This window comes from Streptococcus cristatus, from assembly GCF_003943465.1.
In the GTDB taxonomy this organism is placed as follows: domain Bacteria; phylum Bacillota; class Bacilli; order Lactobacillales; family Streptococcaceae; genus Streptococcus; species Streptococcus cristatus_C.
On sequence record NZ_RJPR01000001.1, the window covers coordinates 57066 to 114736 of the forward strand.

Genomic DNA, 57671 nt, shown 5'->3' on the forward strand with positions numbered 1-57671 from the left:
TGCATTGCTGTCAATGTTTGAAATTTTAGATTTGAGAACAAATTCTTTATTATTTCCATCCATTGCAGTGAAACGCAGGGTCTCACCTTTTTTCAGACTAGCCACATCTTTTGAGGTCACATAGGTTGTGATAACGACCTTTTTTTCCTTGGTCAAAACAGGATACAACTGAGCCAGCAACTTCCCTTCAGGAACCAGATTCGCTCCTGCTGTTTCAGGATTTAGATGGAGAATACCATCTTCAGTTGCTGTGATCATGCCCTTTTGAGTGATGCCACCTTGCACCTTAAGATTGTTTTCAACTTCTAAAATCTTTTGATTCAGAGCCGTCAATTCTTGACCAACTTTAGTCAACTGCTGAGCTTTCAAAGATTCAAGCTGGCTATCCAGGCTACCAGAATAGGCTTGCTGAGCACCAGAGCCCGCATACTGTACCCGATAACCTGCAAGAGCTGATTCAAACTGAGAAATCTGACTATCAATTTGCGAAAGAACCTGACTCTTTAGCTGACCTTGACTATCTGCAGCGGCTTGTGTCTCATAAGCCTGATAGATGCTATAGCCTGCATTAGTCGAAGGAACACTTGTTCCATTTTGGATAGCATTTCTAAGGGTCTGATAATCTGCTAATTTGGCATTTGTTTCATTGATCAGATTCCCCAGCTCTGCTTGTGAATTGCTAGCTGCTGAATTTTGAGAAGCAATGGTCGAATTTTGCTGCTCGGTATTACTACGGATACTCGCAGCTTGATTCTTGTAATCATTAAATGCTTGCTCATAGCCGAAGCGATCCTCTCCTGAAAACTGGCTAGTCCCCGTCTTCAGACTTTCTTGCAGCAGTTCCAACTGACGTTTTTGCTCCTTCAAGCTTTCTACTTGAGAGGAGAAGGTTTCTTTTTGAGTATTTTCACTATCAGACTTATACTGAACTAAAAGATCCCCTTTTTTAACAACCTTGTTTTCCTTCAAGTTATTAGTGACAATGGCATTGTTACTGGTTGATTGGATGTTAGCCAGAATCTTGCTAGGTTCAATAGAAGCACCTGAAGTAATAGTGATTTCTTTTTTAGCAAAGAGGGAGAATAAGACCACAAAAATCAACAAGAAGAAAGTCGGTAAAATCACGCGCACAGAAAAGCTAGAATATCTACGGTTATAAAATTCGGCACTCTCTAAGTAATGTTCTTCCATCTTCTTTCTCCTTTCTAACTATTCACCAGATGAGCATAGAAGCCATCCTGAGCAACCAACTCTTCATGCGTTCCTTGCTCCACGATTTCACCCTTGTCCAGAACAACCACTTTTTCAGATCGCTCCGCAATAGTCAATCGATGGGCAATGAAAATGATGGTCTTGTCCAACTCTAAAAGGTTGTCAATAATCTTTTTCTCTGTCAAGATATCCAGATTGCTGGTCGCCTCATCAAGGATCAAAATAGGAGCATCGGTCAAAAGAGCCCGAGCCAAGGCCAAACGCTGACGCTGACCACCTGAAATTCCTGAACCATCTGATGTCAATTCTGTTTGGTAATTCAAAGGCATCCGTTCAATATCTTCACGGATTTCCGCAATTTCCAACGCCCGAATGATTTCTTTCTGAGTCGTTCCGGGCTTGGCACCTAGGAGAACATTCTCCAAGATGGTACCATTAAAAACATAAGGCTGTTGCGGCAAGTAATTGATATGACGGCGCAAGACATGCTTGTCAATCTGATTGAGGTTGATATTATTAACCAGAATTTCTCCCTCGTTTGGATCGTAAAAGTTCACGATCATCTTGGCAAGAGTCGTCTTTCCAGAACCAGAAATTCCTACAAAGGCCACCTTGCTGCCTCTTTCAATGGTCAAATTAATATCTGATAGAACATTTCGTCCATAGCCATACTTGTAGCTGACATTTCGCAACTCAATATCGCCCTTGGTCATGCTTAAATCACGGATTGCTTTTTTATCCATAAATTCAGAGTCAACCAGATAAACCTCGTTCAAGCGATTATTGGCAACTTGTGCTGTCTGAAGCTTGGTTTGTAGGTTGATAATATTTTCTAGTGGATTTGTGAAATAAACCAGCAAAGTATTATAAGTAATCAACTGCCCCAAGGTCATTTTATTGTCCATTACCAAAAGGGCTCCCATCCAAAGGATTGCAACATTCAGCAAGAGCTGAGCCGTCTTCTTCAAGCCGATTTGGATATTTTCCATCCGACTATAGGCAAATGATTTTTTCAGATAGTCAACAAATTCTCTATCAATCTTTTGATAGCGGAAATCTTCACTTGTCAAGGATTTGATCGTCTCAATACCATTGATATCTTCGATAATGGAAGAAGACAAAATAGCATTAGATTCCATCGTATCGCGATTCATTTTTTCAAATGGCTTCATGAAAGCGAAAATCACGACGATATAGATTGGCAGCGAGAGCAAACTGATAAAGAACAAATAGAAATTTTGTGAGAACAAAACAATTGCCATGACGACAACGATAGACACATCCAAAAAGATGGACAGAATGGTACTAGCCAAGGCATCAATGATACTATTGGCATCGTTGAAGCGCGATACGATTTCCCCTGTCCTTCTTGTCGCAAAAAAAGACATGGGTAGATGAAAGACATGCTTAATATAGGACAAAATCACATCAATCGAAAGGCGTTGGCCTAAAATAAGAAGCAAATAGCTCTGAGCATAAGTTAGGACCTGTTGCAAAATGTAGACGACTATTAGACCGAGAGAAATAATTCCTAAGGTATTCCTCATCTGATTCGGTACGTAAGTATCAATAATCCCCTGCATGTAGTAAGAGCCCACGATATTGATAATCGTCACCAGCATCGTTGCAATAACGATATTGGCAATCAGTCCCTTTTGTTTCATTAAAATCGGAACAAAAGACCAGAGGCCATTTTTCTTTTCCTTGTGTGGTCTATATTCTGGCGCTGGGGCGATGAAAATAGAGACACCTGTCCACTCTTGCGCAAACTGTTCCTTAGAAAGTTTGGTCATTTTAACAGCCGGATCTGGATCCGCAATATAAACCGAATGTTTATCGTGCCCAGTCACAACATAATAGTGAAGCAATTTCTTGTCTTTGATAACATGGGCGATAAAAGGATAAACGATGCCCTTCATGTCAAATAAAGACATATCCGCTTTAAAGGCTCGTGTTTCAAAACCTAACTCTTCCGAAACTTTCACTAGCCCAAAAGCAGTTGTTCCTCTTAAAGTTGTCTTGGCCATTTCACGCAAACTAGCCAAGGAATAATAGGAACCATAATAACCATATATCATGGCCAGCGCTGCTACACCACAATCTCTCGCGTCAACTTGAGCCCTATAATGACGCTTTGTAAATCTCATACAAACTCCTTTATTCACAAAAGTGTAAATTTACTTTTTATGGAGAGCGACCCTCACATAAAAACTCCTAATTAGTAAACATACTATTCAACAAAAACTGCTTGTCAACTTTATCCATAGCGGTTCTCTCCAGCAAAAAACAAGTATAAATTAGGAAGAAGAACTTTCATAACAAGCAAAAAATAGATATCTCTATCATACACTAATGTGGCGTATTTTTCCAATGGTATCAGTCGTTTTACTCCATGTAAACATAAAATTACTTAAAAAACAGACATAAAGTAACTTTATCAGACCATTCTATACTAAAAAGCCTCTTGTCCCAATCAAGACGAACAAGAGGCTCTATGTCGAAACACAAAATATTAGTTAAAAACGTCTGGACTTGCAGCACCACCGTTGTTAGCGCCACCACCGTTGCTAGAGCCAGAACGTGATCCAATTCTAGAACGAATACGACCATATGCACGAATAGCAAGTCCACGTACAGTGCGACCAACTTCACGACCGATATCAAATACGGCACGTACAAGGTCACCACCGACCCATCCACCTTCTACTTCAACCAATTCAGCTTCAGTAAGAGGCATAAATTTTTGATCTAATGATTTAAAATCTTTGTTCATAAAATTCACCTTCTTCTATTTGAAATATTAAATTAGTTGAAAAGTCCTACTAAGAAACCTGAAACCAATGAGCCACCCAAAATAGCCAATGATACTGTGAAAATATCAACAGGGATACCGTAGAATGCCCATCCACCGTCGATCATCATCATTTCTTCTTCAGTCAACGCAGCAAATTGGTTGTCCATCATAGCAAAGTTTTCCATATGTGTTCTCCTTTTTTTACAAGGCTTCCTTAACCTTGTTAATATATTGTTTGTGGTCAGTTTTATTCAAACATCGCTTCAACACCTATATTATACAACAACCCTATCGGGTTCAACATGACATCGATGTCATGTTTGGAAGAAAAATGTGTAATTTTTTCATAATCTTTATAAATATCCTATTTTTCCCATTTTCCCTAGTTTCATTTTGTGGTACAATAGGGGCTATGGAAAGTATAACTTTAAGTCCTAAACGAGGAGAAATTCAGGCTTTTGTCCAGAAATATAAAGACAAGCTTGTGCCCAGTAAAAATCAGTATATCCAATATCTACTGAAGTTGAACCAGGCAACTGTCAGTATCTACACTTCTGGCAAGGTTCTTTTCCAAGGAGAAAAAGCCAGTCATTATGCTTCTTTCTTTGGTCATCAAGCTGAAGAGACAAGCAAGACTGCTCAGAACATTCCCCTTATCGGTACGGATGAGGTCGGAAATGGCTCTTACTTTGGTGGTTTAGCAGTTGTTGCTTGCTTCGTCAGCCCAGAGCAGCACACTTTCTTGCGCAAGTTGGGCGTGGGCGATTCGAAGGCCTTGACTGACCTTAAGATTCGGCAACTAGCACCAATTCTGAAAAAAGAAATCCAATATCAGGCTATGCTCCTGTCTCCAGAAAAATACAACGAAGTGATTGCCTCTGGTTACAATGCTGTGTCTGTCAAGGTAGCTCTTCATAATCAGGCTATTTATCTGCTGCTGCAAAAAGGTTTGACGCCAGAAAAAATAGTCATCGATGCCTTTACCAGTCAGCAGAATTATGACAAATACCTACAAAATGAAAAGAATCATTTCCCAAATCCCGTTAGCCTCATTGAGAAAGCGGAAGGAAAGTTTCTAGCTGTCGCTGTCAGCTCCATTATCGCCCGCGACCTCTTTCTGGAAAATCTGGAAAATCTGAGTCAAGAGCTTGGCTACACCCTTCCGAGTGGAGCTGGAAGCAAGAGCGACCAGGTTGCTAGCCAAATCCTCCAAGCCTATGGAATGACTGGCCTCCAGCATACCGCTAAACTTCATTTTAAAAATACAGAAAAAGCTAAAAAGCTCTTAGAAAGGTAGACTATGAAAAACAAACGCTTTGACTTCCGTGCCTTCCTCAAGGAGTGGGGAGCCTTTACCCTGATTATCTCTATCATCTTACTCACTCGCTGGCTGCTCTGGGCACCTGTCAAGGTAGACGGTCACTCTATGGACCCAACCTTAGCCAATGGGGAATATTTGATGGTTTTGAAACACCAGTCCATTGATCGTTTTGATATTGTTGTAGCCACTGAGACAGATGCTGGCAAAGATAAAGAAGTTATCAAGCGAGTGATTGGCCTTCCAGGTGATACCATCCAGTACGAAAACGATACCCTTTATATCAATGGTAAAAAAACTGATGAATCTTACTTAACAGAATACATCAAGAAATTCAAAAAGGACAAGCTCCAATCCACTTATGTAGGCAAGGATTATAAGGACAACGGAACTTTCTTCCGCAAGCTAGCCTCTCAAGCCCAAGCCTTTACCGTGGACAAGGAAGGTAGCCCCGTCTTTACCATTAAACTTCTAGACGATGAGTACCTCCTTCTAGGTGACGACCGAATTGTTTCCAAAGATAGTCGCCAAGTCGGTACCTTCCAAAAGGAACAGATTCAAGGCGAAGCTAAATTCCGTATCTGGCCAATCCTACCTTTCAAGACTTACTAATACTTAAGAGTATACCCCCTCCAAACTCAGTTGACTACTCAGCTGGGTTTGCTTTTTAAAGAGCATATAGAAACAATGACAGAATTTTATTTTTCAGGCACTATTGAGCGCATCATTTTTGAAAATCCCAGCAATTTCTTTCGAATCCTCCTCTTGGATATCCAAGACACGGATTGTGAAGATTTTGATGATTTTGAGATTATCGTGACCGGGACCATGGCCGATATTATTGAAGGCGAGGATTATACATTTTGGGGCAACCTAGTCCAACATCCAAAGTACGGACAGCAGCTAAAAATTTCCCGCTACGAGAGGGCAAAACCGACTAGCAAGGGGCTGGTTAAATATTTTTCCAGTGACCACTTTAAGGGTATCGGGGTCAAGACAGCCCAAAAAATTGTGGATCTTTATGGGGACGAAACCATTGATAAGATTTTAGCTGAGCCAGAAAAACTCAAAGAAATCACTGGCCTTTCCGCCAAGAACCGAGAAGCCTTTGTGGCCAAACTGCAACTCAACTATGGAACAGAACTGGTCTTAGCTAAACTGGCCGCCTACGGCATTCCCAACAAACTAGCCTTTCAGATTCAGGAAACCTACAAGGAAGAAACGCTGGACATCGTCGAGCACTATCCCTACCAACTAGTTGAGGACATCCAAGGCATCGGTTTTAAAATCGCTGACCAGCTAGCCCAGCAGTTGGGAATTGAAAGCAATGCTCCTGAGCGTTTTCGAGCTGGCTTGCTTCATACCCTCCTGACCCAGTCCATGGAAACTGGAGATACCTATTTGGAGGCCAGAGACCTATTGGCACATACGATTGAGCTTCTGGAGAGTTCGCGTCAAGTAGAGCTAGATCCCAGTCTGGTAGCCGATGAATTGGCTCACCTGATTGAAGAAGACAAGGTCCAAAATGTTGAGACCAAGATTTTTGAAAACAGCCTCTTCTTTGCCGAGGAAGGCATCCGCAGCAATCTGGTCCGCCTCTTGGAAAAAGGCCATCAGGATCGCTTTGAAAACGAAAAAATCCTCGATGCCATCAGCCAAGCTGAAGATGACCTAGGCATTCACTATGATCAGATTCAGAAACAAGCTATTTTCGACGCCATTACACAAAAAGTCTTCATCCTGACTGGTGGACCAGGAACAGGCAAAACAACCGTTATCAATGGTATCATTTCCGTCTATAGCCAGCTTCGAGAGTTGGATTTGAAAAAGAAGACAGATTTGCCCATTCTCCTTGCTGCACCGACTGGTCGAGCTGCTCGCCGTATGAACGAGTTGACTGGCCTGCCCAGCGCTACGATTCACCGACATCTCGGTATGACTGGAGATGATGATACCAGTCATTTGGATGATTATCTGGATGCTGACTTTATCATCGTGGACGAGTTCTCCATGGTAGACACTTGGCTGGCCAATCAGCTCCTCAGTAATATCTCCTCCAATACCAAACTGCTCTTGGTTGGGGATGCAGAACAGTTACCCTCTGTCAGTCCTGGCCAGGTATTAGCTGACCTACTGCAAATACCGAGCATTCCCCAGACCAAGCTGGAAAAAATTTACCGTCAGAGCCAAGATTCGACCATTGTCACTCTGGCTAGTCAAATCCAAAAAGGACTACTACCAGAAGATTTTACTGAGAAAAAAGCGGACCGTTCCTATTTCGAAGCTCGAAATGAACACATCCCGCCCATGATTGAACGAATTGCCAGCGCAGCTATTCGCAACGGCATTCCTGCTCAAGATGTGCAGGTGCTGGCTCCCATGTACCGCGGACAGGCCGGTATTGACCAGATTAATAGCCTCATGCAAAATCTCATCAATCCCGTGGAAAAAGACCAGCTGACCTTTGAAGCACCCGATTGCCAATATCGACAAGGAGACCGGGTCATCCACTTGGTCAATGATGCCGAAAGCAATGTCTTTAACGGTGACTTAGGCTACATCGTCGACCTGCTCCCAGCTAAGTACACCGAGTCCAAGCAGGACGAATTAACCATCAACTTTGACGGCAATGAAATTAGCTACCAGCGCAGCGAATGGTACAAAATTCGCCTAGCCTATGCCATGAGCATCCACAAGTCTCAAGGTAGCGAGTTTCCCGTGGTTATCCTTCCGATTACCCGAAGCAGCCACCGCATGCTCCAGCGCAATCTGGTCTACACTGCTATTACCCGAGCCAAGAGCAAACTGATCCTACTTGGGGAAAAGTCAGCCTTTGACTACGCCGTAAAAAATACCGGTACAGCCCGCAAAACCTATCTGATTGAACGTTTTGGAGATGTAGAATCCCCTCAAAAACTTATCCACAATCCTGTGGATAATAACGAACCACCTGTGGAAAATTATATCCTGACGGAGAAAAATATTCTAACAATCGATCCTCTAATCGGACTGACTGAGGAAGATTTAAAGGGAATTTTTAAATAAGCCTTGACTCCCTTCACTGTTCTGTGTATAATGCTAAAATATGGCTATATGATTAGCCCAAATAACAACTAACTTTCTTCAAAGGAGATTGTATGAAATACAATAAATATTCTACTCTAATAAAGTGGGTGGTTGTAGGATGCAGTCTCATTTTATTTGGCACCTTTTCATCAACAAAATCTAGAAATATCAGTGTGGAAACCTTGCGAAAAGAAGGAAAAATTCTTTCTGCAAAAATCTCTGACACCTTCTACAACCAAGCAATAAAAATTACTCATATTGATGGACCAGTTGCAGAGTTAAAAGAAGATCATGACTCAACCTATTTCTACAAAGTATCTTATATAGATAAAAATGGTAGGGAAAGCGATATTGGCCTGCGCAATGATTCTTCAACTAGCCGCTTCGTAGATGAACTAGAAAAAGCGGATAATTTAGAAGGAGAACCAAAATGGTTGATTGCCTCAGTACACTCAGCTTCAGGTATTCCTGATTACGCTAAAATCATGAACTCGTATCTATTTAATGATGGAAATAACCAACAACTGAAATACTACATCACTCTCTCTAATGATAAAGAATTTCAAAAAGGTGGAGACGCTTCTTTCACTTTCTTCACCTATATTGGTATATTATGCATTTTGATCGGATTCATCCGTTATTACTTAAACCACAAAAAATTGACTGATTTTTAGAGTCTATATCCCGAATTAAATGGAACGTTGGATCAAATTGAAAACAATGGTGGCTATATTGATCCAGATATTCGTATCTTCTTATACAAGAATCATTTGGTCAGTTATAAATCTATTTTCAAATCATGTGACATGCACGAGGCACTAACAATGTATCACTATAGGTATTCATTCTGGTTTTATATCTTTCCAATCATCAGAAAAAACGAGATTCGAGTTGTGCTTTCAGATGGAAACGAAAAGAAACTACCTCTCAGACACCGAAATGTCCCTAAAACAGACCTTGCTTTAACTCGTTTAAAAAATCACATACATGCCAAATTTCCAAATCTTGAATTATAAAGAGGACAGCTTACTGAACAGAACCGCACTGCCCCCCCCCCAAAAAAAGTTAGACAGAAAAAACTAACTTTTGGGGGGCAATTCACGAACCAAGCCTTTATCTTTTTATCCAAACCCCGTCACTGTCAGTCCTAATAAACGAACGCCTCGCGGCTGCTCTTCCAGGCTGTCATAGATTTCATGACTAACCCGCTCAATCACTTCGACTTCCTTCGTTTCTTGCTCCAAGGTCCTCCTTTTGGTTAGTGTTGAAAAGTCAGCATAGCGGATTTTGAGGACAACCGTCTTGCCAGCTTTCTGGTGTTTCTCTAAGCTGAGAGCGACCTTAGCTGCCAAGCGAGATAGTTCTTTTTTTATATCCTCCTCGCCATGGAGCAATTTAGCATAGGTTCGCTCCTTACCGATAGACTTGCGAATACGATTGGATTTGACTGGACTATTGCTGATGCCACGCGCTTTCCGGTAGAGATCAAAGCCAAAGCGGCCGAACTTATCAATCAAGGTCATTTCCGGTATCTTGAGCAAATCTGCGCCAGTATAGACCCCCATTTCATGCAGTTTCTCGACACTCTTCCTGCCAACTCCATGAAACTTAGCAATATCCATGGGCGCCAGAAAGGCCTCTGCCTCTTCAGGCAGAATGACCGTCAGACCGTGCGGCTTCTCATAATCACTGGCAATCTTGGCCAGAAACTTATTATAAGAAACGCCTGCCGAAGCCGTCAGCTGCAATTCATTCCAGATATCGTGCTGGATCAGCTTGGCAATTTTGACTGCAGATTTGATACCCAACTTATTTTCCGTCACATCCAGATAAGCCTCGTCTATGCTCATGGGCTCAATTTTATCCGTGTAGCGCTTGAAAATCTCTCGAATCTGCAAACCAACCGTTTGGTATTTCTCATAATTTCCCGAGATAAAAATCCCCTGCGGGCAGCGCTCGTAGGCTTCCTTGGAACTCATAGCTGAATGAACTCCGAACTTTCTAGCTTCGTAATTACAGGTCGAAACCACGCCACGTCCACCTGTCTGACGCGGATCACTACCGATAATCACAGGCTTCCCCTTAAGCTTAGGATTGTCCCGCTCTTCGACCGAAGCAAAAAAAGCATCCATATCAATATGAATGATCTTTCGCGATGTATCATTGATTAGCGGAAAAATTAGCATGCCGGCTCCTATAAGTTAGAATAGATCTTTAGCAAATTTTATCATTTTTAAAGCAAGTTTCAAAGGATTTTTATTCAAAAGCAAGACTGGAAAACATGAGAAACTTTCTGAGGTGCTTAGACAAAGTATTAAAATAGGAATTTCAGTATTGGACAAATTTCTACATAGTAACGTTCAAAGCAAGTACAAAATAATTCAACTTATCAGCTTCTTCCTACTATTTTCATTTACCATTTTCAAAATTATAAAACAGTTTACGATAAAATATCAATCTGTATTATAAAAGAAAGCCTCTTTTAGCACCGAAATCCGTTTGTGAAACCGATTACCTTATGATATACTTTAATTATAAATGTAACAGTTTATGTTGCTAGAATAAAGAGGAAAATCTAATGGTTGTTAAAACAGTTGTAGAAGCTCAAGATATTTTTGACAAAGCTTGGGAAGGCTTCAAAGGTGAAGACTGGAAAGAGAAAGCAAGTGTTTCTCGCTTCGTTCAAGCCAACTACACACCTTATGATGGAGATGAAAGCTTCTTGGCAGGTCCTACTGAGCGCTCACTCCACATCAAGAAAATCGTAGAAGAAACAAAAGCTCACTACGAAGAAACTCGTTTCCCAATGGACACTCGTCCAACATCTATTGCAGATATCCCTGCTGGTTATATCGACAGAGATAACGAACTAATTTACGGTATTCAAAACGATGAACTCTTCAAATTGAACTTCATGCCAAAAGGTGGTATCCGTATGGCTGAAACAACTTTGAAGGAAAATGGATACGAACCAGATCCAGCTGTTCACGAAATCTTCACAAAATACGTAACAACAGTTAACGACGGTATTTTCCGTGCTTACACTTCAAACATCCGTCGTGCTCGTCACGCTCACACTGTAACTGGTCTTCCAGATGCCTACTCTCGTGGACGTATCATTGGTGTTTACGCACGTCTTGCTCTTTACGGTGCAGATTATTTGATGCAAGAAAAAGTAAACGACTGGAATGCAATTAAAGAGATTGATGAAGAAACAATCCGTCTTCGCGAAGAAGTAAACCTTCAATACCAAGCATTGCAACAAGTTGTTCGCTTGGGTGACCTTTACGGTGTTGACGTTCGCAAACCAGCGATGAACGTCAAAGAAGCTATCCAATGGGTGAACATCGCCTTTATGGCAGTCTGCCGTGTTATCAACGGTGCTGCAACATCTCTAGGACGTGTGCCAATTGTATTGGACATCTTTGCAGAACGTGACCTTGCTCGTGGTACATTTACTGAATCAGAAATCCAAGAATTTGTTGATGATTTCGTTATGAAACTTCGTACAGTTAAATTTGCTCGTACAAAAGCTTATGACCAATTGTACTCAGGTGACCCAACCTTCATCACAACTTCTATGGCTGGTATGGGTAACGACGGTCGTCACCGTGTTACGAAGATGGACTACCGTTTCTTGAACACTCTTGACAATATCGGTAACTCTCCAGAGCCAAACTTGACAGTTCTTTGGACTGACAAATTGCCATACAACTTCCGCCGCTACTGTATGCACATGAGCCACAAACACTCTTCTATCCAATACGAAGGTGTAACAACAATGGCTAAAGACGGATATGGTGAAATGAGCTGTATCTCATGCTGTGTGTCACCACTTGACCCAGAAAACGAAGAACAACGCCACAACATCCAGTACTTCGGTGCTCGTGTAAACGTTCTTAAGGCCCTTCTTACTGGTTTGAACGGTGGTTACGACGATGTTCACAAAGACTACAAAGTATTTGACATCGATCCTATCCGTGACGAAGTTCTTGAATTTGAATCAGTTAAAGCGAATTTTGAAAAATCTCTTGACTGGTTGACTGACACTTACGTAGATGCTTTGAACATCATCCACTACATGACTGACAAGTACAACTACGAAGCTGTTCAAATGGCCTTCTTGCCAACTAAACAACGTGCCAACATGGGATTCGGTATCTGTGGATTTGCTAACACTGTTGATACATTGTCAGCTATCAAGTACGCTACAGTTAAACCACTCCGTGACGAAAATGGCTACATCTACGATTACGAAACAATCGGTGAATACCCACGTTGGGGTGAAGATGACCCACGTTCAAATGAATTGGCAGAATGGTTGATCGAAGCTTATACAACTCGTCTACGTAGCCACAAACTTTACAAAGACGCTGAAGCTACAGTATCACTTTTGACCATCACATCTAACGTTGCTTACTCTAAACAAACTGGTAACTCACCAGTCCATAAAGGTGTCTATCTCAACGAAGATGGTTCTGTAAACTTGTCTAAACTTGAATTCTTCTCACCAGGTGCTAACCCATCTAACAAAGCGAAAGGTGGCTGGTTGCAAAACTTGAACTCACTTGCGAGCCTTGACTTTGGTTACGCAGCTGACGGTATCTCATTGACAACTCAAGTTTCACCACGCGCTCTTGGTAAGACTCGTGACGAACAAGTGGACAACTTGGTAACAATTCTTGATGGTTACTTCGAAAACGGTGGACAACACGTTAACTTGAACGTTATGGACTTGCAAGATGTTTACGACAAGATCATGTCAGGTGAAGACGTTATCGTACGTATCTCAGGTTACTGTGTAAACACTAAATACCTCACTCCAGAACAAAAAACTGAATTGACACAACGTGTCTTCCACGAAGTTCTTTCTATGGATGATGCACTTAGCTAAGCCTCTTTCCTAATTGTAAAACCAGCTGATTTTCAGCTGGTTTTCTTTTGCTTTGGAGAGATAGCTTTGAGCATTTATGTTATAATAGAGTTATTGTGAAATGAAAAAGGGGATATAATGGCTGAGAAAATGTCTACAGATGAAAAAAATCTTAATCTGGCCGTCGATGTTATCATGCTAGCTGGGACCTTGCTATTACAAAGCGGCTCAGAGATTTATCGGGTCGAAGACACCATGATCCGGATTGCCCATTCACAAGGCATCCTGGACTGCAATGCCTTAGCCATGCCCGTTGCCATATTCTTTTCAATTGAAAATACTAATATTTCTCGAATGAAGCGAAATATCCATATGAACTACAATATCGAGAAAGTCTGCGATGTCAATCAGGTTTCTCGGCAATTAGTCAGTGGAGCAATCAATTTGGAAGAAGCTCTTGAACAACTAAGGGCACTTAAAACAAAAGGGGTTCCCTATAGCAAAAGAGAACTCATCACAGCAGCTACACTCAGTGCTCCTTTCTTTTCTATCATGTTTGGTGGAAATTTCTACGATGCTCTTGGAGCCGGTATCGCGACTCTATTTGGCTTCTCTTTCTCCCTTTATGTCGATAAATATATTCGAATTCCTTTTGTTTCAGCCTTTGCTGGAGCTTTTGTCTTCGGATTATTAGCCCAGATCTGGGCTCGCTACTCAGGATTCGATTCAACAGCAGACTTGATCATCGCAGGAGCTGTCATGCCCTTCGTCCCTGGAATCGCTCTGACCAACTCAGTTAGAGATATCATGACCAACCATATCAACTCTGGAATGAGCAAACTATTTGAATCGCTTCTCATTACTCTTGCTCTCGGTGCCGGTACCTCTGTCGCCCTCATTCTTATGAAATAAGCCTATGACAATCTTGACTTTCTTACTACAAGCTCTGGCCAGCCTACTGGCTATCATCACTTTTTTAATCGTTCTAAATGTCCAGCGTAGTATGCTGATTCCCGGCGGAGTTTTAGGAATGGCTACTTGGCTACTCTATCTTCTACTCAAGGGACCGACTAATGTTATCATTGCAACCTTCGTGGCTGCTATCATTGGTTCCTGCGCCAGCCAAATCCTCAGCATCATCTACAGAACGCCAGCTGTCGTCTTTATTTTGGCTATTCTAGCGCCTCTAGTACCTGGATATATTTCCTACCGGACAACTGCCTTCTTTGTGACAGGTGATTACAGTCATGCTATGGTCAATGCTACCTTGGTCGTCATCCTAGCCTTGGTCATCTCTATCGGCATGGCTAGCGGGACGGTTGTATTAAAGATTTACAGCTACCTGAAGAAACATCCTCTTCACTATAAAAAATGAGTCAATACATATTGACTCATTTTTCTTTACGAATTTTAGTTAGAATTTCCTTAGCTTTTGCCTGATTAAATTGCTTCTCTTTGAGAAGCTCTGCAACAACAGCAGCAATCTCATCTTCCTGAGCACCGGCCAATAAAGCTAGGGATTTAGCTTGAAGCTTCATGTGCCCAGCCTGAATTCCCGTAGTCACCAGCGCTCTTAAAGCCGCAAAATTTTGCGCTAAGCCGACAGAAGCGATAATTGAAGCTAATTCTTTTGCTGTCGGTTGCCCCAATAAATCAAAACTGGCGACAACCATTGGATTAAGCCCAATCGAGCCTCCCTTGGCCGCAACCGGCATGGGTAGAGTCAACTGGCCATAGAGTTTTCTTTCCTCTAGATTGGCCTTCCAGTTACTCAATCCTTGATAACGGCCATCGCGAACAGCATAGGCATGAGCCCCTGCTTCAATGGCCCGCCAATCATTTCCTGTCGCCAAAAGAACTCCATCAATGCCATTGAAAATACCTTTATTATGCGTGCTGGCTCGATAAGGATCCTGTTTTGCGAATTGACTAGCTAGAGCGATTCTTTGAGCGGTGCGTTCAGCTTCTGCCTTGTCTCGACTGAGTGAGTGGAAATCAATTTCACAAGAGGCTGTTACGAGCGCCTCAGTCGCATAGTTAGACAGGATGGCCATCAAGCTCTGTCCACCTGTTAGCTCCTCTAACCGTTCTTTTAGGGCTTCTAGCATGGTATTAAGGATATTGGCACCCATGGCTTCCTGAGTGTCCACGACAAGGTAGACAACTAGAAAGTCCGTCTCTCCCTCCAGGAAGTCCATTCGTAAATCACGCGCCCCACCTCCTCGCTTGACAATGGAAGGATGGGCTTGATTTGCCAATTCTAATAAAGCTGACTTCTCATTTTGGATTTGCTCTAAGGCTTTAGCTACATCGGGCACATCATAGAGTGCGACCTGCCCAACCATCTGCCGATTATGAATCTTGGTCTTGAAACCGCCGTTGCGCTTAATGATTTTTGCTGCAAAACTAGCAGCAGCAACGACAGAGGGCTCCTCTGTTGCAAAAGGTACCTGATAGACCTGCTCATCTATGAGAAAGTCCGGTGCAATCGAATAAGGTAAAGCCAAAACAGAAAGCACATTTTCACTCATTTGATTGGCAGTCTCCAGCGGCAAATGGATTTGATTAGCAAGATTTTGCCAATTCTCAGCCTGGAGCAGTTCATGGGCTTTCAGAAACTCTAGCCGCTCTGCAGGCGTTTTTTTAGAAAATCCGGTCCAATTTATTTTCATGATGGTTTCTCAACTTTGATATACTTGCGCTGGTGTTGGTCGATTTGAACCAAGGCGTAAACTTGGTCATCGTAGTCAGAAAAAACAGCTGAGCCGTTTTCATCCAGCTGAGCTTCTGCAAAGAAAAGCTCTTCATAAGCAGCAACTGTCAGTTCTTGACGTTGATTTAATTTCTCCAAACGATTAGTCGTCAGCTGTTTCTCATAACCTTCTACCAGATTGGCACTAAAAATCTCGGCGACAGCGCCACTCCCATAACTAAAGAGAGCAAGCTTGTCACCAGCCTTAAGATTTTCAGAGTTTTCTAAGAGGGACAAGAGCCCCAAAAAGAGGGAGCCTGTATAGATATTCCCGACCTTTTGACTATAGAGAATAGACTTGTCAAAGTTTTCTTGCAGGCCCTTTTGCTCCTCCTGAGACAAGCTTTTATCCATAATTTTATTCAACCCCTTCAGCGCCAATTTTGGATAGGGAAGATGGAAACAAACCGCTGCAAAGTCTCCCAAAGCTAAACCATGACGTTTTTGGTATTCGTTCCAAGTCGTCTTGAGGCAATCCAAGTACTGCTGGGTTGAATAAACACCATTGACGTAAGGAGTCGTAGAGTAATTTGGGCGCCAGAAATCCATAATATCACGAGTCTGAGCCACATTATCTTCATTGAATTCAAGGATGCGTGGATTTTGACTGATCAACATAGCGACAGCGCCTGCACCTTGAGTCGGCTCGCCTGGCGTCTCTTTCCCATATTTGGCAATGTCGCTAGCGATAACCAAGACCTTGCTTTCTGGATATTGTCTGATATGCAGCTTGGCATAGTCTAGAGCAGCAGTTGCTCCATAGCAGGCCTCTTTAATTTCAAAGCTACGAGCAAAGGGCTGAATGCCCAAAAGACCATGAATAAAGACCGAAGCCGCCTTGCTTTGGTCGATGCTAGACTCTGTTGCAACAATGACCATATCAATGACCTTCTTATCCTCTACGGTCAAGATTTGCTCAGCCGCTGCTGCGCCCAAAGTGACGATATCCTCAGTTAAAGGAGCAATGCTAATCTCCTTCATCAATAATCCCTTGCTGAGCTTGTTGGGATCAATCCCCCGCTCCTCAGCTAGATGATCTAATTTTAAAACATAATTGCTAGTCGCAAAACCGATTTGATCGATTCCGATTTTCATCATAAAGACCTCATTCAATTCATTTGATAGCTAATAGTATTCAGACATTATTTTACCATAATTAAGGCTAAAACTCTTTTAAAAACCATTTTTTAAACTCAAATCCGACTTGAGACGGAGAAAGTTTCTCATCAAAAAATGAGAGAAACTCAATTTTTCAAATTCAGTTTCCCTCATCAGTCTATTCCCAATTTTGAGCTGGCAAGTTTAGGGTTTTAAGGATAAGCATCCGCCCATGAATTCCCTGAAATCGCTCTTGTTTTTTTCTTTATAAACAGTCCGAAGCAAGTCCTACTTCCGCTTCCTTGCAATCAAGTGAATCGGTGTTCCTTCAAAGACAAAGGCCTTGCGGATTTGATTTTCCAAGAAACGCAGGTAAGAGAAGTGCATGAGCTCTTCTTCGTTGACAAAGATGACAAAGGTCGGCGGTTTGGTCGCAACCTGAGTCGCATAGAAAATCTTAAGACGCTTGCCCTTGTCAGTCGGCGTCGGATTAATCGCGATGGCATCCATGATAACATCATTGAGCACCGCTGACGGAATACGGGTATTCTGACTCTGACTAATTTGCTTAATCATGTCCGGCAGCTTATGGAGACGCTGCTTGGTCAGGGCAGAGACAAAAATAATCGGCGCATAAGACAAGTACTGGAACTGGTCACGAATATCTTCTTCCCAGTCTTTCATAGTATGGTTGTCTTTTTCCAGCGTGTCCCACTTATTGACGACGATGATCATTCCTTTTCCTGCTTCATGGGCGAAGCCAGCGATTCGCTTGTCGTACTCACGAATTCCTTCTTCAGCATTCAGCACCATCAGAACGACATCTGAGCGGTCAATCGCCCGCATAGCCCGCATAACAGAGTATTTCTCCGTATTTTCATAGACCTTGCCCGACTTGCGCATACCAGCCGTATCGATCATGGTAAATTCCTGACCTTCACTGTCCGTAAAGACCGTATCAATAGCATCGCGCGTGGTACCAGCCACTGGACTGGCAATGACCCGATCCTCACCTAAGATGGCATTGATCAAGCTAGACTTGCCGACATTAGGCCGGCCAATCAAGCTAAACTTAATCATATCAGGATTTTCAACCACTTCCTCATGTGGAAGATTTTCAACGATAGCGTCTAGAACATCCCCTGTACCAATCCCATGGACAGAAGATACTGGGAATGGATCGCCCAAGCCCAGAGCATAGAAATCATAGATTTCATTGCGCATTTCGGGATTATCCACCTTATTAACCGCCAAGATAATCGGCTTGTGAGTCTTGTACAGCATGCGAGCGACATACTCGTCCGCATCCGTAATACCTTCCTTGCCAGACACGACAAAAACGATAACATCAGCCTCGTCCATAGCGATCTCAGCTTGATGCTTGATTTGCTCCATAAAAGGCGCATCAACATCGTCAATTCCGCCTGTATCAATGATACTAAACTTACGATTCAGCCAATCTGCCGTCGCATAGATGCGGTCACGAGTAACCCCTTCCACGTCTTCAACAATGGAAATCCGCTCACCCGCAATCCGGTTAAATAGCGTTGACTTGCCGACATTGGGACGGCCGACAATGGCAATAGTTGGTAAAGCCATGTTTTTCCTCTTTCATTCTTTGAGACAGAGCTGAGCTCCGCCTTATTTTTCTAATTTCTTTTCTTTGAACAGTTGGTCAATCGCTTGATTCGGCTCCTGACCAAATTGGGCTGCCAAACGCTGGCTCCAAGTATCCTGTGCCCGATCACCAGCATACTCAGCCTGTACACGGTCATAAGTCTCAATGACAGAACTGAGTTGTTCACGGTATTCTTCCTCAAAGACCACCGCTTCATAAGGCAGACGTGGCTTGACAGCATGGTTTTGATTAGGCTTTCCTAAAGCCATGCCTAAAACTGGATAAGTATAGTCTGGCAGATTAAAGAGCTGGGCAATTTTTGAAGCTTCATAGCGGACTAAACCAATAATAACGCCGCCATAACCCAGACTTTCAGCTGCTAAGAGGGTATTTTGCCCTGCCAAAGCAGCATCTACCGAGCTAATGAGAATATTTTCGGTTCCTTCAGGGTAAAAACCATCCGTGTGCAATTGAACACCCTTTTGAGCACGATTGAGGTCTCCTACAAAGAGCAAAAATGCTGAAGCCTGAAGAATTGCTTTCTGCGGAACTAAATCAAAGAGGGCTTCTTTTTTCTCCTGACTGCGCACCACAATGATAGAGTAGGACTGGAAGTTTTTCCAGCTGGAAGCAGCACGTCCAGCATCGATAATCGCGCGTAGTTCTTCATCTGAAATCTGCTCTTCCGTAAAGCGCCGAACAGACGTATGAGCCTTCATCAAGTTAATTGTTTCATTCATCGACGGTTCTCTCCTTCTAGATGCACTTCTTGAGCTAGAAACTTAATCCGCTCCATAACCCGCTTGGCTTGCCAGGTCTCATCGCCATTCTTAGAATTAGCAAAGTGACGCTCCAAATCTGCAAAACTAAAGTTAGAAGTAAAGAAAGTTGGCAGATTTTCCTGCATGCGGTGCTGGAGAATGACTTGCAAAATCTCATCGCGCATCCAGGGGCTAGACTGCTCTGCACCGATATCGTCCAAAATCAGCACTTGAGCTGTCTTGACTTGGTCAATCTTGTCCTTGACCAAGCCGGAACTGATCGCATTCTTAACATCCAAAACAAAGCTCGGATAGTGGAGCAACGTCGTTGACACACTGCGTTTCTCTGATAAATCATGCGCCAGCGCAGCCATCATGTAGCTCTTACCCACGCCGAAATCTCCGTAGAGATAAACAGCCTTCTGATAATGCGGAAAATCCGCAACAAAACTGGTCAAGAGCTCGAAAGCCTTGTAGCGACCAATATCGTCTAAGTCCACTTTGGCCAAACTAGCCTCTTTTAGACTGGCTGGCAGATTGATAAGGTTGAGACGGCTTCTAATCGCTTCCTGTCTCTCCTGCTCAATCAACTCAGGCGTTTCCTCATAGGCAACATCCGCATAGCCTTCATTTTTCACTAAAATTGGCTTATAACCCTTAGCAATATAGTTCTGATCTTCTAGCAGGAAACGATCTCGTTCGGTAATGTATTGATTGAACTTAGAAATGCTACGCTGAATTTCGATTGGAGACAGTTGTTCTCGACTGATAAAGTCAGCGATATCTGGATCTGCTAAAATCTGCTGGACTAATTTTTGATAATCAAACTGCTTCACCTTATTCATATGAGGCATTGCCTGTCCTATTTTCTCCATTTAATCGCCTCCTTCTTCCAGTCTTGCTAAAAGTCTTCTTTTTTGCTCTTCTAGTTCAGCTTGCTTTTCTAAGCTGGTTTCATTTTTGTAATCCGGCTGACTCCAGTTCGGCACATTGCTTTTAGCAGCAGCTGGACTGACTTGCGCAGGACGACTATTCGTCTGCTGGTTGCGCTCGCGGATTTTCAGGACTGCCTCTTCAGCCGAGGTCACCTTTTGATAAGAAAAGTCATTGGCCACCTTGAGGGCATACTTTTCATTGAGATTGGCCGAATCCACCTTATTAAAAGTCAATAGCAGGATGATATTGATAACTTCATCCAACAGTCCCATCTCTGCCAAATCCTGAATCAACTTCCGTTCACTACGCGTAATGGCCGCTTGACGTATTTTCTTGATTTCTGCCAAAAAGAGCAAGGGCTGCTTGCTTTTAGCCTCACGAATAATAGACTGCTCTTGCTGAGAAAAATCTCCCGAAACTGGTTTCTGCTGAATCTTTTGCTGCATCCGTTTCGTCGAAATCACATGTGACACAGCCGTTTCACGCGCTAAGGCATAAGTCTCGTACCACGTCCATTTCTTCTGCTCCGCAATCGCAAACAAGTCCAAGAGGTCCGCTTTTTCATCTGCAAAACGCAAGCCATCCTGGGCCATTCTCTGTTTAAAATGCGTCAAATCAAAATCATTTTGGCGACTAGTTCTCGTCGGACTGACGTCATCCATGCCATAAATTTGGCTAAAAGAAGGACTGATTTTTTGCCCAGCTGGATTTTCCGGTCGTAGCTTATCTACCGCCGCCTGACCAATCTTTTTCTCCAAAAGACTACTGTACACATGGTGAGCAAAGAATTCCTCAGCGGACAAGGTTGGATAGAGTCGGATGAAAAATCCCGTCTCCGTCTGGTAAAGCTCTAGCAAGCCAATAGCTGATAGGCGCTCCAAGCTCCTCTCCAACGCTTCCATACCAAAGTCAAGATGATTTAAAATATGGCTGAAAAGTCGCTGCTGAGTTCCATTATCCCAAAAAGAAACCAGATAAAGATAAAGCGCGACTGCATCCTTGCCCACAATAGGTAGATAATAACGGGTCAGCCCGCTCATATCCTGACTGACCTGGTTATTAGACAAGAAAGAAAAATGATCATTTGGTTTCATAAGCCATTATTTTTCCTTTTTCTTCTTAGAACCCTTGGTAATCTGCTTCAAAAGGCTTTCCAGCTCGCCAACATCCTTAAAACTCCGATAAACACTGGCAAAACGGACATAGGTAATTTCATCCAGCTCGGCCAGCTCATCCATGACCAGAGAGCCAATATATTCGCTGGCAATTTCATTTTCACTCTGACTGCGAAGTTTTTGCTCAATCCGATTGACCAATTCTTCAATCTCGTCACTTGATACCGGACGCTTCTGAGCGGAGCGGATGATTCCGTTAAAGATCTTATCCCGAGAAAACTGCTCACGCGTTCCATCTTTTTTGACAACGACTAGGGTTCTTTCTTCCACGCGCTCATAAGTTGTAAAACGGTGCTGGCATTCCTCGCATTCACGGCGGCGACGGATTGTATTTCCATCTTCTGCCTGCCGGCTGTCAACCACACTTGATTTGCTTCCGCCACATTTGGGACAACGCATGTCATTTCCTCCTAGAATCTTAATACTTCATTATACCATGTTTTGACCAATAACAAAAGACGGGAGATTTCCCTGCCATAAAAAAGCTAAAGCTGACAAAGCAGCTTTAGCAAGAAAATCTTCTTTCAAAAATCCAGCAACTGGAAACTCAGCCCTTCTTGTCAAAATACTTTCTGGTTTCAGCAATAATAACCGGAGACAAGGCCAAAAGAGCAATCAGATTTGGCAAGGCCATCAAGGCATTGACAATATCGGCAATGACCCAAACTGCTTCTAACTCGATAAAGCCCCCTAAGAGCACCATAGCGACAAAGATGATTCGGTACAAACGAATATATTTGACACCAAACAGGAACTCAAAGCAACGCTCACCGTAATAGTTCCATCCTAAAATAGTGGTAAAAGCAAACAGAACTAGAAAAACGGATAGAAGGATTGGACCAAAATTAGCAAAGACAGTCGCAAAGGCTGCCTGAGTCAAGGACACACCATTGAGATTGCCATCCCAGACTCCTGTGATTAAAATTGTTAGACCTGTCAGACTACAAATAATCAGAGTATCGATAAAGGTTCCCGTCATAGAAATCAATCCTTGTTCGACAGGCTCCTTAGTCCGAGCTGCCGCCGCTGCAATAGGTGCAGACCCCAAACCAGATTCATTGGAGAATACCCCGCGTGCGACCCCATTTTGAATCGCCATCTGGATGGTTGCACCAGCAAAGCCACCAACAGCAGCCGTCTGACTAAAGGCAGAACTAAAAACTAGCTGAAGAGTTGGCAGCAGACGATCTAGATTGACTGCTAATACAGTCACAGTCCCCAAGATATAAATAGCCGCCATAAAAGGCACAATCTTGGTCGACACTCGAGCAATAGACTGGATACCGCTAAAAATAACTAGAGCCACCAAAATAGCCAAGATAGAGGCAGTCACAGCTGGAGGCAACTGAATGGTATTCTGCATAGCTTCTGTAATGGAATTCACCTGTGTGAAGGTCCCAATCCCTAAAAGAGCCACCAAGACACCCGCTACAGCAAAGAAGATAGCCAGCGGACGCCATTTTTCTCCCATTCCCAACAAAATATAGTGCATGGGACCACCAGCAACTGCTCCGTGGGCATCCTTGGAACGATACTTAATCGCTAATAAACCTTCGGCATACTTGGTTGCCATTCCAAAGAAAGCAGCTAGCCACATCCAAAATAAGGCACCCGGTCCACCAACTTTTATGGCAGTCGCCACACCGATAATATTCCCCGTGCCAACCGTGGCTGCCAATGCTGTACAAAGAGCTGCAAAGCTTGACACGTCTCCATGATGATCCTCTCCGGAAACAAAAATTAAGCGAAAGGCGCGAAAAAGGCGCGAAATCTGTAGCAACCTCAGACGAAGTGTCAGATAAAGCCCTGTTCCAACTAATAAAATCAAGAGGGGAGGCCCCCAGACCAGAGAATCAATTTGATTCAGCAATTTCAACATAAATCTTCTGCTCCTTTTCCACACCGAGAAAAAGAAAAGTACATGTGTAAACATGTACTCTGGATGCCTGAGAACGACCGTTTTCTGTCCTTCCCTTGCTCTGTCCTTTTACCTGAGAGTTTGAGCAGTTGCCTGCCTTGCCCCTTCGGTGCCAATCATGGTCTCTCCAGAGTTCCGTCCATTTCACAGTCATAAGGCTCAAACACTTATTTCTGAAAAACTTCATTCGGTGTTTATTCTAAATTTTCTATTATTTTAAAATAATATTCGGTTTTTGTCAATGTTTTATGAAAAATTTTGAATATTCTATAACCCCAAAAGGTTAGATAGAAAATTTATTCAAAGGTAAGATGATAGTAGCTCATAGAATCTCCTTGTTTACCTGTTGATGTAGTTATTTATGGTTTACACTGTTTGAAGTTCTGTAAGTTTTTATTGCACTATATTTTACAATTTTTCATTCCTTAAAGTATTGATGACATTCTTCCAAGAGTTAGTCAAGAAAAATTTTAGAAAGTTCTGCTAGTTCAGCACTGGTTTCTTGCTTGACTTGTAGTCAATGAAAAAGAATGGGTCGTTCTAAAAAGCCCTTTCACCTCCTCAAAGGCTAAGCATAAGGCTGTAATTCCGGATTAATTGGTGTGTTGGCCAGATTATTGGCATAATTGCAAAGAGTCGCAAGGCTGACACCTAGAACTACATCCAGAGCATTCTCATGTGTATAGCCCGCTTCTAGGAAGTCTGACAAAGCCTCATCTCCGACCCGTCCCTTGGTATTGATAACAGCAATGGTAAATTTAGCAAGTGTATCTAGCTTCGGATCGGTATCAATCGGAGTACGATTGCGCAGAGCCTCCAAAAGATCGTCATTCATTTGAATCTGCTTGATTGAAAAGGCTGTATGGCCCGCTACACAGAAAGCGCAGCCGTTGGTAACCGCGGCCGTAATCTGCACTACTTCACGCTCAGTCGGTGTCAGGCTATTACGACGATTGATGGCTCCAACCGTCCGATAAGTTTCCAAAGCCGTTGGCGCATTGGCCAAAAGACCGATAAGATTGGGAATGTAGCCACCGTTATCTTTTTGAACAGTTTCTAAAACCTCTTTCACCTCAGCTGGTGCGGACTCAATCGTGTGGATAGTAAATTCTGACATATGAAACCTCATTTCTTTTGATTAGCAACTATCTTAACATAGGTCTGACAGCTTGTATAATATATATTTTATATGGCCTCTATAAAGAGAATATATTGCTACATGTCAAACCAAAATATATTACCCATCTTAATTGACTCTATACCTTTCTAAAGCATGAAAAAGAAGCCCTAAGGCTTCTGACTAATATTTTCTAAAACGTTGATAGCGATCTTCTAAAAGTTGCTCGAGAGAAAGTTTGGAAAGTTCTGCTAATTCAGTACTGATCTCTTGCTTGACTGCAGCTAAGAGCTCATTTTTATTAAAGCCACGTTCGGGGATGACCTTATCAACGACACCCATCTGCAAAAGCTCATGCGAGGTGATTTTCATCATCTCAGCCGCCTCCATTGCTCGGCTGCCATCCTTCCATAAAATCGAAGCAAAGCCTTCTGGACTGAGAATGGCATACATAGAGTTTTCCAGCATCCAGACCTTATCAGCAACTGCTAAGGCCAGTGCCCCACCAGAGCCACCCTCACCGATGATAATGGCAATAATGGGCACTTTCAGATCGCTCATTTCCATGAGATTACGGGCAATGGCTTCGCCCTGTCCGCGCTCCTCAGCACCGACGCCAGGATAGGCACCAGCCGTATTGATAAAGGTCACGACTGGACGGCCGAATTTCTCAGCCTGCTTCATGAGACGTAGAGCCTTGCGATAGCCTTCAGGATGGGGCTGACCAAAGTTCCGTCGCAGATTGTCCTGCAAATTGCGACCTTTTTGAATACCGACCACTGTGATCGGCTGACCATTTAATGTTCCGATACCGCCAATGACAGCACCATCATCACGAAAACCACGATCTCCGTGCAATTCCACAAAATCATCAAAAATTCCTTGGGCAAAATCCAGAGCCGTCAAACGGGACTGATCACGCGCTGCTTTGATAATCTGACTGATTTTTGTCATTGGTCACCTCCATGAAATCTCAAGAGAGTAGCAATCCGATCCCGCAATTCACCACGTTTGACTATCGCATCAACAAAGCCATGCTCTAGCAAGAACTCTGCCTTTTGAAAGTCATCTGGCAACTTTTCTCGTACAGTAGATTCAATAACTCGACGACCAGCAAAGCCTACCAGAGCCTGCGCTTCTGCCAAGATAATATCCCCTTCCATAGCGAAGGAAGCTGTGACACCGCCTGTTGTCGGATCTGTCAAAACAGTCAGGTAAAAAAGACCAGCCTTTGAATGACGTTGCACAGCAGCAGAAGTTTTGGCCATCTGCATCAAGCTCATGATACCTTCCTGCATACGAGCACCACCAGAAGCCGTAAAGAGGACGACTGGCAACTGATGCTCTGTCGCATATTCAAAGAGGCGGGTAATTTTTTCACCCACAACCGTCCCCATGGAAGCCATGATAAAGTTGGAATCCATAATCCCAAGAGCTAATTTTTGACCTTTTATCAGAGCGGTTCCAGTTAAAACGGCCTCATCTAGACCAGTCTTTTCCCGCATCTTTGCCAGTTTTTCTTGATAATTTGGAAAATGTAAGGGATCTGTCGTCTCAATACCTGTGAACAATTCCTCAAAGCTTCCTTCATCCACCGTCAAACTCAGACGCTCAAAAGCTGAAATCCGAAAAGTGTAGCCACAGCTTGGACAGACACGCTCTGCCCCCAAATCCTTTTGATAAATGATATGCTTACAACCTGGACACTTGGAAAAAAGCTCATCTGGAACTTCTGGTTTTGGCTGAGGCAAGGCACGAGAGGAACGATTAGGATTGATTCGAATATATTTATCCTTTTTTGAAAACAAAGGCATTGCTTACTCCTTCATTAAATTTTAGAGTGATTCTGCTTCTTTCAAACAAAATCACTCCTTGTCATCTATTTTTTCTCTTGATAAGCCGGAAGGAACTTCTCCATGAGAAAGGCTGTATCATAATCACCAGCAATCACATTAGGATCTGAAATCAGATCCAGTTGGAAACTGCTATTGGTCACGACACCGTCGATTTCTAGCTCATAGAGAGCCCGTTGCATCTTCATCAGGGCATCAAAGCGATTTTCCCCATGAACGATGATTTTGGCAATCATGCTGTCGTAATAAGGAGGAATGGTGTAGCCAGGATAGACCGCCGAATCCACACGCAGCCCCACTCCGCCACTTGGCAGATAAAGATTGGAAATCTTTCCTGGGCTCGGTGCAAAGTTAAAGGCTGGATTTTCAGCATTGATCCGACATTCAATCGCATGACCGCGAATTTCAACATCTTCTTGACTAAAGGACAGCTCTTGACCATCTGCAATCTTAATCTGCTCTTTAACAATATCCACACCAGTAACAAACTCAGTCACTGGATGCTCAACCTGCACCCGAGTATTCATCTCCATAAAGTAGAATTCACCCTTGGCTTCATCGAGAAGAAACTCAATCGTTCCAGCATTTTCATAGCCGACAGACTCAGCAGCCCGAACAGCTGCTTCACCAATCTTCTGACGCAGGGTTTTCCCAATCGCCACAGATGGACTTTCTTCCAGCACTTTCTGATTATTACGCTGCAAAGAGCAATCCCGCTCGCCCAAGTGGACCACATGCCCCTGCTGATCAGCCAAAATCTGCACTTCAATATGGCGCGCTGGATAGATTACTCGCTCCATATACATGGCACCATTACCAAAGGCTGCTTTGGCTTCACTAGAAGCAGACTCAAAAGCCGCTACTAAATCCTCAGGCTTTTCAACCTTACGAATACCTTTACCGCCGCCACCAGCAGAAGCTTTAAGCATGACTGGATAGCCAATTTTTTCGGCTACTTCCAAGGCTTCTTCAGAGGTATGAACTTCCCCGTCAGAACCTGGGATAACCGGCACTTTGGCCTTAATCATCTGAGCCCGAGCATTAATCTTGTCCCCCATCAAGTCCATAACAGCACCTGAAGGTCCAATAAACTTAATGCCGACTTCTTCACACATGGTCGCAAATTTAGAGTTTTCACTCAAAAAACCAAAACCAGGGTGAATGGCTTCTGCACCTGTCAGAACAGCAGCAGATAAGACGGCATTCATGTTCAGATAAGAATCTGTAGACTTGGCTGGTCCGATACAAACCGCCTCATCAGCCAGTAGGGTGTGAAGAGCTTCCTTGTCAGCCGTTGAATAAACAGCTACCGTATCAATTCCTAGCTCGCGAGCTGCACGAATAATTCTGACCGCAATTTCCCCACGGTTAGCAATTAAAATTTTACGAAACATGGTGAAATCTCCTCTTTCTTATTGACCAATCGCAAAGGTCAAGGTTCCGCTTGCTGCAAGTTTGCCATCAACTTCGGCCTTGGCCTCTACCACTGCAATGGTTCCGCGACGCTTGACAAACTTGGCTGTCATAATCAGTTGGTCACCTGGCACAACTTGCTTCTTGAACTTAACCTTGTCCATGCCAGCATAGAAGACCAGTTTGCCCTTATTTTCTTCTTTAGACAATTCCAGCACACCAGCCGTTTGAGCCAAAGCTTCCATGATCAAGACACCTGGCATAACTGGATATTGAGGGAAATGTCCGTTAAAGAATGGCTCGTTGATTGTCACATTTTTCAGAGCGACGATCTCATCTTCGCTGACTTCCAGAACACGGTCCACCAAAAGCATGGGATAGCGATGCGGAAGCGCCTCTTTTATTGCATTGATATCAATCATTTGATGCGTACCAGCCCTTTCCCAAATTCAACCATTTCTTCATTCTGAACCAGAATTTCTGTAATCAGACCATCTTTCGGTGCTGGCACCTCATTCATGACCTTCATGGCTTCAATAATCATCAGGGTTTGACCTTTTTTAACTTGGTCTCCTACACTGACAAAAGCTGGTTTATCTGGACCTGCGGCCAAGTAAGCCACGCCAACCAAGGGACTTTCCACGACATCACCCTCAGCAGCTGGTGCCGGAGCTTCTGGAGCCACCTCAGGTGCTGTAGTTGGAGCTGCTTGGGAAACTGTCTCAGATATAGGTGCACTTGCTGGCTGCACAGGAGCTACAACAGGAGCTGCACTGGCTGCTGGAGTTGCTGCGACTGCGGCAGAATTTTCATTCTTGCTGAAAGTCAATTCATCACTTTGATTTTTATAAGAAAATTCACGCAGGCTTGATTGGTCAAACTGAGCCATCAAGTCTTTAATTTCATTGATATTCATCTAGCCCTCCCAACGCTTGAATGCCAGAACAGCATTGTGACCGCCAAAACCAAATGTATTGGAAATCGCATAAGGAATTTCTTGATCTAAGCCTTGCCCATAAACGACATTTGCTTCAATATAGTCTGACAATTCACTTGTTCCAGCTGTCATTGGTACATAGTTATGACGCATGGCTTCTATTGTAGCGATTGCTTCTACCGCTCCTGCAGCCCCAAGCAAGTGTCCTGTGAATGACTTGGTTGAAGATACAGGTACTTCTTTACCAAGAACAGCTACGATAGCTCCACTTTCTCCTTTTTCATTAGCAGGAGTTGAAGTACCGTGGGCATTGACATAAGCCACTTGCTCTGGAGAAATCTCTGCCTCTTCCAAAGCCAATTTAATTGCCTTAATAGCACCTTGACCTTCTGGATGAGGTGAAGTCATATGATAAGCATCACAAGTATTTCCATAACCAACTACTTCAGCCAAGATAGTCGCTCCACGTTTTTCAGCGTGTTCCAGACTTTCAAGCACCAACATACCAGAACCTTCTCCCATGACAAAGCCGTTACGGTCTTTATCAAATGGAATAGAAGCACGAGTTGGATCTTCTGTAGTTGATAGGGCAGTCAAAGCTTGGAAACCAGCAATGGCAAATGGAGTGATAGAAGCTTCTGATCCACCAACTAACATGACATCTTGGAAGCCAAACTTGATAGAGCGGAAAGCATCTCCAATGGCATCATTTGATGAGGCACAAGCTGTATTGATTGATTTACAAATCCCGTTTGCTCCAAAGCGCATAGCAACATTCCCTGAAGCCATATTTGGCAAAGCTTTTGGAAGAGTCATTGGCTTAACGCGTTTTGGACCTTTCTCATGCAATCGGATGACTTGATCTTCGATTTCCTTGATACCACCGATACCAGAAGCCACGATGACACCAAAGCGATCTTTGTCAATTGCTTCTACATCAAGATTCGCATTTGTTACCGCTTCTTGAGCTGCATACAAGGCATACAAAGAATAATTGTCAAAACGATTGGTATCTTTCTTGATAAAGTATTTATCAAATGGAAAGTCTTGGACTTCAGCCGCATTATGAACAGCAAAATCGCTATGATCAAACTTGGTGATGGGACCAATCCCAATCTTACCTTCTTTTAAGCTATTCCAAAATTCTTCTGGTGTATTTCCGATGGGAGAGGTTAAGCCATAACCTGTCACAACAACTCGATTTAGTTTCATGGTGAACTCCTTTATGATAATTGGTAAACTGTCAAATCCAAATGCATGCAATTACTGCATTGTCAGTCCGCCATCAATCGCGATGACCTGACCAGTAAGGTATTCCTGACCTGCTAAGAATAGGGCAACATCCGCTACTTCTTCGGTATTGCCGAACCGTTTCATTGGGATTTGAGCCAGAGAAGCTTCTTTGATTTTTTCAGAAAGCCCATCTGTCATATCCGATTCGATAAAGCCTGGGGCAATCACATTGACACGAATATTGCGTCCAGCTACCTCACGAGCAACCGACTTAGAAAATCCAATTAAGCCAGCTTTAGAAGCTGCATAGTTGGCCTGGCCGACATTACCAGTCAAACCGACAACACTTGATAGGTTAATGACTGCTCCCTGACGAGCCTTGGTCATTGGTTTCAAGACGGCTTGCGTCATATTGAAGGCTCCAGTCAGATTGACCTTCAGCACTTGCTCGAAATCTTCCTCTGTCATCTTGAGCATAATCTTATCGCGGGTAATTCCGGCATTGTTTACCAAAACATCTACAGAGCCCAAAGCTGCAATCGCCTCTTCAATCATTCGCTTAGCATCAGCGCCATCAGATACGTCGCCTGCAATAGCGACGACCTTGACCGGATAGCCAGCAAACTCAGACAAAACTTCGTCTGAAATTTGACCACGACCGTTCAAGACAATATTGGCACCTGCACTTGCAAACTTATGGGCAATAGCCAGACCAATCCCACGGCTAGAGCCAGTAATAAAAACATTTTTATTCTTTAATTCCATTGGTATTCCCCATTATTTTTCCAGTAGGGCTGTCAAAGTCTCCACACTTTCAACATGATAAACAACCGCTGATTTATCAATTTTTTTCAGAAAGCCAGACAATACCTTCCCTGGACCAATCTCGATAAACTCTGTCACACCAGCTTCTTGCATTTTAGCAATACTATCGTAGAAACGAACCGGCTCCATGACCTGACGAGTTAATAATTCCTTAATTCTATCAGCTTCCATAATATCCGCCTCTGTATTGCCCACTAGCGGAAGTTGAAAATCAGCAAATTCTGTTTCAGCCAAAACCTGAGCTAATTGCTCACTGGCTGGTTTCAAAAGAGCCGTATGGAAAGGACCCGAAACATTCAGCGGAATCAAGCGTTTCACACCTGCTTCCTTGAGGAGTTCCACCGCTTTATCCACCGCTGCCACATCTCCCCCAATGACGATTTGACCTGGAGTGTTGTAATTGGCAGGAGAGACGACTCCTAGCTGACTAGCCGTCTGGCAGGCTTCCTCAATAAGAGCCACTTCCGCATTTAGGACCGCAACCATCTTTCCAGAACCAGCAGGAGCCGCTTCCTCCATGAAAGCTCCACGTTTTGCGACTAGAGCTACCGCTGTTTTGAAGTCCAGCGCGCCAGCAGCTACCAAGGCAGAGTATTCACCCAGAGAAAGACCAGCCACCATATCAGGCTGGATTCCTTTTTCAGCCAGCAGGCGATAAATAGCAAGAGAAGTTGTCAAAATTGCTGGTTGAGTATAGCGAGTTCGGTTGAGTTTTTCTTCATCTTGGTCAATCAACGCCCGAACATCATAGCCCAGAACTTGACTCGCTTCCTCAAAAGTCGCCTTAACCACATCATACTGTTCATAGAGGTCACGAGCCATTCCCAGATATTGGGCTCCCTGACCAGCAAATAGAAAGGCTGTCTTAGTCATTTCTAGTTACTCCTGCCCAACGTTTTGCTTCTTGCTGAATCTTCTCAGCAGCACCATAATAGATATCCTTGAGGATTTCTTCGACCGTTTCTTCCTTGCTGACTAAGCCGGCAATCTGACCAGACATGACGGAACCGTTTTCCACATCGCCACGGACAACTGCATTAGCCAAGGCACCAGCACCCAGATTTTCAAAAACAGTCAAGTCTGGATTTTCTTGCTTGAAGGCTTCTTTTTCAGCCTTTTCAAAATCGCGAGTTAGCTTATTCTTGAGCGCACGAACCGCATGACCGAAGTGCTGAGCAGAAATTGTCGTATCGATATCACGAGCTTTCAAAATCATATCTTTATAATTTTGATGGGCATTAGATTCCTTAGCTACGACGAAGCGTGTGCCGACCTGAACCGCTTCTGCTCCTAACATAAAGCCAGCCGCAGCACCAGATCCATCCGCAATACCACCAGCCGCAATAACTGGAATGTTAACTGCTTCTACAACCTGACGAACCAAGGTCATGGTTGTTAACTTACCGATGTGACCACCAGCTTCCATTCCTTCAGCAATAACGGCATCCGCTCCAATTTTTTCCATCCGTTTAGCCAAAGCCACACTTGGTACAACAGGAATCACCGTAATACCTGCCTCGTGGAAACGAGCCATGTACTTGCTTGGATTGCCCGCACCAGTCGTTACCACTTTTACACCCTCTTCGATCACCAAATCCACGATGTCATCTACAAAAGGCGACAAAAGCATGATATTGACTCCGAAAGGACGATCCGTCAAAGACTTAATCTTGTCAATATTAGCTTTCACCACTTCCTTAGGAGCATTTCCGCCACCGATGATCCCAAGACCACCAGCCTTTGAAACAGCACCAGCCAAGTCACCATCTGCGACCCAGGCCATACCACCTTGGAAAATAGGATATTTGATATCTAATAATTCTGTAATTCGTGTTTGCATAATACCTTCCTCTAATCATTGCTTAAGTAATAGCTTGAGCCTAAACCGCTAGATAGCAGTCTTTTTACTTTGAAATTCAAACTATTACCTAAACAAGAGAGAATATCTTGCGATACTCTCAAATCTTTATTATTTTGTTTTTTCTTCTACGTAGGCAACCAAGTCACCAACTGTTTTCAAGCCTTCTTCAGTTTCGATTTGGATGTCAAATGCATCTTCGATTTCTGAAATTACTTGGAACAAATCCAATGAATCTGCTTCAAGATCATCGAAAGTTGACTCAAGTGTAACTTCTGATGGCTCTTTACCAAGTTCCTCAACGATAATTTCTTGTACTTTTTCAAATACTGCCATGGATAGACTCCTTTAAAAAATATATTTTTTATCTATGTGTTTCCACATGATTAACTAAATTGTAACAATAAGCGTGCCCCATGTCAAACCTCCACCGAAACCTGACAATAAAATAGTCTGATCTCCGTTCAGCTTAATCAAGTCCTGTTGGACACACTCAGATAATAAAATCGGGATGCTAGCTGCACTAGTATTGCCATATTCCATCATATTAGCAGGTAGTTTTTCCCGAGAAACTCCGAGTTTCTTAGCCATTTTATCTAAAATTCGGATATTGGCCTGATGCAAAAGCAGATAATCAAGCTCCTCCACTGAAAATGGACTCTCTTCAATGGTATTTTTGATAGACTGTGCTACATCACGAATGGCGAAATCAAAGATTGCTCGGCCTTCCATTTTCAAATAGCGATCATCAACTTGCTTTTCCGAAAACGGAGAGGACAAACCAAGTCCACCACAAGTCAAACTCTGACCTCTCAAGCCATCAGTAAACTGACTTTCAGCCCAAAAATGCTGCTTTTCTGCCGCTTCAAGCAAGACTCCCCCAGCCCCATCACCAAATAAGACTGACGTCGCACGATCCGACCAATCAACGACTTTTGATAGCGTTTCGCTACCGATGACCAAACCTCTTTGATAGCGACCAGAGGAAATGAACTTTTCTCCAGTTGATAAGGCAAAGATGAAGCCACTGCAAGCTGCCGTCAAGTCAAAAGCAAAAGCCTTGGCAGCTCCAATATTGGCCTGCACCCTAGCTGCAGTTGACGGCATCATAGAATCCGGAGTGATCGTCGCAACAATGATAAAATCAAGCTGATCAGCAGATAATTGAGCCTTTTCTAGCAATTGCTCAGTAACCTTTGTAGCTAAAGCACTGGTTGACTCAGTCCGAGATAAATGTCGTTGTTTGATACCTGTTCGACTTGAGATCCATTCATCACTTGTATCCATAATTTTGGCCAGATCATCATTTGTGACAACCTGCTCTGGAGCATAATGAGCTACTTGAGTAATTCTTGCATAGTTCATTATTTCAACTCCTCTAAAAAATTATACAAGTTCTGCAAACCTTTTTGCATTGCATTTTTTTCTTCTGGGGACATTCCTGCCACTACTTGCATAACCATGCGATTGTGGAAACGTTTATGAAGGCGATACAAGAGCCTCCCCTTCTTAGTCAAACTCAGATGAACTACACGACGGTCAATGGATGAACGGCGACGCTCGATATACCCTTTACGCTCCAAGTTATTCAAGCTGGTTGTGACAGTCCCCAAAGTGACTAACAATTCCTTTGAAATATCGCTTGGAGTCGCATTAGGCATGGTACCAATAACATCAATAGTGTGCATTTCTTTAATGGAGACGTCTTTAAATTGACTGCCTCGGAGGCTGGACTCTTCAATAACCAAAACATTATTAAAAATGGACGTTAAATAATCATTGACTAATTGATAATTCAAACCAACACCTCCTTCATAAATACTTTGACATTCAAATTTTATCAGATCTCAAAATAATTTGCAAGTCCTTTTGAAAATTTATTTGATTTTCAAACAATTTTCTTATCCTGTCCTGCAAATCCTTACTTACCTGCAAATTGTGGACGACGCTTCTCAGTATAAGCTTGGACACCTTCTTTGAAGTCCTCAGTGAAAGCAAGAGACTTCTGTAAAGATAACTCCAACTCCGCATATTCTTTCCAACCGCTGAACAGGCTCTTCCAGACCATTTCTTTCATAGCTCTGTAAGAATTCAGCGAACCGCGTTTTAGCTTCTTCAGCAACTGTTCCGTTGTTTTTTCCAGTTTTTCTACTTCACAAACTTTATAGAGCAAACCATAATCCAGAGCCTTCTCCGCAGTCAAGGCCTCTCCCGTCATGACCAAATGCGTCGCCCGAGTCACACCAATTGCCCGAGTCAGAAGATAAAGTCCACCGGCATCTGGCGCTAAGCCCACTCCCACAAAAGCTTGAATGAAGCGAGATTTTTCTGTCGCAATGCAGAAATCTGCAGCCACGACCATATTGGCAGCTGCACCAGCAACAGGGCCATCCACACTCATAATAACTGGCTTGGGTAGTCGTTTCATGGCAAAGGAAATATCATTGACCAGCTCTGCAATTTTTACCAAGGATTGAATATCGTCAGCACTGACAGCTCTTTGCATCTCAGCTAGGTCGCCACCGACAGAAAAGACCTTCCCATTGGCATTGATCACTAGAAACTTCACTGCCTCATCATTTGCGGCCAGCTCAATCGCTTCTAAAATCTCCTCACACATCGGAATATTGAAACCATTTGAAACTTCAGGACGATTGAAGGTAATAGTTGCCACTTCATCAACTACCTTATAAAGAATACCATTAAAAGTCATTCTAACTCCATTCCAGACTGGGTAATCACAGTCATTTTATTTCATAATTAAATAATTTGATAGTCAAATTACATTTATTCTAGCATAAAAGATGTAAGAAAGAAAACAAAAACTGGAAAATTTGATTTCATATTCGTTTTTTGCTTATTTTTGCAATAAATTTACATAAAGCAGTGCTTCTGATAGATTTGCAAAATTTTCAGAATTTTGTTATAATTTTTCCTAAATCATGTTTAGGAGTTTCTATGAAAGTTGTAAAATTTGGCGGAAGTTCACTCGCTTCTGCTTCACAATTAGAAAAAGTCTTACATATTGTAAAGTCTGATGCTGAGCGTCGCTTCGTTGTCGTTTCTGCACCAGGAAAAAGAGATGACCAGGATACAAAAGTCACCGATGCCCTGATCAAGTATTATCGCCAGTACATTGCAGGAAATGATGTCTCAAAGGAGCAAAATTGGATTATTAAGCGCTACTCCGATATGGTCTCTGAGCTAGGTCTAAAATCTGCAATTATTGAAAAAATCTCTAAGAGCATCATCTCCCTAGCTACTCTGCCAATTGAAAATAATGAATTTCTTTACGATACTTTCCTAGCAGCTGGTGAAAACAACAATGCTAAGCTCATCGCAGCTTACTTTAACCACAATGGCATTCCGGCTCGCTACGTCCATCCTAGAGAAGCTGGACTAGTGGTTTCAAGCGAACCAGGAAATGCTCGAATCCTTCCTTCAAGCTATGATAAATTGGAAGAACTAATTCATTCCGATGAAGTCCTTGTCATCCCTGGCTTCTTTGGTGTCACTCAAGATGGACAGATCTGTACTTTTTCCCGTGGCGGGTCGGATATTACAGGATCAATTATTGCAGCTGGTGTCAAAGCTGATGTCTACGAAAATTTCACTGATGTGGACGGCATCTTTGCTGCTCACCCTGGGATTATTCATAAGCCACGCTCCATCGCTGAGCTCACTTACCGTGAAATGCGAGAATTAGCCTATGCAGGTTTTACCGTCCTTCACGATGAAGCTCTGCTTCCAGCCTATCGCGGAAAAATTCCACTCGTTATCAAAAATACCAACAATCCAGAGCACCCTGGTACGCGCATCGTCCATAAACATAGCGAAGATCATCCTCCTGTTGTAGGAATCGCTGGTGATTCTGGCTTCGTAAGTATTAACATGTCCAAGTATCTCATGAACCGAGAAGTTGGATTTGGCCGAAAGGCGCTTCAGATTTTGGAAGATTTAAATATCGGTTGGGAGCATATGCCAACAGGAATCGATGATCTTTCCATCATTCTTCGCGAACGTGAATTAACTCCAATTAAAGAAGAAGAGATTCTACGCCAGCTTGTACAAAAAGCAGAAGTAGACTACGCTGAGATTGAGCATGATCTTTCTATCATCATGATTGTCGGCGAAAAAATGAAAAGTCATATCGGGGTGACCGCTACTGCGACTAGAGCTCTTTCTGACAACAAAATCAATATCCAAATGATGTCACAAGGTTCAAGTGAAGTTTCTATCATGTTTGTTGTCAATAAGAACCAAGAAAAAGAGGCCATCCGTGCTCTGTACAAAGCATTCTTTGGCAGCTCAGAAAGCAATGAATAAACCGAATAAGTAAACAACAAAGACCTAGCTCTACATAGAGCTAGGTCTTTGCTTATTCTTTCTTGCTTATAAGAAACCTTTTTTCTTTTCCAAGATTAAGTCCTTGACAGATATCAATAGGACAGCTAGCAAAATCATGCCCATACCTACAAAATCAAGCAGATAAAAGCGTTCATTCATAATGACACAAGCAAAGAAGACCGCTGAAATTGGCTCAATCGAAGCTAAGAGACTAGATTTAACAGGACCAACCAAACTTGTTCCCTTCAAAAAGACAGTGTAAGCAAAGATTGTCCCGATAACAATGATGCCGACCAAGGCTAGAAGGATATCCAAACGGACTTGCCACTGATGCTGGAAAATACCGCTGAAAGGAAGGAGCAAGATACCTGCAATGGTCATCCCAATCCCGATAACCAGCATGCTTCCCCACCTTTTGATGAGCTCAATCGGCAAAAGAATATATAGCGCGTATGTAAAGGCTGAGAAAATACCTAAAAATAAGCCTTTGGGCGTCATCGAGAGCTGATTGACCTGACCGTGGGTCGCAATCAGAAAGGTTCCTCCGATAGCCAAAATCATAGAGCAAACCTGAGCCACAGTCGGTGCTACTCTGTCTTTGATACAAGTGTATGCCAAAACACCAACAGGACAGAGATATTGTAAAACCGTTGCTGTTCCTGCATTCGTCTCATGAATGGCCGCTAAATATGCATATTGATTGATGAATAAGCCTAGAACTGCAAAAATTAAAATGTGTAGAAGAGAGCTCTTGTCTTTCCAAATCTCTTTAAAAGAATCTTTATTTGTCGCATAAGCCAACATCATCAAAACCAAACCCGCTAGCAACAAGCGCATATTGGTCAAGCTCAGTGCCGAAAAACCATGCTCCATCAGATATTGACCACTTGTTCCCGATAAGCCCCAAGCAATCCCCGCAGCCAAGGTATAAAGGGTTCCCCTTAAAACTTTTGACATCCCCAACCTCTTTCTGTTAGCTTTGATCATTATAACATAAACCATAAAGAAAAATCAGTCTGTTTTGACTGATTTTTCATGATTTAGCAGAGCCCAAAGATGTTTAATCCTCTATCTCAAGAAGTAAATAAGGAAAACCTAAGATATGCCCAATAATCCCTAGCATAGCCCGCATTCCAGAAGCTGTAATAAGTACTTTCTGGCCATCTTTCACTTGAATCTTATGCGATTTCATAAAGCTTTGTCCAACCTGTAGTTCAGCACTGTCTCCCTCAAAAGTCAGCGTTTTACTTTCATCATTCGCAAGTTTATCCACAAGCTCTCCATTTAGATATACCGCAACATTTTGGGCAACTCCAACCATCCCAGTAGCACGTGTAATGGTAAATTTTGGCATCAGAAACCCCTTTATTTTAACCCAGCCTATCAACAAAAATTCTTCAGTTTATTCTTCAATCCTAGCTGAGTAAAAAGGCAGAAGAAACATTAAAGCCATAGCAAGAAGCAATAAAATCGCACGCACTAGGCCACCAAAGAACAGGCCAAGCAACAAAACTCCTATACAGATAGAAAAATTTGTAAAATTTGTTTCAACTAGCAAAGTTTGCCCGGCTTTAACTGTCACTGGCTTGGTTCTCATAGGAGCTGCTCCTACACGAACAACAGCTTCTTCTCCCTCAATAGGAAAGGACGCTTCATCGCCATTCTGGATTGTACCAACCTTTTGACCATTGATTAAAATTGGAAAATTCCCAATGATCCCTACAAAGCCTGTTCCGCGTTTTACTTTCATTTCTGACATAAGAACTCCTTTATTTTTTATCTATTTTACCATAAGTTCCCTTCAAATAAAAGGCGAAAACCAGCCTCACGACTGGTTTTCTGCTTATTTCTATAATTTCTCCAACTCTTCGTTGAGCAGTTTTTGTGCTACTTGTGGGTTGGCTTGGCCCTTGGTAGCCTTCATGAGCTGACCAATCAAGGACTTGGCCGCATTCTTATTGCCACCCTTATAGTCATTGATGGCTTTTTCATTATCCGCAAAGACTTGCTGAATGATTGGCAATAACTGGGCAGGATCTGAGATTTGGATCAATCCTGCTTTCTGTACATACTCTTTTGCAGAGCCGCCATTTTTAGCCAGATGGACAAAGACCTTCTTAGCGATCTTAGAAGAAATCGTTCCGTCTGCAATCAGGGCAATCATCTCAGTCAGATTCTCAGGCGTCAGCTCAATCTCAGAGATGGTCTTACCTTCGGCATTGAGGTATTGCGCCACTTCTCCTTGGAGCCAGTTAGAGACAGCCTTAGCGTCTCCACCTGCAGCAACAGCTGCTTCAAAGAAGTCTGACACAGCCTTCGTTGCTGTCAACTGCTTGGCATCATAGTCAGACAGACCGTAATCGCCCACATACTTAGCCCGACGTTCTTTTGGAAAGGCTGGCAGACTACTGCGTACTTGCTCAATCCAAGCATCTTCAATCTCAAAGATCGGCAGATCAGGCTCTGGGAAGTAACGGTAGTCCGCTGAACCTTCTTTAACCCGCATGAGCAAGGTTTCGCCAGTCGCTTCGTCATAACGACGGGTTTCTTGACGGATTTGACCACCGCTGCGTAGGATTTCAGCCTGACGTTTTTCCTCAAAGGCCAGACCCTTACGGACAAAGTTGAAGGAGTTAAGGTTTTTCAGCTCAGTCTTGGTACCAAACTCTTCCTGACCGTAAGGACGGATGGAAATATTGGCGTCCACCCGCATGGAGCCCTCTTCCATCTTGACATCCGAAATACCCGTATACTGGATGATTTCCTTGAGGGCAGTCAGGTAGGCATAAGCTTCTTCTGGACTACGCATATCCGCTTCCGAGACAATCTCAATCAGTGGCACTCCTTGGCGGTTGAGGTCCACATAAGAGTAGCCATCGCTGCCGTGGGTATTCTTTCCGGCATCTTCTTCCAAGTGGGCTCGCTCGATACGGATTTTCTTGGTCGTGCCATCTTCTAGCTCAATCTCAATCCAGCCATTATAGCCAATCGGCTCATCAAACTGAGAAATTTGATAGGCTTTTGGATTGTCCGGGTAGAAGTAATTCTTGCGGTCAAAGTGCATCTTCTGGTGAATATCCATGTTCAAAGCCAGCGCAGCCTTGATACCATAGTCAATGACACCTTTATTCATAACAGGCAGAACACCTGGGAAAGACCAGTCGATGATATTGGTGTTGGCATTTGGATCCTCACCGAAGTGAGCTGGAGCCGGTGAGAAAATTTTTGAATTTGTCTTCAATTCAACATGGACTTCCAGTCCGATAACTGTTTCAAAGTTCATTATTTTTCACCTCCAAAGATAACTGGCTGCTGTTTGTGATAGTCAGTCGTCGCTTCAAATGCTGCGGCTGCCTGATAGATGGTCGCTTCATCGAAGTGGTTCCCAATCAGCTGCAAGCCGACGGGAAGACCATCTGCAAAGCCAGCTGGAATTGAAATACCTGGCAGGCCAGCCAGATTGACTGGAATGGTCAAAAGGTCAGCCAGATACATGGCCACTGGATCTTGGTTTTGACTGCCCAAGTCATAAGCTACCGTTGGTGCAGTTGGGCCTAAGATCAAATCATATTTTTCAAATACCTTGGCAAAATCCTGCATAATCAGGGTCCGAACCTGACCAGCTTTCTTGAAGTAGGCATCGTAGTAACCAGATGACAGACTGAAAGTTCCCAGCATGATGCGGCGTTTCACCTCTTCACCAAAGCCTTCGCTACGAGATTTAACATAGACATCTTCTAGATTTTCAATGCCTTCTGCGCGGTAGCCATAGCGAATACCGTCAAAGCGCTGCAGGTTAGAGCTAGCCTCAGAGGAAGCAATAATATAGTAGACTGCCACGCCGTACTTGCTGTGAGGCAGGCTAACCTCTTCAACGATAGCTCCTAGACTTTCCAAGTGCTTGGCTGCTGCCAGAATCGTTTCCTTGACCTTGCTGTCAATTCCCTCACCCATGTATTCCTTAGGCAGGGCAATCTTCATGCCCTTGATATCTTGGCCAATCTTGCTGGTAAAGTCTGGCACTGCCTCTTGTGATGATGTAGAATCCTTAGGATCATTACCAGAAATAACATTCAGAAGCTGAGCATTTTCCTTAACTGTCTGAGAGAAAGGCCCAATCTGGTCTAAAGAAGAACCAAAAGCAATGAGACCAAAACGGGAAACACGGCCGTAGGTTGGCTTGAGGCCGACTACACCGTTAAAGGAAGCAGGCTGACGAATAGAACCACCCGTATCCGAACCTAGTGACAGGCGAACCTGACCAGAGGCAACAGCTGTCGCTGAACCACCTGATGATCCACCAGGAACCTTGCTGCTGTCCCAAGCATTCTTAGTCGTCTTAAAGTAAGAGTTTTCGCTGGATCCACCCATGGCAAACTCGTCCATGTTGGTCTTACCGACGATAATCATATCCTTACCATAGAGCTTTTCTACACTGGTTGCATCGAAAATCGGCTTATAGTTGTAGAGCATTTTAGATGCAGCCGTCGTCAAGATTCCCTTGGTTGAGATATTGTCCTTAACCGCTAGCGGAATTCCGCTCATAAGATTGTCCGCATCAATGCCCTTGGCATCCAGAGCTGTAGCCTGAGCCAATGCTTCCTCTTCACTGATAGTAATGAAACTGTCCACAGCTCCTTCACGTTCTTTGATGTCTGCCAAAGTCGCCTGAGTTAACTCTACTGCAGAAATTTCTTTCTTGACCAGCAGATCATGCAACTCTTCAATGGTCTTGTGATTAAAAGTCATTAGGCATCTCCTCCGTCATCTAGGATGGCAGGCACTTTGATGTAGCCCCGCTCTTTTTCAGGTACATTTTGGAAAAGCTCTTCCCGGTTCCAGCCTGGCTGAGCCACATCTTCTCGCATATAGTTGATGTTAGCTGCCACATTGGAAGTGAAAGGCACACCCTCCGTGTCCACTTCATTGAGCAATTCGACCATATCGACAATCTTGGTTAAGGTCGTCGCAAACTCAGCAGTTTCTTCTGGTGAAAAAGCCAGTTTTGACAGCTTAGCAACGTGACTTACTTCTTCTTGAGTAATCTTCATCTCTGATTCCTTTCATAAGATATGTGAGCTTTAGCGACTAAAAATAACAATTTCTAGATGATATCTTTATTTCCAAGCTTCAGCTCACCTTTACTTTGACAAGCTAGGGACGCTCATTTATTTGCCATCCGCTAGCTCTTTTCTTCAGCTTCTTCCTGCCATTCTTCAGGAATTCGCATCATTTCATTTTACCATATTTCAGGCTAATTCTTCAATTCCAAATGCAGTTCTTTGAGCTGTCTTTGATCCACCAAACTTGGGCTTTCCAACATAGGGTCAAAGCCAGTACCATTTTTCGGAAAAGCAATGACTTGGCGGATATTTTCTTCCCCAGCCAAAATCATAACCAAGCGATCCAAGCCTAGAGCCAAGCCGCCGTGTGGTGGGAAGCCGTATTCTAAGGCTTCCAGGAAGAAACCAAAGTCCCGCTCATAGTCTTCCCGGCTCATGCCCAATAGCTCAAACATCGCTTCCTGAGCCTTCCTGTCATGAATCCGTAGACTCCCACCGCCGATTTCATAGCCATTCAAGACGATGTCGTAGGCATGGCTACGGAATTGGTCTGGCTTCTGTCCATCTTCAAAAATCCCCTGTGTGAAAGGATGGTGCATAGCTTGATAGCGGTTTTGGTCTTCATTCCACTCCAACAGCGGCCAATCCACAACCCAGAGAAAATGAAGCAGACTTGGGTCAATCAAATTCAAAGCTTTCGCGACTTCTATACGTAAATGTCCCAAAGCTTCCTGAGCCCGACGCTTCTTGGCCATGACTAGCAGGATGAGGTCTCCATCCTTGGCCTCAAAACGTGCTAGTAAATCCCGACTCTCAGCCTCAAAGGTGCTAGCCAAATCACCAACTAACTGACTATTTTCAACCTTTAGACTGACAAAACGACTGCAGCCAAATTCCTTCATTTCCTGATAGTAATGACTCAGTTGTTTCTTACTAAAAGCACTAGCCGCATCTGGCACACAGATTCCCATCACTTCCTCTTGGTTATCCAAGACTTTCTTGATGAGAAGAGAGTCATTGGACTGGCATAAATCCGTCAAATTCTTCAGCTCTAAACCAAAGCGTGTATCTGGCTTATCAGAGCCGAAGCGGCTCATAGCCTCATCATAGCTGATAGTCGGAAAATCTTCTGTTAACTCTAAACCATGAGTTTTCTTGACAACAGCCTTGAGCATAGCTTCAACCAGAGCTCTGATTTCTTCCTCGCTGGCAAAACTCAGCTCCAAATCCACCTGGGTAAACTCTGGCTGACGGTCTCCCCGCAAGTCTTCGTCACGGAAACAACGAACAATCTGATAATAGCGCTCGAGTCCTGCTCCCATCAGCAATTGCTTGAGCATCTGTGGGCTCTGTGGCAAGGCGTAGAATTGATTTTTAAAGACTCGACTAGGCACCAAGAAGTCTCTAGCCCCTTCTGGTGTTGACTTGGTCAGATAAGGCGTCTCCACTTCCAAAAAGTCCAAACCGTTCAAATATTCCCGAATGGTTGAGGTGACCTGGTGACGAAGTTTGAGGTTATGTGTCATCTTCTCACGGCGCAAGTCCAGGTAGCGGTATTTCTGACGCAGGTCTTCCCCTGTATGAGCATGTTGGTCCAGCTCAAAAGGCAGAGCCTTGCTGCTAGCAATAACTTCAATCTTTTCAGCTCTCAGCTCAACCTGACCAGACTTGATGGACTTATTGACAAAACGCTCTTCCCGCTGAACGACTTGCCCCGTCACTGCAATGACGTCCTCTTTGCCAATGTCTTCCAGCTTAGCAAAATCTTCAATCTCACCGCCAACGAAGACCTGCAGCAAGCCCTCACGGTCCCGTAATTCAATAAAGGCTAGCTTGCCGTGATTGCGGATATTGGCCACCCAGCCAGTTGCGGTCATGGTCTGTCCAACCTGCTCTAAACCGTAGTTTCCGATAAAAATTTCTTTCATATTCTTTCCCTCTCAAATCCATTTGCAAGCTGCCCTATCCTTAGGTATATTAGCAACTTTCTTCCAGCATATCCACTTTCCCTTTTGCAAAACAAAAAGCTTCCGTCTATGAAACAGACGAAAGCCGTGGTACCACTGTTATTCGCCGCCTTAAAAGGCAGCCTCTGAGCTCGTAACGTGAGTGGCGTTTGTGCTTGGTCACACAAAAGATTACGAAACATGTTCTTCGGTTTTTGCTTTCTTGGTGCTGCTCTCAGCCATCAGCACTCTCTGTGCAAGTCAGCAAGCCTACTCTGCTTCTCTTTTACTCTTAAATTGTATCTATTATAGTCGAACCCAGGACATTTTGCAAGTGATTTAAGGCAAATTTGTGATTTTCCTCTGACAGAGAAGCCACTGCCGGCTCTACCACCTGAATCTGATAACCAAGATTATAGGCATCAATCGCTGTATGCAAGACGCAAATATCCGTCAAGACTCCAGTCAAAATGACCGTATCTACCTTTCTTTCCCGCAGGCGGATATCTAAATCCGTACCAGAAAAAGCAGAATAATGGCGCTTATCCATCCAAAAGACCCGAGAGTCTGCTTGATGCTTGTCATAAAAATCAGCCAAAGGACCATAAAGATTGCGACCACTGGTCCCTTTGATATTATGAGGTGGAAACAGCTTGCTCTCAGGATGAAAGGCATCATTTTCATCGTGGGCATCAATAGCGAAGAAGATATAGTCGCCTCGATCAAAAGCTGCCTTGGTCACTTGAGCAATGGCTTCAGAAATTGCCTGAGCTGGCGCTCCTGCTGTCAACTTGCCCTCATCTGCAACAAAATCAACTGTATAATCAATGGAAATCAGTGCTTTAGCCATTAGTAGTCCCTCTTTTTAATTTCATCAAAGACATCCGTAATAAGAACTTTCAAATAAGTTCCCTTCATCCCCAGCGAGCGGCTTTCAATAATCCCCGCACTTTCCAGCTTGCGCAAAGCATTGACAATCACTGAGCGGGTAATTCCGATGCGGTCAGCAATGACAGAAGCCGTCAGTTGCCCTTCATTGCCATTGAGCTCGCCCAGAATAGCTGAAACAGCTCTTAGCTCTGAGTAAGACAGAGTATTGACCGCCATGGTCACAGCTGTCCGGCGACGGATGTTCTTCTCGTCCTCTTCCCGCTGGAAGTTAAGCAGCTGGATACCGACTACTGTGCTGGCAATCTCGACCAAAATCAAATCGTCATCCAAAAATTCCTTGTCATTGCGCCAGATAATCAGCGAGCCCAAGCGAATACCGGAAACATGAATCGGTGCGATAGTAGTCAAACCATCTGGGAATTCATCCTTGGTTTCCACTGGGAAAATCGTCAAATCGTGAGTTACAGGCAGATTAGCCTCCGTCTCATACACCATGTTTGCTTCTTGAACATATTCTTTGGGGAATGTCTTGTCTTGGAAAAAGGCTTCTACACGATCATTATTTGTCTTGTAGCGCATGAAATAGCCCAAGAGACGGCCCTTGCTGTTGATGATGCAGGCATTGCAATGAATAATATCAGCAAGCTGGCGAGTGATCGCATTGTAAGGAAGTTCTTCCTGAAGTTGCTCCTCTGAACGTTTCAAGATAGAAGTAATCTTCCTTGTTTTTTCTAATAGTTTTGCCATACATTTACCTCGTATTTAGTCCCCTTGATTGTACCATAATCGACCGAAATTTTCAATAATTATCTGAAAATTGTGTATTGAAAAAAAATTCGCTACAATTCTGAAAGATTCAGAATTTAATGATTGCGAAAAAAATCACTTCATCAAAAAAACCATTTAAAATAATTCTAAGACGAATTTGTTTTAAACGGTTTATGACTTATAATTTATGCTTATCTGCGGTATTGGCGCAGGAAGCGCGTCATTTTTTCTTGGATCTGGGCTAGCTCATCTACTCGAGGCAGATAAACGATTCGGAAATGATCTGGATCCTTCCAGTTAAAGCCTCGTCCATGGACAAGAAGGACTTTTTCCTGCTTGAGGAAATCCAAGACAAACTGCTCATCATCATCGATCCGGTACATTTCTCGATCAATTTTCGGGAAGATGTAAAGACCCGCCTTAGGTTTGACTGCAGACAAACCCGGAATATCTTGAATGGCATTGTAAATGAAGTTTCTTTGTTCATAGATACGGCCACCTGGCAAAAGCAATTCATCCACCGACTGGTGACCTCCAAGCGATGTTTGCACAACCTGCTGGGCCAAGACGTTAGAGCACAAGCGCATATTGGAAAGCATATTGAGGCCTTCAATATACCCTTTAACGTGCCGCTTAGGACCAGATAGCACCATCCAGCCAACTCGGAAACCAGCGATACGGTGGGACTTAGACAGGCCATTCATACTAACACAGAAAACATCAGGAGCCAGACTAGCTACAGACGTATGCACATGCCCATCCATCACCATGCGGTCATAAATTTCATCCGCAAAGATAATAAGATTGTTCTGGCGAGCAATTTCCACAATTTCCAGCAAAAGTTCCTTAGGATAAAGTGCTCCCGTTGGATTGTTAGGATTGATGATAATGATAGCCTTAGTATTAGAGGTGATTTTTGACTTGATGTCGTCAATATCTGGATACCATTCTGCCTGCTCATCACAGACATAATGAACCGCATTCCCACCAGCCAGACTAACTGCAGCCGTCCAGAGTGGGTAGTCCGGCATCGGTACTAAGACCTCATCTCCATCATCCAAGAGTCCCTGCATAGACATAACAATCAGCTCGCTGACTCCATTTCCAAGATAAATATCATCGATATCAACATTAGGGAAATTTCTGAGCTGGCAATACTGCATAATGGCCTTACGGGCTGAGAAAATCCCCTTAGAATCAGAGTAACCCTCACTATCACGCGCATTCATAATCAAATCATGAATGACCTCGTCTGGTGCGGTAAAGCCAAATTCAGCTGGATTTCCCGTGTTCAAGCGGAGGATTTTTTCTCCGTTGGCCCGCATCCGCATCGCTTCATCCAACACCGGTCCACGAATATCATAGGCTACATGTTCCAGTTTGCTGGACTTATTAAATTCTTTCATCCTATTTTCCTCAATTCATCTGAATGATTTTATTATACCACCAGAAAAAAAGATTGACAATTAGGAAGAATTTGGGAAAGCTCGTTTGAATTAAAATATATCTTATAACTTAGGAAAATACATGTATCCATCACAATAATTTCACTTGATTTCTGAATTTCATTTGCAGCTTTACTTTTTTTCTGAAAAGGTTTACAATATAAGTGAAGATATAAGAAACTCGAATCTTGGATTCGACAAAAGATGGAGGTAGCTTTATGACTCAACAAAAATATGAAAATATCATGGTCGCTGTTGACGGCTCTCGCGAAGCAGAACTCGCTTTTGAAAAAGGGGTTAATGTAGCGCTGAGAAATGCTTCTCGCTTGACAATTGCTCACGTGATTGATACACGGGCTCTCCAAAGCGTCTCAACCTTTGACGCTGAGGTCTACGAAGACCTCCAAGAAGAAGCACAAAAGTTAATGACAGAGTACAAGGAAAAGGCGCAAAAAGCAGGGGTCAAATACGTTGATATCGTCATTGAATTGGGTAATCCCAAAACCCTCCTTGCGACTGACATTCCCGACGAACACAAGGTTGACTTGATTATGGTCGGAGCTACTGGTCTCAATGCCTTTGAACGCCTCCTAGTCGGCTCATCATCTGAGTATATCCTTCGCCACGCGAAAGTGGACTTACTGGTCGTTCGTGACAAAGAGAAAACATTCTAAGAATATTAAGCAGGTAGCCCTAATGGCTGTACCTCGCTTCACACATAACTGTAAGCCAAAATCCCTCATTAGGTTAGCCTAGTGAGGGATCTGTGTTTTAGAACAATAAAAATCTTATTTCAGCTTACCTTTCAAATACTGGCCAGTGTAGCTGGCTGGATTGGCTGCAACCTCTTCTGGTGTACCCGTCGCAATAATCGTACCACCACCGACACCGCCTTCTGGGCCTAGGTCGATGATATGGTCAGCTGTCTTGATAACATCCAAATTGTGCTCGATAACGAGGACCGTATTGCCATCATCCACGAAGCGGGCTAAAATCTTGAGCAAACGAGCAATGTCCTCTGTATGAAGCCCTGTGGTCGGCTCATCCAAGATATAGAAGGACTTGCCAGTCGAGCGCTTATGAAGCTCACTGGCCAGCTTCATCCGCTGGGCTTCACCACCTGACAAGGTTGTGGCTGGCTGCCCCAGAGTCACATAGCCTAGCCCCACGTCCTTGATAGTCTGGAGTTTTCGGGCAATCTTAGGAATATGCTGAAAGAATTCCACCGCATCATTGACTGTCATGTCCAAAACCTGAGCGATATTCTTCTCCTTGTAGTGGACTTCCAGAGTCTCACTATTATAGCGAGTGCCGTGGCAGACCTCACAGGCCACATAGACGTCAGGTAGGAAGTGCATCTCAATCTTGATAATTCCATCACCCGAGCAGGCCTCACAGCGACCGCCCTTGACGTTAAAGCTGAAACGGCCTTTTTTGTAGCCGCGAATCTTGGCTTCATTGGTCTTGGCAAACAGATCGCGAATATCGTCAAAGACTCCAGTATAAGTAGCCGGATTAGAGCGTGGTGTCCGGCCAATCGGACTTTGGTCGATATCAATCAGTCTGTCCACATGCTCAATACCGCTGATTTTCTTGAACTTACCTGGCTTAGCAGAGTTGCGGTTGAGTTTTTGGGCGATGGCTTTCTTAAGGATAGAGTTGACCAGCGTTGACTTGCCGGATCCAGAAACTCCCGTCACAGCGATAAATTTGCCCAAGGGGAATTTAGCTGAGATATTCTGCAAGTTATTCTCCTGAGCCCCTGTCACTTCAATAAAGCGGCCATTGCCTACACGGCGTTCCAATGGTACCGGAATCTCACTCTTACCTGACAGGTATTGACCAGTGATGGATTTCTTGTTCTTAGCCACTTGTGCAGGAGTGCCGGCTGCGACAATTTCACCGCCGAAAACACCGGCTCCTGGTCCCACATCAATCAGCCAGTCAGCCTCCCGCATGGTATCCTCGTCGTGCTCAACCACGATGAGGGTATTGCCTAGGTCGCGCATCTTCTTGAGGCTGGCAATCAGGCGGTCATTGTCACGCTGGTGCAAGCCAATCGAGGGCTCGTCCAGGATATAGAGGACGCCACTTAGATTGGAACCAATCTGAGTCGCCAGACGAATCCGCTGACTCTCACCTCCTGATAGAGTCCCAGCCGAGCGAGACAAAGTCAGGTAATTGAGGCCAACATTATTAAGGAAGGTCAGACGGTCATGGATTTCTTTGAGAATAGGCCGCGCAATCGTAGCTTCGTTGTCAGTCAAGCTAAGCTTGTCCAACTGAAGCAAATGATCTGAAATAGACAAGTCTGAAATCTCACCGATATGCAAGCCATCTTCGCCGCCAACCTTGACAGACAAGGCCTGAGGGCTGAGTCGATAGCCATGACAAGCTGCACAAGTCAGCTCATTCATATATGTTCGCATCTGCGTCCGAGTAAAATCACTATTGGTTTCATGGTAGCGCCGGTTGATATTGGTGACAACCCCCTCAAAAGGAATGTCAATATCGCGCACGCCGCCAAACTCATTTTCATAGTGAAAATGGAACTCTCGTCCATCTGAGCCAAAGAAAATCAGCTGTTTTTCTTCCTCAGTCAGCTCCTCAAAAGGCTTGTCCATATCAATGCCAAAGGCTGCCATAGCCTGCTCCAGCATCTGTGGATAGTAGTTGGAGGAGATGGGATTCCAAGGCGCTAGCGCTCCTTCGCGCAAAGTCTTGCTAGAATCTGGCACGACCACATCTAGATCCACTTCCAGCTTAACTCCTAGACCATCACAGTCCGGACAGGAGCCAAAAGGCGCATTGAAAGAAAAGAGTCGCGGCTCTAGCTCTGGGACTGTAAAGCCACAAACTGGACAGGCATAATGCTCAGAAAAGAGTAGTTCTTGACCGTCCATGGTATCAATCACCACATAGCCCTCAGCAATCCGCAGAGCTGCTTCGACCGAGTCAAAGAGGCGACTGCGCACTCCTTCCTTGATGACAATTCTGTCCACCACGACTTCAATATCATGCTGCTTGCTCTTAGAAAGCTCTGGCACTTCTGTTACATCGTAGACATCGCCATCCACGCGCACCCGGACATAACCATCTTTCTGAATCTTGTCAAAAACGGTCTTATGCTGGCCCTTTTTCTTGCGAATGACCGGCGCTAAAACCTGCAGCCGCTGACGCTCTGGCAATTCTAAGACCTTGTCGACAATCTGTTCAACAGACGAAGCCTTAATAGCTCCATGTCCATTGACACAGTAGGGCGTTCCAACACGGGCGTAGAGCAGCCGTAGGTAGTCATTGATTTCAGTGGCAGTTCCCACTGTTGAGCGAGGATTTTTGCTGGTCGTCTTCTGGTCAATGGAAATAGCTGGGCTGAGACCATCAATCGAGTCCACATCCGGCTTTTCCATATTGCCCAAAAACTGCCGAGCATAGGCCGACAGACTCTCCACATAGCGGCGTTGCCCCTCAGCATAAAGGGTATCAAAAGCCAGACTAGACTTGCCCGAACCAGACAGGCCGGTCACCACGACCAGCTTGTCTCGGGGAATTTCCACATCAATATTTTTTAAATTATGAGCTCGCGCTCCATGAATCACAATTTTATCTTGCATCTCTTCCACACTTTACCTTTAAACTTCTTCTATTATAGCAAATTTTTCTGCAAACTTTTTCCCAAAAGACTAGAATTTGTAGTATAATAAGACGGTGCTTATAAACGATTCTAGGAGGAGATATGAAGCAAGTATTTTTATCAACAACAACCGAGTTCAAGGAGATTGATACACTTGAATCGGGAACTTGGATAAATATGGTCAATCCTTCCCAAAATGAATCTTTAGAAATCGCCAACGCCTTTGGCATTGACATAGCTGACCTACGAGCACCACTCGATGCCGAGGAAATGTCTCGGGTCACCATCGAGGATGAGTACACACTGATCATCGTAGACGTGCCTATCACAGAGGAGCGGAATAACCAGACTTACTATGTTACTATCCCGCTTGGTATTATCATCACAGAAGAAGCTATCATCACGACCTGTTTGGAAAAGCTGCCCCTGCTGGATATCTTTATCCACCGTCGCTTGCGTAACTTTTATACTTTCATGCGGTCACGTTTTATCTTTCAGATTCTCTACCGCAATGCCGAGCTATATCTGACAGCCCTGCGTTCCATTGACCGCAAGAGCGAGCAGATTGAAAGCCAGCTGCACCAGTCAACTCGAAATGAAGAACTGATCGAGCTCATGGAGCTGGAAAAAACCATTGTCTATTTCAAAGCCTCCCTCAAAACCAATGAACGCGTGATTAAAAAACTAACCAGCTCTACCAGCAATATCAAGAAATACTTGGAAGATGAAGATTTGCTGGAAGATACTTTGATTGAGACCCAGCAGGCCATTGAGATGGCTGATATTTATGGAAATATCCTCCACAGCATGACAGATACTTTTGCTTCCATTATTTCCAACAACCAGAATAATGTCATGAAGACACTGGCTTTGGTAACCGTTGTCATGTCCATCCCGACCATGCTCTTCTCAGCCTATGGGATGAACTTCAAAGATAATGAACTACCTCTAAATGGCGAGCCACATGCCTTCTGGATTATCATGTTTATCGCCTTTGCTCTGAGTGGCTCTCTGACCCTCTACCTCTTCCATAAAAAATTATTCTAACCAGCAGAAAGGACTCACATGTCACAAGTAGTATCAGACAAACTAACTAAGAAAAACAAGGAATTTCTCCACATCGCCACTCACCAACTCCTCAAAGATGGCAAATCCGATGAAGAAGTAAAAGCAATCTTAGAAGAAATCATTCCAAACATTTTAGAAAATCAAGCCAAGGGTATCCCTGCCCGTGCTCTCTACGGTGCACCAACTTACTGGGCCTCTTCTCTCACTGCTAAGGAGCGCTATGACGCCGAGCATCCAAAACAAAACGATGATCCAAAATGGATGATGCTAGATTCTGTCCTTTTCATTTTCGGTTTCTTCACCGTTCTGACTTCCATCGTCAATTTGGCATCTTCTCGACCGTCTGTTTACGGCATGACGACACTTGTCTTTGGTAGTATTGTCGGTGGTCTCGCTTTCTACGCCCTCTATCATTTCGTTTACCGTTTTTACGGACCAGATACTGAGCGTAGCCAGCGTCCACATCTACTCAAATCTATCCTTATCATGCTAGTAGCCATTGGTCTTTGGACCCTTTCAATCATTGGTTCTAGTCTACTGCCCGACTCTCTCAACCCACATTTGTCAAACATTGTCGTTGCCATCATCGGAGGGATCACCCTAGCACTCCGTTTCTACCTCAAGAAGCGCTTCAATATCAAGAGTGCAACCATGGGGCCAGCGAAATATTAAGCAGCATAAAAAAGAGGTTTTTCAACCTCTTTTATTTTGCACTTTTTGAAAAGTATAAGACCAACTCATCGTTATTCTCGCACGAAGCATAGGGCGTGAGTGGCTGATTTTGAAACCAAACTCCTGACCCATCTGGCATATAACCACGACCTACATACAGTCGTTGTGCTGGACCATAGCCTTTATGCAGGCCAACTCCCAAGCTGACAACATCTGAATAATGCTGCGCTACTTGCTCTGCTTTGTCCAATAAAGCTGTGCCAATTCCTCGCTTTTGGAAACTTTCAAAAACATTAAAATCCGTTAACTCAGGATAAAGACCAGCAAAAGGCCCATGCTTTGCCAATGGGATGACTGTAATGTAGCCAGCCAAAAATTCACCAACAACCGCCACCAAAACTTGGCGCTCACCCGCCTCTTGCTCCAGAAAGTAGTTTTTTAAAATCTCTCTCCGACCAGGCCAGCCTTGCTGGATAAAAGCATGCGATAAGCCTTCAATATCCTCAAAAAGCATCTTTCTGATGGCTAGTTCTTCTGTCATGGCAAACCTCCCATATCTCGATAGTTGCTCCTATTATAGCACTGTCCCTTCCTATCATCAAGACAGCAAAAACCCCTGCAAAAAGCAGGGGCTCTCATTAGTCTTCATTTACGAAAGGCATCAAAGCCATTACGCGAGCGCGTTTGATAGCTGTTGTTACTTTACGTTGGTTTTTAGCTGAAGTTCCTGTTACACGACGAGGAAGGATTTTCCCACGTTCTGAAACGAAACGGCTAAGAAGCTCAGTATCTTTGTAATCAACATATTCAATCTTGTTTGCTGCGATGTAATCAACTTTTTTACGGCGTTTGAATCCGCCACGACGTTGTTGAGCCATGTTATTCTCCTTTATATTATAGTTCTAGTTTTGTCCATTATTAGAATGGTAAATCATCGTCTGAGATGTCCATCGGGTTTGAATTGCCGAATGGGCTTTCATCACGAGAAAAATTCGGTACTTGGTTGAATGAGTCAGCATTACCATAGCTTGGTGCAGAGTTTCCACCGAAGCCACCGCCACCAAAGCCAGCTGAAGGCTGCCCTTCACGGCTTGCACGACTTTCCAGAAGCTGGAAGTTGTCTGCAACGACTTCTGTGACATAGACACGCTGGCCTTGCTGATTGTCGTAGTTACGAGTCTGGATGCGACCAGTAATTCCGATTAGAGCGCCTTTTTTGGCCCAATTAGCAAGATTTTCTGCCTGCTGACGCCAGATAACAACATTGATAAAGTCCGCTTCACGCTCACCACTTTGATTTTTAAAGTTGCGATTAACAGCCAGAGTAAAGGTTGCGACCGCTTGGTTTTGCGGTGTATAGCGAAGTTCAGCATCACGGGTCATACGTCCCACAAGTACAACGTTATTAATCATAATTTACCTTCTTAAGCGTCAAGTTTGACGATCATGTGACGAAGAATGTCAGCGTTGATTTTTGAAAGACGGTCAAACTCTTTAAGAGCTGCATCGTCGTTTGCTTCAACGTTAACGATGTGGTAAAGTCCTTCACGGAAATCTTGGATTTCGTATGCAAGACGACGTTTTTCCCAGTCTTTTGATTCAACAACAGTTGCACCGTTGTCAGTCAAGATAGAGTCAAAGCGTGCTACCAAAGCGTTTTTAGCTTCTTCTTCAATGTTTGGACGAATAATATAAAGAATTTCGTATTTAGCCATTGATATGTTCCTCCTTTTGGTCTAATGACCCCAAGACGCTGCAAGGGGTAAGTGAGGTTCACTCACAAATAATAATTATACTAGATTTCCTTGCAAATAGCAAGAATAAATTTCGCTTTTCTTTGAATGATCTGCTAAAGCATTTTATCAGCTAGACAAAGCATACCAGCAAGTGATTATTGCACCTGTTCGGCTCCTTCTTTTAAGCGACCGTAAAGCAGATAGGGGACGGATGTTAATTCTTGAAGGTTGCGGCAGGACAGGGCACACATCAACAGCCGTAAGTCTTCTTTCCAGCCATTTACAATAGCAATGACCTCTTCGACTGGATATTTTTCGACCAAGTCTAACATAGTCCGAGAAAGGCCGACTGCTTTAGCACCAAGGACCAAGGCTTTAACCATGTCTAGAGGATGGCGAATGCCACCGCTTGCCAGCAACTCCACCTTGTCCACCCAATCTTGCGCTGCCAGTAAAGCCTGGGCTGTGCTCTGCCCCCAACCGTTGAGATAGTCTCGCTGACCGCTCCGCTGATTTTCAATATAGGCAAAGCTCGTTCCACCACGACCAGAAATATCAAAGGTTGAAATACCTAGTGCCTGCGCTTCCTCAATCGTCTTTCGATCCATGCCAAAGCCTACTTCCTTGAGGACAAGGGGGACTGGAAAATCTTTTCCATAGGCTTCCAGATGCTGCTTCCAAGTTCTGAAGGTCCGCTCTCCCTCAGGCATTAGCAATTCTTGCATGACATTGACATGTAGCTGGAGAAACAAAGGTTTCAAATCCGACACCGCCTGCAAGCCTGCTGCTACTGGTTTGTCAAGACCAATATTGCTGGCCAAGAGTAGATTAGGCTTGTCCTTTGCCACAGCGTAAGAATCATCATCTGGATTTTTCAGAGCAGCACTGTAAGAACCTGTCACAAAGAGGATGCCACAGGCTTCGGCTACTTTAGCCAGCTTTTCATTGATTTCTCGCCCTTTTGGACTTCCACCTGTCATGGCATTGATATAAAGAGGAAAATCCCAGTCACGCCCAGCGAAATGAGTGGATAAGTCAATCTCGTCCAAATCATAGGCTGGCAAAGAGCAATGGATTAATTCTATATCATCAAAGCTATTGTAGCCAAGGGGCTGTTCTAGGGCGTAGTTGATGTGATCATCTTTACGACTTTGGCTCATGAGCGCCCATCCTTTCTTGGTAGAGTAATTCCAGACCAGCTTCTTGCCAGCGTTGGATCAAGGTTTGGCTATCTTCGGCAGCAAAAGACAGGGCGAAGCCACAATCTCCACCGCCAGCTCCACTGCTTTTAGCGACACAATCCAAGCCCTGACTCGCCTCTCTTAAGGCCTGTAATTTCTCCGTATAAATCAGCGGACTGAGCCTGTCTAATAACTGACTGGCAGTCAATAAACTATTTTTTACAGCTGTCTTATCAGCCGACACAAAAGCTTCTTTCAGACCGTCCACCTGAAGCTGGGTTTGAGTCAAGAAATCTTCGTTTAAGCTCGACTTAACCTGCTTGACAAGGTCACTCGAAATAGCCGGTTCTCTCGTCCAACCAACCAGAAAATCACAAGATAAAGCAGACTGTATTGGCTTAATTTCATAGCCCCAATCTTGCTCTAAAATTTCTAATAGACTTGTGCCGAGCAATCGCTGGCGGATTGCCATCCGATCAAAAGAACGATAATAAACCAGTTGTTCATAAGCAATGCAGGCCAGATCTCCCATGGAGCCATTATCCCCCCGCTCGAGAAGCACTACTGCAGCTAGTCTAAAGAGGAGGTCAGAGCTTAGTTTCAGTTGATAAAAAGCGGCCATCGCCTTGATCGTCAGGACAACCACGCTGCCACTGGAACCCAGCCCAAACTTTCGCCCGTCTTTCTCCATTTTTCCTCTGATAGTCAAAGCAAATGGGTGCAATGGGCATTGTATCAAGCCGAGATAGTCATTCATCAGCTGAATAGTCTCTTGAATCAAGGCATAATCCGCATCTGGTGCTAGACTGGCTTTATGGCTAAAAAGATCCGAATCCAGCTCATAACTATCCGCCGCCTCAATCTCTGCCCGCATATAGATGGGAATATTCTTAATCAAAGCCGCATGACCAGGACTCAGGACAGCATATTCCCCTGCTAGATAGAGCTTTCCGCAGGTCTGGACTTGTATCTTAGTTTCCATCAGGCAATTCCTTCGTTTTGGAGACAATCAGACGGTACTGAGCCGCAAAGAGGGGCACCAAGTCTTCCAAGTCCTCTTCAAGGCAGAGAACCTTGACATTAGGACCAGCGTCCATGGTGAAATAGCAAGGATGTCCCTGGCCTCGGAGCTGGCGAACAAAGTCCATCGCAGCATAGCTTTCCTCTGTCAGATAAGTAAATGGAGGCGTGGCTGTCTCTGTCGTTGCATGCATCCGCAGGGCATTCTCCTCGGTCAACTGCCCAACTTTCTCAAAATCATTATCCTTTAGGTAGACCAGCATATCCTGATAGTCCTGAGCTGACTGGTCAATCCAATCCTGAAAATTTTTGGACGTTTCAGCACAGAGCTGCATGCCAAGTCGACTAGAAATCGGCTTTTTCTCATCATGAAGCACCAACATAATCATGGCCAGCTTAAGGTCGGTTTGCACAGGGTAAATTGCTCCGCTATCCTTGTCCCATGCTGCCAAAGGACCAAAAAAGGAGCGGGCTGACGAACCTGAAGCAAACTTAGCCAACTGGGCCAGCTCCTCGGTATTGTAATGAGTTTTAAAATAAGCATCACAAGCCTTGACCAAGGCAGATAAGCCGCTGGAACTAGAGGATAAACCTGCTGCTGTCGGCATATTGTTACTGGTGTCAATCCGCACCCAGTCACTTGGCTCCGTGCGAAAGCGATCAATAATCCGACTGACCTTAGCATTCTCTTCTGGGCTTTGCAATTGCCCATCGATATAAAATTCATCGCCAGCAGCCTCAGCCGAAAGTGGACTTAACTGGGTTTGGGTGTACATATTCTCTAAAGTCAAGGAAATACTGCTAGTGGAAGGAATCATCCGCTCAGCATCTGCCTTGCCCCAATACTTGACAATAGCAATATTGGCGTAAGACTTGACACTTACAGGCTTTCTATCCATATATTGCTGGCTCCTTTCTCTCTCAAAAGACGGGCTAAGTCTTCCGCCTCTTTCTTTTCTTTTATTAGCACAATCACGCAGCCACCTAGGCCACCGCCACTCATTTTGGCTCCAAGAGCCCCATTTTCAAGCGCCAGCTCGACCAAGTCATCAGATAGCTGGCAAGAAACTCCCAACTGAGCTAGTTTGCCGTGAGCCTTAGTCATAGCCTGACCCATGGTCAGCAAATCTTTGAGATGGATCG

At 43.9% G+C, this 57671-nt stretch carries 57 protein-coding genes and 1 riboswitch (2 of these 58 cut by a window edge); of the genes, 11 read left to right on the plus strand and 46 right to left on the minus strand.

Annotated elements, in window-relative coordinates; genetic code table 11:
* The 4 genes from D8793_RS00315 to D8793_RS00330 all read right to left on the minus strand — a co-directional run.
* On the minus strand, positions 1 to 1191 hold the 5' portion of the coding sequence (locus D8793_RS00315) for a bacteriocin secretion accessory protein (RefSeq protein ID WP_125371129.1). The gene continues 165 nt to the left of window position 1, outside the view; the window shows 1191 of its 1356 coding nt (coding positions 1-1191); it begins with the start codon at positions 1189 to 1191; its stop codon lies beyond the left edge, outside the window.
* 14 nt (positions 1192 to 1205) lie between these two features.
* On the minus strand, positions 1206 to 3359 hold the full coding sequence (gene comA / locus D8793_RS00320; RefSeq protein ID WP_125371130.1) for a peptide cleavage/export ABC transporter ComA: 2154 nt from the start codon (positions 3357 to 3359) through the stop codon (positions 1206 to 1208).
* Between the two features lie 365 nt (positions 3360 to 3724).
* Positions 3725 to 3949, minus strand: a complete 225-nt coding sequence (locus tag D8793_RS00325) for a hypothetical protein (RefSeq protein ID WP_260471079.1) — start codon at positions 3947 to 3949, stop codon at positions 3725 to 3727.
* A gap of 68 nt (positions 3950 to 4017) precedes the next feature.
* Positions 4018 to 4191 (minus strand): class IIb bacteriocin, lactobin A/cerein 7B family, encoded by a 174-nt coding sequence (locus D8793_RS00330; RefSeq protein WP_125371132.1) that lies wholly within the window; start codon positions 4189 to 4191, stop codon positions 4018 to 4020.
* Positions 4192 to 4418: 227 nt separating this feature from the next.
* Between D8793_RS00330 and rnhC the strand changes: the two genes are divergently transcribed.
* From rnhC to D8793_RS12070, 4 genes are all read left to right on the plus strand, one after another.
* Entirely contained in the window at positions 4419 to 5303 is an 885-nt protein-coding gene (gene rnhC, locus D8793_RS00335; RefSeq protein ID WP_125371133.1) for a ribonuclease HIII, read from the plus strand.
* Between the two features lie 3 nt (positions 5304 to 5306).
* Positions 5307 to 5936 (plus strand): signal peptidase I, encoded by a 630-nt coding sequence (lepB, locus tag D8793_RS00340; protein ID WP_125371134.1) that lies wholly within the window; start codon positions 5307 to 5309, stop codon positions 5934 to 5936.
* Between the two features lie 75 nt (positions 5937 to 6011).
* Positions 6012 to 8369, plus strand: a complete 2358-nt coding sequence (recD2, locus tag D8793_RS00345; protein ID WP_125371135.1) for an SF1B family DNA helicase RecD2 — start codon at positions 6012 to 6014, stop codon at positions 8367 to 8369.
* A gap of 92 nt (positions 8370 to 8461) precedes the next feature.
* On the plus strand, positions 8462 to 9064 hold the full coding sequence (locus tag D8793_RS12070) for a hypothetical protein (protein WP_260471080.1): 603 nt from the start codon (positions 8462 to 8464) through the stop codon (positions 9062 to 9064).
* Between the two features lie 447 nt (positions 9065 to 9511).
* On the opposite strand, the gene dinB is transcribed toward D8793_RS12070, so the two are convergent.
* The gene (dinB, locus tag D8793_RS00355) at positions 9512 to 10576 is read right to left on the minus strand and encodes a DNA polymerase IV (RefSeq protein WP_125371136.1); all 1065 of its coding nucleotides are present in this window, start codon (positions 10574 to 10576) and stop codon (positions 9512 to 9514) included.
* Between the two features lie 392 nt (positions 10577 to 10968).
* Here dinB and pflB point away from each other — a divergent pair, with 392 nt between their 5' ends.
* The 3 genes from pflB (at position 10969) to D8793_RS00370 (ending at position 14638) form a co-directional block, all read left to right on the plus strand.
* Positions 10969 to 13284: a formate C-acetyltransferase gene (gene pflB, locus D8793_RS00360; protein ID WP_125371137.1), complete on the plus strand. Its 2316-nt coding sequence runs from the start codon at positions 10969 to 10971 to the stop codon at positions 13282 to 13284.
* Between the two features lie 117 nt (positions 13285 to 13401).
* Positions 13402 to 14175, plus strand: a complete 774-nt coding sequence (locus tag D8793_RS00365) for a threonine/serine exporter family protein (RefSeq protein ID WP_005591102.1) — start codon at positions 13402 to 13404, stop codon at positions 14173 to 14175.
* A 4-nt stretch (positions 14176 to 14179) separates the two neighbouring features.
* Positions 14180 to 14638, plus strand: a complete 459-nt coding sequence (locus tag D8793_RS00370; RefSeq protein ID WP_045498515.1) for a threonine/serine exporter family protein — start codon at positions 14180 to 14182, stop codon at positions 14636 to 14638.
* Positions 14639 to 14654: 16 nt separating this feature from the next.
* Here the strand turns inward: D8793_RS00370 and D8793_RS00375 are convergent, their stop codons facing one another.
* The 22 genes from D8793_RS00375 to fabM all read right to left on the minus strand — a co-directional run bounded on the left by D8793_RS00375 (position 14655) and on the right by fabM (position 35470).
* A complete protein-coding gene (locus tag D8793_RS00375; RefSeq protein ID WP_125371138.1) occupies positions 14655 to 15935 on the minus strand; it encodes a hydroxymethylglutaryl-CoA reductase, degradative in 1281 nt (426 codons plus the stop codon).
* On the minus strand, positions 15932 to 17110 hold the full coding sequence (locus D8793_RS00380) for a hydroxymethylglutaryl-CoA synthase (protein WP_125371200.1): 1179 nt from the start codon (positions 17108 to 17110) through the stop codon (positions 15932 to 15934). The genes D8793_RS00375 and D8793_RS00380 overlap by 4 nt, the downstream gene beginning before the upstream one ends.
* A 291-nt stretch (positions 17111 to 17401) precedes the next feature.
* Positions 17402 to 18712: a ribosome biogenesis GTPase Der gene (der, locus tag D8793_RS00385; RefSeq protein ID WP_048765864.1), complete on the minus strand. Its 1311-nt coding sequence runs from the start codon at positions 18710 to 18712 to the stop codon at positions 17402 to 17404.
* Between the two features lie 42 nt (positions 18713 to 18754).
* Positions 18755 to 19471 (minus strand): NADPH-dependent oxidoreductase, encoded by a 717-nt coding sequence (locus D8793_RS00390; protein WP_125371139.1) that lies wholly within the window; start codon positions 19469 to 19471, stop codon positions 18755 to 18757.
* Complete coding sequence (gene dnaI / locus D8793_RS00395) at positions 19468 to 20367, minus strand: primosomal protein DnaI (protein WP_125371140.1); 900 nt, start codon at positions 20365 to 20367, stop codon at positions 19468 to 19470. Before dnaI ends, D8793_RS00390 begins: the two co-directional genes overlap by 4 nt.
* Positions 20368 to 21522 carry a replication initiation and membrane attachment family protein gene (locus tag D8793_RS00400; protein WP_125371141.1) on the minus strand — a complete coding sequence of 385 codons (1155 nt, stop codon included), beginning with the start codon at positions 21520 to 21522 and terminating at the stop codon, positions 20368 to 20370.
* Positions 21523 to 21528: 6 nt separating this feature from the next.
* Positions 21529 to 22002 (minus strand): transcriptional regulator NrdR, encoded by a 474-nt coding sequence (gene nrdR / locus D8793_RS00405; protein ID WP_005591110.1) that lies wholly within the window; start codon positions 22000 to 22002, stop codon positions 21529 to 21531.
* Between the two features lie 148 nt (positions 22003 to 22150).
* Complete coding sequence (locus tag D8793_RS00410) at positions 22151 to 23482, minus strand: alanine/glycine:cation symporter family protein (protein ID WP_125371142.1); 1332 nt, start codon at positions 23480 to 23482, stop codon at positions 22151 to 22153.
* A 90-nt stretch (positions 23483 to 23572) separates the two neighbouring features.
* Positions 23573 to 23662: riboswitch (glycine riboswitch) on the minus strand.
* Between the two features lie 427 nt (positions 23663 to 24089).
* Positions 24090 to 24638: a carboxymuconolactone decarboxylase family protein gene (locus tag D8793_RS00415; protein ID WP_032911848.1), complete on the minus strand. Its 549-nt coding sequence runs from the start codon at positions 24636 to 24638 to the stop codon at positions 24090 to 24092.
* Between the two features lie 183 nt (positions 24639 to 24821).
* Positions 24822 to 25592 carry an acetyl-CoA carboxylase carboxyl transferase subunit alpha gene (locus D8793_RS00420; RefSeq protein WP_125371143.1) on the minus strand — a complete coding sequence of 257 codons (771 nt, stop codon included), beginning with the start codon at positions 25590 to 25592 and terminating at the stop codon, positions 24822 to 24824.
* Complete coding sequence (gene accD, locus D8793_RS00425) at positions 25589 to 26452, minus strand: acetyl-CoA carboxylase, carboxyltransferase subunit beta (protein WP_005591714.1); 864 nt, start codon at positions 26450 to 26452, stop codon at positions 25589 to 25591. The genes D8793_RS00420 and accD overlap by 4 nt, the downstream gene beginning before the upstream one ends.
* Positions 26453 to 26517: 65 nt before the next feature.
* Positions 26518 to 27885: an acetyl-CoA carboxylase biotin carboxylase subunit gene (locus tag D8793_RS00430; RefSeq protein WP_125371144.1), complete on the minus strand. Its 1368-nt coding sequence runs from the start codon at positions 27883 to 27885 to the stop codon at positions 26518 to 26520.
* 18 nt (positions 27886 to 27903) lie between these two features.
* Positions 27904 to 28326 carry a 3-hydroxyacyl-ACP dehydratase FabZ gene (fabZ, locus tag D8793_RS00435; RefSeq protein ID WP_008809611.1) on the minus strand — a complete coding sequence of 141 codons (423 nt, stop codon included), beginning with the start codon at positions 28324 to 28326 and terminating at the stop codon, positions 27904 to 27906.
* The gene (accB, locus tag D8793_RS00440) at positions 28323 to 28820 is read right to left on the minus strand and encodes an acetyl-CoA carboxylase biotin carboxyl carrier protein (protein ID WP_125371145.1); all 498 of its coding nucleotides are present in this window, start codon (positions 28818 to 28820) and stop codon (positions 28323 to 28325) included. The genes fabZ and accB overlap by 4 nt, the downstream gene beginning before the upstream one ends.
* Positions 28821 to 30053: a beta-ketoacyl-ACP synthase II gene (gene fabF, locus D8793_RS00445; protein WP_125371146.1), complete on the minus strand. Its 1233-nt coding sequence runs from the start codon at positions 30051 to 30053 to the stop codon at positions 28821 to 28823.
* A gap of 51 nt (positions 30054 to 30104) precedes the next feature.
* Entirely contained in the window at positions 30105 to 30839 is a 735-nt protein-coding gene (fabG, locus tag D8793_RS00450) for a 3-oxoacyl-[acyl-carrier-protein] reductase (RefSeq protein ID WP_125371147.1), read from the minus strand.
* Between the two features lie 12 nt (positions 30840 to 30851).
* On the minus strand, positions 30852 to 31772 hold the full coding sequence (fabD, locus tag D8793_RS00455) for an ACP S-malonyltransferase (protein WP_125371148.1): 921 nt from the start codon (positions 31770 to 31772) through the stop codon (positions 30852 to 30854).
* Positions 31765 to 32739 carry an enoyl-[acyl-carrier-protein] reductase FabK gene (gene fabK / locus D8793_RS00460; RefSeq protein WP_005591707.1) on the minus strand — a complete coding sequence of 325 codons (975 nt, stop codon included), beginning with the start codon at positions 32737 to 32739 and terminating at the stop codon, positions 31765 to 31767. The genes fabD and fabK overlap by 8 nt, the downstream gene beginning before the upstream one ends.
* A gap of 129 nt (positions 32740 to 32868) precedes the next feature.
* On the minus strand, positions 32869 to 33093 hold the full coding sequence (locus D8793_RS00465; protein ID WP_005591706.1) for an acyl carrier protein: 225 nt from the start codon (positions 33091 to 33093) through the stop codon (positions 32869 to 32871).
* Positions 33094 to 33147: 54 nt separating this feature from the next.
* The gene (locus tag D8793_RS00470) at positions 33148 to 34122 is read right to left on the minus strand and encodes a beta-ketoacyl-ACP synthase III (RefSeq protein ID WP_125371149.1); all 975 of its coding nucleotides are present in this window, start codon (positions 34120 to 34122) and stop codon (positions 33148 to 33150) included.
* Positions 34122 to 34556 carry a fatty acid biosynthesis transcriptional regulator FabT gene (fabT, locus tag D8793_RS00475; protein ID WP_125371150.1) on the minus strand — a complete coding sequence of 145 codons (435 nt, stop codon included), beginning with the start codon at positions 34554 to 34556 and terminating at the stop codon, positions 34122 to 34124. The genes D8793_RS00470 and fabT overlap by 1 nt, the downstream gene beginning before the upstream one ends.
* 122 nt (positions 34557 to 34678) lie before the next feature.
* On the minus strand, positions 34679 to 35470 hold the full coding sequence (fabM, locus tag D8793_RS00480; protein ID WP_061422230.1) for a trans-2-decenoyl-ACP isomerase: 792 nt from the start codon (positions 35468 to 35470) through the stop codon (positions 34679 to 34681).
* A gap of 245 nt (positions 35471 to 35715) precedes the next feature.
* Between fabM and D8793_RS00485 the strand changes: the two genes are divergently transcribed.
* The gene (locus tag D8793_RS00485; protein ID WP_125371151.1) at positions 35716 to 37083 is read left to right on the plus strand and encodes an aspartate kinase; all 1368 of its coding nucleotides are present in this window, start codon (positions 35716 to 35718) and stop codon (positions 37081 to 37083) included.
* 66 nt (positions 37084 to 37149) lie between these two features.
* On the opposite strand, the gene D8793_RS00490 is transcribed toward D8793_RS00485, so the two are convergent.
* The 10 genes from D8793_RS00490 to D8793_RS00535 all read right to left on the minus strand — a co-directional run bounded on the left by D8793_RS00490 (position 37150) and on the right by D8793_RS00535 (position 47178).
* Positions 37150 to 38061, minus strand: a complete 912-nt coding sequence (locus D8793_RS00490; RefSeq protein ID WP_125371152.1) for a DMT family transporter — start codon at positions 38059 to 38061, stop codon at positions 37150 to 37152.
* A 103-nt stretch (positions 38062 to 38164) separates the two neighbouring features.
* Positions 38165 to 38458 (minus strand): hypothetical protein, encoded by a 294-nt coding sequence (locus D8793_RS00495; protein WP_125371153.1) that lies wholly within the window; start codon positions 38456 to 38458, stop codon positions 38165 to 38167.
* 48 nt (positions 38459 to 38506) lie between these two features.
* Complete coding sequence (locus tag D8793_RS00500; protein ID WP_125371154.1) at positions 38507 to 38863, minus strand: hypothetical protein; 357 nt, start codon at positions 38861 to 38863, stop codon at positions 38507 to 38509.
* Positions 38864 to 38953: 90 nt separating this feature from the next.
* Positions 38954 to 40387, minus strand: coding sequence for an Asp-tRNA(Asn)/Glu-tRNA(Gln) amidotransferase subunit GatB (gatB, locus tag D8793_RS00505; RefSeq protein WP_125371155.1), 1434 nt, complete (start codon positions 40385 to 40387; stop codon positions 38954 to 38956).
* Entirely contained in the window at positions 40387 to 41853 is a 1467-nt protein-coding gene (gene gatA / locus D8793_RS00510) for an Asp-tRNA(Asn)/Glu-tRNA(Gln) amidotransferase subunit GatA (protein ID WP_125371156.1), read from the minus strand. Before gatA ends, gatB begins: the two co-directional genes overlap by 1 nt.
* Entirely contained in the window at positions 41853 to 42155 is a 303-nt protein-coding gene (gatC, locus tag D8793_RS00515; protein WP_002896305.1) for an Asp-tRNA(Asn)/Glu-tRNA(Gln) amidotransferase subunit GatC, read from the minus strand. The genes gatA and gatC overlap by 1 nt, the downstream gene beginning before the upstream one ends.
* Positions 42156 to 42358: 203 nt before the next feature.
* Complete coding sequence (gene aspS / locus D8793_RS00520) at positions 42359 to 44095, minus strand: aspartate--tRNA ligase (RefSeq protein ID WP_125371157.1); 1737 nt, start codon at positions 44093 to 44095, stop codon at positions 42359 to 42361.
* Between the two features lie 310 nt (positions 44096 to 44405).
* The gene (locus D8793_RS00525; protein ID WP_002911884.1) at positions 44406 to 44963 is read right to left on the minus strand and encodes a cysteine hydrolase family protein; all 558 of its coding nucleotides are present in this window, start codon (positions 44961 to 44963) and stop codon (positions 44406 to 44408) included.
* The gene (gene codY, locus D8793_RS00530) at positions 44963 to 45751 is read right to left on the minus strand and encodes a GTP-sensing pleiotropic transcriptional regulator CodY (protein WP_125371158.1); all 789 of its coding nucleotides are present in this window, start codon (positions 45749 to 45751) and stop codon (positions 44963 to 44965) included. The genes D8793_RS00525 and codY overlap by 1 nt, the downstream gene beginning before the upstream one ends.
* A gap of 212 nt (positions 45752 to 45963) precedes the next feature.
* Positions 45964 to 47178 carry a pyridoxal phosphate-dependent aminotransferase gene (locus tag D8793_RS00535; RefSeq protein WP_125371159.1) on the minus strand — a complete coding sequence of 405 codons (1215 nt, stop codon included), beginning with the start codon at positions 47176 to 47178 and terminating at the stop codon, positions 45964 to 45966.
* Between the two features lie 257 nt (positions 47179 to 47435).
* Here D8793_RS00535 and D8793_RS00540 point away from each other — a divergent pair, with 257 nt between their 5' ends.
* Positions 47436 to 47891 carry a universal stress protein gene (locus D8793_RS00540; protein WP_061422220.1) on the plus strand — a complete coding sequence of 152 codons (456 nt, stop codon included), beginning with the start codon at positions 47436 to 47438 and terminating at the stop codon, positions 47889 to 47891.
* 114 nt (positions 47892 to 48005) lie between these two features.
* Here D8793_RS00540 and uvrA read toward each other — a convergent pair whose 3' ends face one another.
* Positions 48006 to 50831, minus strand: coding sequence for an excinuclease ABC subunit UvrA (gene uvrA, locus D8793_RS00545; protein ID WP_125371160.1), 2826 nt, complete (start codon positions 50829 to 50831; stop codon positions 48006 to 48008).
* A 122-nt stretch (positions 50832 to 50953) separates the two neighbouring features.
* Here uvrA and D8793_RS00550 point away from each other — a divergent pair, with 122 nt between their 5' ends.
* Entirely contained in the window at positions 50954 to 51898 is a 945-nt protein-coding gene (locus tag D8793_RS00550) for a magnesium transporter CorA family protein (RefSeq protein WP_045500579.1), read from the plus strand.
* Positions 51899 to 51916: 18 nt separating this feature from the next.
* Positions 51917 to 52591 carry a DUF1129 domain-containing protein gene (locus D8793_RS00555; protein WP_125371161.1) on the plus strand — a complete coding sequence of 225 codons (675 nt, stop codon included), beginning with the start codon at positions 51917 to 51919 and terminating at the stop codon, positions 52589 to 52591.
* A gap of 31 nt (positions 52592 to 52622) precedes the next feature.
* On the opposite strand, the gene D8793_RS00560 is transcribed toward D8793_RS00555, so the two are convergent.
* From D8793_RS00560 to mvk, 8 genes are all read right to left on the minus strand, one after another.
* The gene (locus tag D8793_RS00560; RefSeq protein WP_125371162.1) at positions 52623 to 53132 is read right to left on the minus strand and encodes a GNAT family N-acetyltransferase; all 510 of its coding nucleotides are present in this window, start codon (positions 53130 to 53132) and stop codon (positions 52623 to 52625) included.
* Between the two features lie 97 nt (positions 53133 to 53229).
* A complete protein-coding gene (gene rpsR, locus D8793_RS00565) occupies positions 53230 to 53469 on the minus strand; it encodes a 30S ribosomal protein S18 (protein ID WP_000068664.1) in 240 nt (79 codons plus the stop codon).
* 40 nt (positions 53470 to 53509) lie between these two features.
* Positions 53510 to 54004, minus strand: a complete 495-nt coding sequence (locus tag D8793_RS00570) for a single-stranded DNA-binding protein (protein WP_005591685.1) — start codon at positions 54002 to 54004, stop codon at positions 53510 to 53512.
* Between the two features lie 11 nt (positions 54005 to 54015).
* Positions 54016 to 54306, minus strand: coding sequence for a 30S ribosomal protein S6 (gene rpsF / locus D8793_RS00575; RefSeq protein ID WP_002896497.1), 291 nt, complete (start codon positions 54304 to 54306; stop codon positions 54016 to 54018).
* A gap of 176 nt (positions 54307 to 54482) precedes the next feature.
* Positions 54483 to 55487: a type 2 isopentenyl-diphosphate Delta-isomerase gene (fni, locus tag D8793_RS00580; protein WP_125371163.1), complete on the minus strand. Its 1005-nt coding sequence runs from the start codon at positions 55485 to 55487 to the stop codon at positions 54483 to 54485.
* Positions 55471 to 56490 carry a phosphomevalonate kinase gene (locus D8793_RS00585; protein ID WP_125371164.1) on the minus strand — a complete coding sequence of 340 codons (1020 nt, stop codon included), beginning with the start codon at positions 56488 to 56490 and terminating at the stop codon, positions 55471 to 55473. Before D8793_RS00585 ends, fni begins: the two co-directional genes overlap by 17 nt.
* Positions 56480 to 57427, minus strand: a complete 948-nt coding sequence (gene mvaD / locus D8793_RS00590) for a diphosphomevalonate decarboxylase (RefSeq protein ID WP_125371165.1) — start codon at positions 57425 to 57427, stop codon at positions 56480 to 56482. Before mvaD ends, D8793_RS00585 begins: the two co-directional genes overlap by 11 nt.
* Positions 57409 to 57671, minus strand: the 3' end of a protein-coding gene (gene mvk, locus D8793_RS00595) for a mevalonate kinase (protein WP_125371166.1). The gene runs 616 nt beyond the window's last position; only the last 263 of its 879 coding nucleotides appear in the window; its start codon lies off the right edge, out of view; it ends in the stop codon at positions 57409 to 57411. Before mvk ends, mvaD begins: the two co-directional genes overlap by 19 nt.

Excerpts from the sequence above, each read along its gene's own strand:
- nrdR (WP_005591110.1), bottom strand. The coding sequence starts at position 22,002 with ATGCGTTGTCCCAAATGTGGCGGAAGCAAATCAAGTGTGGTTGACAGC.
- pflB (WP_125371137.1), top strand. The coding sequence starts at position 10,969 with ATGGTTGTTAAAACAGTTGTAGAAGCTCAAGATATTTTTGACAAAGCT.
- fabK (WP_005591707.1), bottom strand. The coding sequence starts at position 32,739 with ATGCAAACACGAATTACAGAATTATTAGATATCAAATATCCTATTTTC.
- fabF (WP_125371146.1), bottom strand. The coding sequence starts at position 30,053 with ATGAAACTAAATCGAGTTGTTGTGACAGGTTATGGCTTAACCTCTCCC.
- D8793_RS00570 (WP_005591685.1), bottom strand. The coding sequence starts at position 54,004 with ATGATTAATAACGTTGTACTTGTGGGACGTATGACCCGTGATGCTGAA.
- D8793_RS00465 (WP_005591706.1), bottom strand. The coding sequence starts at position 33,093 with ATGGCAGTATTTGAAAAAGTACAAGAAATTATCGTTGAGGAACTTGGT.
- D8793_RS00525 (WP_002911884.1), bottom strand. The coding sequence starts at position 44,963 with ATGGCTAAAGCACTGATTTCCATTGATTATACAGTTGATTTTGTTGCA.
- D8793_RS00330 (WP_125371132.1), bottom strand. The coding sequence starts at position 4,191 with ATGGAAAACTTTGCTATGATGGACAACCAATTTGCTGCGTTGACTGAA.
- D8793_RS00560 (WP_125371162.1), bottom strand. The coding sequence starts at position 53,132 with ATGACAGAAGAACTAGCCATCAGAAAGATGCTTTTTGAGGATATTGAA.
- D8793_RS12070 (WP_260471080.1), top strand. The coding sequence starts at position 8,462 with ATGAAATACAATAAATATTCTACTCTAATAAAGTGGGTGGTTGTAGGA.
- rnhC (WP_125371133.1), top strand. The coding sequence starts at position 4,419 with ATGGAAAGTATAACTTTAAGTCCTAAACGAGGAGAAATTCAGGCTTTT.
- D8793_RS00490 (WP_125371152.1), bottom strand. The coding sequence starts at position 38,061 with ATGTCAAAAGTTTTAAGGGGAACCCTTTATACCTTGGCTGCGGGGATT.
- D8793_RS00365 (WP_005591102.1), top strand. The coding sequence starts at position 13,402 with ATGGCTGAGAAAATGTCTACAGATGAAAAAAATCTTAATCTGGCCGTC.
- gatB (WP_125371155.1), bottom strand. The coding sequence starts at position 40,387 with ATGAACTTTGAAACAGTTATCGGACTGGAAGTCCATGTTGAATTGAAG.
- dinB (WP_125371136.1), bottom strand. The coding sequence starts at position 10,576 with ATGCTAATTTTTCCGCTAATCAATGATACATCGCGAAAGATCATTCAT.
- D8793_RS00470 (WP_125371149.1), bottom strand. The coding sequence starts at position 34,122 with ATGAACTATGCAAGAATTACTCAAGTAGCTCATTATGCTCCAGAGCAG.
- recD2 (WP_125371135.1), top strand. The coding sequence starts at position 6,012 with ATGACAGAATTTTATTTTTCAGGCACTATTGAGCGCATCATTTTTGAA.
- D8793_RS00485 (WP_125371151.1), top strand. The coding sequence starts at position 35,716 with ATGAAAGTTGTAAAATTTGGCGGAAGTTCACTCGCTTCTGCTTCACAA.
- rpsF (WP_002896497.1), bottom strand. The coding sequence starts at position 54,306 with ATGGCTAAATACGAAATTCTTTATATTATTCGTCCAAACATTGAAGAA.
- accD (WP_005591714.1), bottom strand. The coding sequence starts at position 26,452 with ATGCCTTTGTTTTCAAAAAAGGATAAATATATTCGAATCAATCCTAAT.
- D8793_RS00555 (WP_125371161.1), top strand. The coding sequence starts at position 51,917 with ATGTCACAAGTAGTATCAGACAAACTAACTAAGAAAAACAAGGAATTT.
- gatA (WP_125371156.1), bottom strand. The coding sequence starts at position 41,853 with ATGACTTTTAATCACAAGACCATTGAAGAGTTGCATGATCTGCTGGTC.
- D8793_RS00500 (WP_125371154.1), bottom strand. The coding sequence starts at position 38,863 with ATGTCAGAAATGAAAGTAAAACGCGGAACAGGCTTTGTAGGGATCATT.
- accB (WP_125371145.1), bottom strand. The coding sequence starts at position 28,820 with ATGAATATCAATGAAATTAAAGACTTGATGGCTCAGTTTGACCAATCA.
- D8793_RS00585 (WP_125371164.1), bottom strand. The coding sequence starts at position 56,490 with ATGGAAACTAAGATACAAGTCCAGACCTGCGGAAAGCTCTATCTAGCA.
- mvaD (WP_125371165.1), bottom strand. The coding sequence starts at position 57,427 with ATGGATAGAAAGCCTGTAAGTGTCAAGTCTTACGCCAATATTGCTATT.
- D8793_RS00370 (WP_045498515.1), top strand. The coding sequence starts at position 14,180 with ATGACAATCTTGACTTTCTTACTACAAGCTCTGGCCAGCCTACTGGCT.
- D8793_RS00430 (WP_125371144.1), bottom strand. The coding sequence starts at position 27,885 with ATGTTTCGTAAAATTTTAATTGCTAACCGTGGGGAAATTGCGGTCAGA.
- D8793_RS00415 (WP_032911848.1), bottom strand. The coding sequence starts at position 24,638 with ATGTCAGAATTTACTATCCACACGATTGAGTCCGCACCAGCTGAGGTG.
- D8793_RS00540 (WP_061422220.1), top strand. The coding sequence starts at position 47,436 with ATGACTCAACAAAAATATGAAAATATCATGGTCGCTGTTGACGGCTCT.
- aspS (WP_125371157.1), bottom strand. The coding sequence starts at position 44,095 with ATGAAAGAAATTTTTATCGGAAACTACGGTTTAGAGCAGGTTGGACAG.
- D8793_RS00495 (WP_125371153.1), bottom strand. The coding sequence starts at position 38,458 with ATGCCAAAATTTACCATTACACGTGCTACTGGGATGGTTGGAGTTGCC.
- D8793_RS00380 (WP_125371200.1), bottom strand. The coding sequence starts at position 17,110 with ATGAAAATCGGAATCGATCAAATCGGTTTTGCGACTAGCAATTATGTT.
- dnaI (WP_125371140.1), bottom strand. The coding sequence starts at position 20,367 with ATGGAGAAAATAGGACAGGCAATGCCTCATATGAATAAGGTGAAGCAG.
- comA (WP_125371130.1), bottom strand. The coding sequence starts at position 3,359 with ATGAGATTTACAAAGCGTCATTATAGGGCTCAAGTTGACGCGAGAGAT.
- der (WP_048765864.1), bottom strand. The coding sequence starts at position 18,712 with ATGGCTTTACCAACTATTGCCATTGTCGGCCGTCCCAATGTCGGCAAG.
- D8793_RS00325 (WP_260471079.1), bottom strand. The coding sequence starts at position 3,949 with ATGCCTCTTACTGAAGCTGAATTGGTTGAAGTAGAAGGTGGATGGGTC.
- D8793_RS00420 (WP_125371143.1), bottom strand. The coding sequence starts at position 25,592 with ATGACAAAAATCAGTCAGATTATCAAAGCAGCGCGTGATCAGTCCCGT.
- uvrA (WP_125371160.1), bottom strand. The coding sequence starts at position 50,831 with ATGCAAGATAAAATTGTGATTCATGGAGCGCGAGCTCATAATTTAAAA.
- fabD (WP_125371148.1), bottom strand. The coding sequence starts at position 31,772 with ATGACTAAGACAGCCTTTCTATTTGCTGGTCAGGGAGCCCAATATCTG.
- D8793_RS00375 (WP_125371138.1), bottom strand. The coding sequence starts at position 15,935 with ATGAAAATAAATTGGACCGGATTTTCTAAAAAAACGCCTGCAGAGCGG.
- fni (WP_125371163.1), bottom strand. The coding sequence starts at position 55,487 with ATGAGCCAAAGTCGTAAAGATGATCACATCAACTACGCCCTAGAACAG.
- lepB (WP_125371134.1), top strand. The coding sequence starts at position 5,307 with ATGAAAAACAAACGCTTTGACTTCCGTGCCTTCCTCAAGGAGTGGGGA.
- D8793_RS00400 (WP_125371141.1), bottom strand. The coding sequence starts at position 21,522 with ATGAAACCAAATGATCATTTTTCTTTCTTGTCTAATAACCAGGTCAGT.
- D8793_RS00390 (WP_125371139.1), bottom strand. The coding sequence starts at position 19,471 with ATGAATGAAACAATTAACTTGATGAAGGCTCATACGTCTGTTCGGCGC.
- fabM (WP_061422230.1), bottom strand. The coding sequence starts at position 35,470 with ATGACTTTTAATGGTATTCTTTATAAGGTAGTTGATGAAGTGGCAACT.
- fabZ (WP_008809611.1), bottom strand. The coding sequence starts at position 28,326 with ATGATTGATATCAATGCAATAAAAGAGGCGCTTCCGCATCGCTATCCC.
- codY (WP_125371158.1), bottom strand. The coding sequence starts at position 45,751 with ATGGCAAAACTATTAGAAAAAACAAGGAAGATTACTTCTATCTTGAAA.
- gatC (WP_002896305.1), bottom strand. The coding sequence starts at position 42,155 with ATGAAGATTACTCAAGAAGAAGTAAGTCACGTTGCTAAGCTGTCAAAA.
- rpsR (WP_000068664.1), bottom strand. The coding sequence starts at position 53,469 with ATGGCTCAACAACGTCGTGGCGGATTCAAACGCCGTAAAAAAGTTGAT.
- D8793_RS00550 (WP_045500579.1), top strand. The coding sequence starts at position 50,954 with ATGAAGCAAGTATTTTTATCAACAACAACCGAGTTCAAGGAGATTGAT.
- fabG (WP_125371147.1), bottom strand. The coding sequence starts at position 30,839 with ATGGAATTAAAGAATAAAAATGTTTTTATTACTGGCTCTAGCCGTGGG.
- D8793_RS00410 (WP_125371142.1), bottom strand. The coding sequence starts at position 23,482 with ATGTTGAAATTGCTGAATCAAATTGATTCTCTGGTCTGGGGGCCTCCC.
- D8793_RS00535 (WP_125371159.1), bottom strand. The coding sequence starts at position 47,178 with ATGAAAGAATTTAATAAGTCCAGCAAACTGGAACATGTAGCCTATGAT.